Source organism: Niameybacter sp. (assembly GCF_036655075.1).
Lineage (GTDB): Bacteria > Bacillota > Clostridia > Lachnospirales > Cellulosilyticaceae > Holtiella.
This window is the reverse complement of record NZ_JAVVQU010000023.1, coordinates 1-47,096: the sequence shown is the minus strand read 5'-3', so window position 1 is coordinate 47,096 and position 47,096 is coordinate 1. Positions and strand designations below refer to the sequence as shown.

General features: G+C 36.6%; 47 protein-coding genes. 21 read left to right on the top strand and 26 right to left on the bottom strand.

Annotated features, from left to right (window positions below; genetic code table 11):
* Both RRY75_RS08085 and RRY75_RS08080 read right to left on the bottom strand, forming a co-directional pair.
* Positions 1-350, bottom strand: a 350-nt coding sequence (locus RRY75_RS08085) for a hypothetical protein (RefSeq protein WP_332716297.1), incomplete at its 3' end; no start/stop codon positions are given.
* Positions 351-365: 15 nt separating this feature from the next.
* Entirely contained in the window at positions 366-1,148 is a 783-nt protein-coding gene (locus RRY75_RS08080; RefSeq protein WP_332491014.1) for a hypothetical protein, read from the bottom strand.
* A 155-nt stretch (positions 1,149-1,303) separates the two neighbouring features.
* Between RRY75_RS08080 and RRY75_RS08075 the strand changes: the two genes are divergently transcribed.
* From RRY75_RS08075 to RRY75_RS08060, 4 genes are all read left to right on the top strand, one after another.
* Positions 1,304-1,702, top strand: coding sequence for a hypothetical protein (locus tag RRY75_RS08075; RefSeq protein WP_332491015.1), 399 nt, complete (start codon positions 1,304-1,306; stop codon positions 1,700-1,702).
* Between the two features lie 12 nt (positions 1,703-1,714).
* The gene (locus RRY75_RS08070) at positions 1,715-2,608 is read left to right on the top strand and encodes a DUF5685 family protein (RefSeq protein ID WP_332491017.1); all 894 of its coding nucleotides are present in this window, start codon (positions 1,715-1,717) and stop codon (positions 2,606-2,608) included.
* Positions 2,609-3,151, top strand: coding sequence for a hypothetical protein (locus tag RRY75_RS08065; protein WP_332491019.1), 543 nt, complete (start codon positions 2,609-2,611; stop codon positions 3,149-3,151). It begins immediately after the preceding gene.
* A 100-nt stretch (positions 3,152-3,251) separates the two neighbouring features.
* Positions 3,252-3,671 carry a DUF4430 domain-containing protein gene (locus RRY75_RS08060; protein ID WP_332491021.1) on the top strand — a complete coding sequence of 140 codons (420 nt, stop codon included), beginning with the start codon at positions 3,252-3,254 and terminating at the stop codon, positions 3,669-3,671.
* Positions 3,672-3,749: 78 nt separating this feature from the next.
* On the opposite strand, the gene RRY75_RS08055 is transcribed toward RRY75_RS08060, so the two are convergent.
* From RRY75_RS08055 to RRY75_RS08035, 5 genes are all read right to left on the bottom strand, one after another.
* Entirely contained in the window at positions 3,750-4,883 is a 1,134-nt protein-coding gene (locus RRY75_RS08055) for a DEAD/DEAH box helicase (protein WP_332491022.1), read from the bottom strand.
* 131 nt (positions 4,884-5,014) lie between these two features.
* Positions 5,015-6,877 (bottom strand): family 10 glycosylhydrolase, encoded by a 1,863-nt coding sequence (locus RRY75_RS08050; RefSeq protein WP_332491023.1) that lies wholly within the window; start codon positions 6,875-6,877, stop codon positions 5,015-5,017.
* A 352-nt stretch (positions 6,878-7,229) separates the two neighbouring features.
* Positions 7,230-8,114, bottom strand: a complete 885-nt coding sequence (locus RRY75_RS08045) for a carbohydrate ABC transporter permease (RefSeq protein ID WP_332491025.1) — start codon at positions 8,112-8,114, stop codon at positions 7,230-7,232.
* Positions 8,114-8,956: a carbohydrate ABC transporter permease gene (locus tag RRY75_RS08040; RefSeq protein WP_332527531.1), complete on the bottom strand. Its 843-nt coding sequence runs from the start codon at positions 8,954-8,956 to the stop codon at positions 8,114-8,116. Before RRY75_RS08040 ends, RRY75_RS08045 begins: the two co-directional genes overlap by 1 nt.
* 65 nt (positions 8,957-9,021) lie before the next feature.
* Positions 9,022-10,368 (bottom strand): ABC transporter substrate-binding protein, encoded by a 1,347-nt coding sequence (locus tag RRY75_RS08035; protein WP_332491029.1) that lies wholly within the window; start codon positions 10,366-10,368, stop codon positions 9,022-9,024.
* A 252-nt stretch (positions 10,369-10,620) separates the two neighbouring features.
* On the opposite strand from RRY75_RS08035, the gene RRY75_RS08030 reads away from it, so the two are divergent.
* A complete protein-coding gene (locus RRY75_RS08030) occupies positions 10,621-11,748 on the top strand; it encodes a GNAT family N-acetyltransferase (RefSeq protein ID WP_332527532.1) in 1,128 nt (375 codons plus the stop codon).
* Between the two features lie 131 nt (positions 11,749-11,879).
* On the opposite strand, the gene RRY75_RS08025 is transcribed toward RRY75_RS08030, so the two are convergent.
* From RRY75_RS08025 to RRY75_RS08005, 5 genes are all read right to left on the bottom strand, one after another.
* On the bottom strand, positions 11,880-12,923 hold the full coding sequence (locus RRY75_RS08025) for a hypothetical protein (protein WP_332716290.1): 1,044 nt from the start codon (positions 12,921-12,923) through the stop codon (positions 11,880-11,882).
* Positions 12,924-12,934: 11 nt separating this feature from the next.
* Positions 12,935-14,002, bottom strand: a complete 1,068-nt coding sequence (locus RRY75_RS08020) for a hypothetical protein (protein ID WP_332716288.1) — start codon at positions 14,000-14,002, stop codon at positions 12,935-12,937.
* Complete coding sequence (locus RRY75_RS08015; protein ID WP_332491037.1) at positions 13,995-14,885, bottom strand: ABC transporter ATP-binding protein; 891 nt, start codon at positions 14,883-14,885, stop codon at positions 13,995-13,997. The genes RRY75_RS08020 and RRY75_RS08015 overlap by 8 nt, the downstream gene beginning before the upstream one ends.
* Positions 14,885-15,271: a GntR family transcriptional regulator gene (locus tag RRY75_RS08010; RefSeq protein ID WP_332491039.1), complete on the bottom strand. Its 387-nt coding sequence runs from the start codon at positions 15,269-15,271 to the stop codon at positions 14,885-14,887. The genes RRY75_RS08015 and RRY75_RS08010 overlap by 1 nt, the downstream gene beginning before the upstream one ends.
* 397 nt (positions 15,272-15,668) lie before the next feature.
* The gene (locus RRY75_RS08005) at positions 15,669-17,447 is read right to left on the bottom strand and encodes a M3 family oligoendopeptidase (RefSeq protein ID WP_332528444.1); all 1,779 of its coding nucleotides are present in this window, start codon (positions 17,445-17,447) and stop codon (positions 15,669-15,671) included.
* A gap of 155 nt (positions 17,448-17,602) precedes the next feature.
* Here RRY75_RS08005 and RRY75_RS08000 point away from each other — a divergent pair, with 155 nt between their 5' ends.
* The 6 genes from RRY75_RS08000 to RRY75_RS07975 all read left to right on the top strand — a co-directional run bounded on the left by RRY75_RS08000 (position 17,603) and on the right by RRY75_RS07975 (position 23,020).
* Positions 17,603-18,499, top strand: a complete 897-nt coding sequence (locus RRY75_RS08000; RefSeq protein ID WP_332528445.1) for a hypothetical protein — start codon at positions 17,603-17,605, stop codon at positions 18,497-18,499.
* 13 nt (positions 18,500-18,512) lie between these two features.
* Positions 18,513-20,309: an ABC transporter ATP-binding protein gene (locus tag RRY75_RS07995; protein WP_332716283.1), complete on the top strand. Its 1,797-nt coding sequence runs from the start codon at positions 18,513-18,515 to the stop codon at positions 20,307-20,309.
* Between the two features lie 13 nt (positions 20,310-20,322).
* Complete coding sequence (locus tag RRY75_RS07990; protein ID WP_332527722.1) at positions 20,323-20,661, top strand: hypothetical protein; 339 nt, start codon at positions 20,323-20,325, stop codon at positions 20,659-20,661.
* Positions 20,658-21,341 (top strand): ABC transporter ATP-binding protein, encoded by a 684-nt coding sequence (locus RRY75_RS07985; RefSeq protein WP_332491046.1) that lies wholly within the window; start codon positions 20,658-20,660, stop codon positions 21,339-21,341. The genes RRY75_RS07990 and RRY75_RS07985 overlap by 4 nt, the downstream gene beginning before the upstream one ends.
* 163 nt (positions 21,342-21,504) lie before the next feature.
* The gene (locus RRY75_RS07980; protein ID WP_332527723.1) at positions 21,505-22,077 is read left to right on the top strand and encodes a stalk domain-containing protein; all 573 of its coding nucleotides are present in this window, start codon (positions 21,505-21,507) and stop codon (positions 22,075-22,077) included.
* A 79-nt stretch (positions 22,078-22,156) separates the two neighbouring features.
* The gene (locus RRY75_RS07975; RefSeq protein WP_332491049.1) at positions 22,157-23,020 is read left to right on the top strand and encodes a tetratricopeptide repeat protein; all 864 of its coding nucleotides are present in this window, start codon (positions 22,157-22,159) and stop codon (positions 23,018-23,020) included.
* A 38-nt stretch (positions 23,021-23,058) separates the two neighbouring features.
* Here RRY75_RS07975 and RRY75_RS07970 read toward each other — a convergent pair whose 3' ends face one another.
* Complete coding sequence (locus tag RRY75_RS07970; protein ID WP_332716278.1) at positions 23,059-24,333, bottom strand: metallopeptidase TldD-related protein; 1,275 nt, start codon at positions 24,331-24,333, stop codon at positions 23,059-23,061.
* A gap of 15 nt (positions 24,334-24,348) precedes the next feature.
* A complete protein-coding gene (locus RRY75_RS07965; RefSeq protein ID WP_332491053.1) occupies positions 24,349-25,773 on the bottom strand; it encodes a TldD/PmbA family protein in 1,425 nt (474 codons plus the stop codon).
* Positions 25,774-25,949: 176 nt separating this feature from the next.
* Between RRY75_RS07965 and RRY75_RS07960 the strand changes: the two genes are divergently transcribed.
* A complete protein-coding gene (locus RRY75_RS07960) occupies positions 25,950-26,309 on the top strand; it encodes a hypothetical protein (RefSeq protein ID WP_332527726.1) in 360 nt (119 codons plus the stop codon).
* 686 nt (positions 26,310-26,995) lie between these two features.
* Here RRY75_RS07960 and RRY75_RS07955 read toward each other — a convergent pair.
* From RRY75_RS07955 to RRY75_RS07930, 6 genes are all read right to left on the bottom strand, one after another.
* A complete protein-coding gene (locus tag RRY75_RS07955) occupies positions 26,996-27,124 on the bottom strand; it encodes a hypothetical protein (protein WP_332491057.1) in 129 nt (42 codons plus the stop codon).
* A gap of 316 nt (positions 27,125-27,440) precedes the next feature.
* Positions 27,441-28,385: a calcium/sodium antiporter gene (locus tag RRY75_RS07950; protein ID WP_332491059.1), complete on the bottom strand. Its 945-nt coding sequence runs from the start codon at positions 28,383-28,385 to the stop codon at positions 27,441-27,443.
* Between the two features lie 273 nt (positions 28,386-28,658).
* Positions 28,659-29,615 carry a siderophore ABC transporter substrate-binding protein gene (locus tag RRY75_RS07945; RefSeq protein WP_332491061.1) on the bottom strand — a complete coding sequence of 319 codons (957 nt, stop codon included), beginning with the start codon at positions 29,613-29,615 and terminating at the stop codon, positions 28,659-28,661.
* A 79-nt stretch (positions 29,616-29,694) separates the two neighbouring features.
* Positions 29,695-30,447, bottom strand: a complete 753-nt coding sequence (locus RRY75_RS07940) for an iron ABC transporter ATP-binding protein (RefSeq protein ID WP_332491063.1) — start codon at positions 30,445-30,447, stop codon at positions 29,695-29,697.
* On the bottom strand, positions 30,444-31,397 hold the full coding sequence (locus RRY75_RS07935; RefSeq protein WP_332491064.1) for an iron chelate uptake ABC transporter family permease subunit: 954 nt from the start codon (positions 31,395-31,397) through the stop codon (positions 30,444-30,446). Before RRY75_RS07935 ends, RRY75_RS07940 begins: the two co-directional genes overlap by 4 nt.
* Entirely contained in the window at positions 31,387-32,307 is a 921-nt protein-coding gene (locus tag RRY75_RS07930; RefSeq protein ID WP_332491067.1) for an ABC transporter permease, read from the bottom strand. Before RRY75_RS07930 ends, RRY75_RS07935 begins: the two co-directional genes overlap by 11 nt.
* A gap of 193 nt (positions 32,308-32,500) precedes the next feature.
* On the opposite strand from RRY75_RS07930, the gene RRY75_RS07925 reads away from it, so the two are divergent.
* From RRY75_RS07925 to RRY75_RS07895, 7 genes are all read left to right on the top strand, one after another.
* Positions 32,501-33,292: a MerR family transcriptional regulator gene (locus RRY75_RS07925; RefSeq protein ID WP_332491069.1), complete on the top strand. Its 792-nt coding sequence runs from the start codon at positions 32,501-32,503 to the stop codon at positions 33,290-33,292.
* 79 nt (positions 33,293-33,371) lie between these two features.
* Positions 33,372-34,712: an MATE family efflux transporter gene (locus RRY75_RS07920; protein WP_332491071.1), complete on the top strand. Its 1,341-nt coding sequence runs from the start codon at positions 33,372-33,374 to the stop codon at positions 34,710-34,712.
* Positions 34,713-34,893: 181 nt separating this feature from the next.
* Positions 34,894-36,006, top strand: a complete 1,113-nt coding sequence (locus RRY75_RS07915; RefSeq protein ID WP_332528194.1) for a DEAD/DEAH box helicase — start codon at positions 34,894-34,896, stop codon at positions 36,004-36,006.
* A 321-nt stretch (positions 36,007-36,327) separates the two neighbouring features.
* Entirely contained in the window at positions 36,328-36,600 is a 273-nt protein-coding gene (locus tag RRY75_RS07910; protein WP_332491075.1) for an OadG family protein, read from the top strand.
* Between the two features lie 15 nt (positions 36,601-36,615).
* The gene (locus tag RRY75_RS07905; RefSeq protein WP_332491077.1) at positions 36,616-36,987 is read left to right on the top strand and encodes a biotin/lipoyl-containing protein; all 372 of its coding nucleotides are present in this window, start codon (positions 36,616-36,618) and stop codon (positions 36,985-36,987) included.
* Positions 36,988-37,015: 28 nt separating this feature from the next.
* Positions 37,016-38,191 carry a sodium ion-translocating decarboxylase subunit beta gene (locus RRY75_RS07900; protein ID WP_332491079.1) on the top strand — a complete coding sequence of 392 codons (1,176 nt, stop codon included), beginning with the start codon at positions 37,016-37,018 and terminating at the stop codon, positions 38,189-38,191.
* A 13-nt stretch (positions 38,192-38,204) separates the two neighbouring features.
* Complete coding sequence (locus tag RRY75_RS07895; protein WP_332527729.1) at positions 38,205-39,626, top strand: pyruvate carboxylase subunit B; 1,422 nt, start codon at positions 38,205-38,207, stop codon at positions 39,624-39,626.
* Positions 39,627-39,787: 161 nt separating this feature from the next.
* Here RRY75_RS07895 and RRY75_RS07890 read toward each other — a convergent pair whose 3' ends face one another.
* The 4 genes from RRY75_RS07890 to RRY75_RS07875 form a co-directional block, all read right to left on the bottom strand.
* Positions 39,788-40,540, bottom strand: a complete 753-nt coding sequence (locus tag RRY75_RS07890; RefSeq protein WP_332491083.1) for an exodeoxyribonuclease III — start codon at positions 40,538-40,540, stop codon at positions 39,788-39,790.
* Positions 40,541-40,836: 296 nt separating this feature from the next.
* Positions 40,837-41,442 (bottom strand): YczE/YyaS/YitT family protein, encoded by a 606-nt coding sequence (locus RRY75_RS07885; protein ID WP_332527730.1) that lies wholly within the window; start codon positions 41,440-41,442, stop codon positions 40,837-40,839.
* 14 nt (positions 41,443-41,456) lie between these two features.
* Positions 41,457-42,194 (bottom strand): NAD-dependent protein deacylase, encoded by a 738-nt coding sequence (locus tag RRY75_RS07880; protein ID WP_332528192.1) that lies wholly within the window; start codon positions 42,192-42,194, stop codon positions 41,457-41,459.
* A gap of 33 nt (positions 42,195-42,227) precedes the next feature.
* Positions 42,228-42,755, bottom strand: a complete 528-nt coding sequence (locus tag RRY75_RS07875) for a GNAT family N-acetyltransferase (RefSeq protein WP_332527732.1) — start codon at positions 42,753-42,755, stop codon at positions 42,228-42,230.
* Positions 42,756-43,111: 356 nt separating this feature from the next.
* On the opposite strand from RRY75_RS07875, the gene RRY75_RS07870 reads away from it, so the two are divergent.
* Both RRY75_RS07870 and RRY75_RS07865 read left to right on the top strand, forming a co-directional pair.
* On the top strand, positions 43,112-43,390 hold the full coding sequence (locus RRY75_RS07870; RefSeq protein WP_332491091.1) for a CD3324 family protein: 279 nt from the start codon (positions 43,112-43,114) through the stop codon (positions 43,388-43,390).
* Between the two features lie 201 nt (positions 43,391-43,591).
* The gene (locus RRY75_RS07865; protein ID WP_332491093.1) at positions 43,592-44,251 is read left to right on the top strand and encodes a FusB/FusC family EF-G-binding protein; all 660 of its coding nucleotides are present in this window, start codon (positions 43,592-43,594) and stop codon (positions 44,249-44,251) included.
* Between the two features lie 345 nt (positions 44,252-44,596).
* Here the strand turns inward: RRY75_RS07865 and RRY75_RS07860 are convergent, their stop codons facing one another.
* Positions 44,597-45,436 (bottom strand): YfjL-like protein, encoded by an 840-nt coding sequence (locus tag RRY75_RS07860; protein WP_332491095.1) that lies wholly within the window; start codon positions 45,434-45,436, stop codon positions 44,597-44,599.
* Positions 45,437-45,489: 53 nt separating this feature from the next.
* Positions 45,490-47,096, bottom strand: a 1,607-nt coding sequence (locus RRY75_RS07855; RefSeq protein ID WP_332716266.1) for a DUF3427 domain-containing protein, incomplete at its 5' end; no start/stop codon positions are given.

Here is a 47,096-nt window from a genome sequence, read left to right as displayed (position 1 = left end):
AAATCAGCTGGTACCAAATACTCTCCACTGATGATAAACTTGTAGAAGGATATGACACATAAAGTCATATAAATCCCTCCTACAATCAACACACCCGTTCCTACTTTATTAAATAGCATAGAAAATACCATTAACAAGCTAAAAATTAAAATCAAATTAATGATAAAGCTAGTTGGATAGTTATAAGCCCATTCAAAAAGACCAAATACATCTTGTCTTAATAGTGCTTCTCCACAAAAAAGAATAAGTAGACTAAATACCATCATCCATCCTGTTCCTGAACACATTTGTTTAGCTGTCTCTCTTATTCCTTTTATACGACTTTCTATTTTTCCGTTTTCCCTTTTCATAACCTCACCACACATCTATAAAATTTTTTCACACCATGCTAACATCTCTTCTTTTGTTCCTCTCTCATGGTCAATGACTCCAATAACTTCATCTTTCTTGGCAAAAATATGTCCTACCTCTTTAAGTACATGCCAATAGAATGTACCTGCCCCATTTACTTTTTTACTTAATCGCTCCACCTTAATACGACCAAACCATCTCGCCACACAATGGTCATATGCCAATATTTCATCTCCCTTTTGGACATAAGTTTCTTCCTTTATAAGTGTATTCATATCCACAATATCTTGCACCTGTAAAAACTGCTTAGACCCTTCTTCCTTTATAGTATAAAGCGTAGATGGACTTAAGACCAGCTCATAGCGGTATGCTTGTGCATGTAAACTCCAGTCTACTGCTAATAATCTTTCGTAGAGTTCTACTGGCTTTACAGGTAATACCATCTCCTCTTCTTCCTTATCTTCCACTGCTTGTTTGACCTCTAGTATTCTATTTTCTATTTCTATAAAAGGTTCAATACGTTCTGCATAAATATATTCACTTTGACTGAGTAATCGTTTCGCTTTTGTAAGCCATTCATAGAACCGAATATCATCGAACAAGAAAATTAGGCGATTATTTTTAAACTGATTGTATTTAAGAGGATATTGCATATACTCCAACAGCTCTTCTAAATCTTCATAGTTGTAGACTTCCCATGAATCTGCCTTTTCAAATTTAACTTCTTTCATTTTATCTTTATAATAGTCTCCTACATAGACTTCATGTTGGTAGAGTAAAAATATAATTGTATCCATTGTTTTTATCCTGTCCTATTCTTGTGATATTTAAATCATTAACTATTGTATACCTATTTTTCTATTTAGACTACATTATTTTCTTATAGTATTTATGTAATTAACTTGTTATAATAGAATAAAATAAAAATGATAAGTAAAATGAGGTGATTTTCATGGCTTCCACTTATGAGGAAGTATGTACTCTTCTCTCTAACAGAGAATTTAAAAAAGCAGAATCTTGGCTTATGAGTCATCCTACAAAGGACGACAAGTGGCATTTTTTATATAGTAAAATCTTAATGCAAAAAGCATGGTTTGACTCCGCTAAAAGTCACTTAGAAAAGGCTATTGCCTTAAACCCTGCAAACACTGACTACAAAAAGCAACTGGCAAGTTTTATGGCAAGACCTGACCGCTACAGTGATGACTACTATAACGGTAGACACTATAGAAGGCGCAGTGGATGTTGTTGTTGCTGTTGTGACGATTGTTGTAACTTTAGCTGTCTTGACCTCATCTGTATGGACACTTGTTGTGAATGTATGGGTGGAGACTTAATCCAGTGTATTTAGAGGAGGCTTCACATGTTTGGTTACGTTACACCCCTTAAACAGGAACTAAAAGTACGAGAATTAGAAGCCTTCAAAGCCTATTATTGTGGCCTATGCTCACATATTAAAAAAAATTTTGGTCAGCTTCCACGCATGGTGCTTAACTACGACCTAGTAGCTTTATCCCTTCTACTTGATGGATTGAGTCCTAGCAAAGCTTATCTTCAAAGCCGTAGTTGTATGGTCCATCCACTTAAGACCAAACCTATGATTATCAATAATGACGCACTAGACTATGCAGCAAGTATGAATGTATCTCTTGCTTATTATAAACTTTTAGATGATATAGAAGACGAGCGTAGCTTAAAAAGTGAAGCGCTCGCTTCTCTTCTTAAGCCTTATAGTCATAAGTTTAGCCAAGGTGTGGTGAAAGTTAATCACTTAATTGAAAGAGAACTCAAAAATTTACATCTATTAGAACATAGTGGTGACTTTTCTTCTATTGATGAAATCAGCCATCCTTCAAGTTTAATGGTGGCAAATATCTTAAAGTATTACCCTTACCCTTTAGTAGATGACAGCCCAGTATTACGCGAAAAACTTTTTAATTTTGGCTATGCTCTTGGAAAGTGGATTTATGTAATTGATGCTTTAGATGACTTAGAGAAGGATATGAAAATAGGTGCCTTCAACCCAATAAATCTCCTTTATAACAAAGAAGATTTAAGCTACGATATCTTAATCAAAAAGGTCCGTGACCCCATTAGTTTTACTCTTTTAAACTGTGGCTACAACTGCAATCAACTTTTACAGTCCTTACCACTCAAACGTCATCGTGTGATTTTAGATAACATTATTAACTTAGGCATGATGGATAAATACAACAAAGTCATTTCTCCTTGTGCACATTGTAAGGGAGGCAACTAAATGTCTACAAAGCAACTGGTAAGTGGAAGTATTTTATCTGCACTGACACTGCTTATTTTGTACTGTACATTACTTCTTCCAACTAACACATTAACCTTATTGACACTTGCTTCTATTACAGTGCCTATTGCGCTCATCCGAGAAAATACAAAGACAGCTTTCATGGTGTACCTAACCTCTAGTTTATTAGGGGTTATTCTTTTACCACTTAATATTAGCCTCATGTATGTTCTCTTCTTCGGTTGCTATGGACTAGTGAAATACTTCATTGAAAAATTAGACCGCCTCCCCTTAGAGTGGCTCCTTAAATTTGTAGGATTTAATATTATTTTTGCATGCGTCTACTTCTTATTTAATCAACTTATTATGCCTGGTGCCTTTAGTGGGCTTATTACGCTCATTCATCAACTTATGCCAAACCTTAATCTATCACCTACTGTCATAATCTTCTTACTTGGACAAATAGGATTTTTTATTTACGACTACGCTCTTACCCTACTTATTGATTTATACTATGCTCATGTCCATAGTTATTTAAAATAATTTCTAGATTCACTGTCTCATTTGTCACTTCTTTCCATCTGTAGAATAGACTAAAATGAAGGTATTTATTAATTTGAATTTATTTTAAGGATGATGACTTATGAGCAATTTACTTCCTTTAGCAGCACTGGGCCTACTTTTTATCAATAAATCTCATCCATCTTATAGGCAGCAAGATGCTGATACCATTCCTATTACCTTTTCTGTATTAGGTCCAAAAGGTGCTACCATTTTGCTCCCGCCTACGCCTCAAGATGTGACAAGAGGAGATTCTGTCCTACAGGCCTCTATAGAAGTTTTTACTAACCAACATATTGCTTATGCGCTTTCTGGTCAAGGCCATACCTCTTTAGTCGTAAGTATCAGTGACTTGAAAAATACTGATTATGGCCCAAACAGTAGATGGCTGTACAAAGTAAATGGTACCCTACAATCTTCTTATCCTAATGACTACACTTTAAAAAGTGGTGATATTGTAGAATGGGTATATACGACCAATTCTGGTGAGGATTTACACTAGCCATGTATATGTACCTTTCCTGGAGCAATAAAAATAGACACTAAATTCATTAGATTTAGTGTCTATTTTTATTGCTTTCTATTTGACTGTTTCTATTTCCAGAACCTCTATAGCCTTACCTTGAAGTTTTTCAATCTGTTTTAAATCACTAACTTCCTCTTGACTACAAAATGAAATTGCGGTTCCTCCCATACCTGCTCGACCTGTACGTCCAATTCTGTGAACATAAGTTTCCGGAACGTTAGGAATATCCATGTTCACTACATGAGATAGTTTATCTATATCAATGCCCCTTGCTGCTACATCAGTTGCAACTAGAATCTTAATTTCTTTATTTTTAAAAAGTGCCAAAGCCTTTTGTCTTTCAGATTGATTTTTATCACTATGAATAGCTTTCGTCCTTATATTGGCTATATTAATAGCCTTTGCTACTTTGTCTGCTTTCTTTTTAGTTCTTGTAAAGACTAATACCGATTCAAAATTCATATTTTTTAATAACGTCAATAGTAAGTCAGTTTTATCCGGTTCTTCTACCCTATAGACTTGTTGCCTAATTTCTATCTCCTCAGAAACAGAACTTTCAACTGCTATTTTAATCGGATTTTTTAAGATTGTATGAACAAGCTTCATAACCTCTTTTGGCATTGTTGCTGAAAACAAGAGATTTTGTCTCACCTTTGGCAACTTCAATAAAATATTTTTAACATCCTTCACCATTCCCAAATCTAACATACGGTCTGCTTCGTCAAGTACGAGCACCTCTACAGCCTCTAAGTTTACATGCCCTTGCTCAATAAGATCTAGAAGGCGTCCTGGTGTTGATACCAAAATCCTCGGCTCTTTCTTCAATACCTTAATATGGCGTTTAGGTGTAACCCCACCAAAAATAGTACCTATTCGAGTACCTAGATGTTTCCCATAGCTTTCAAAGCTCTCTCCAATTTGAATGGCTAACTCACGTGTTGGTGCTAATACTAATGCACGAATAGGTGAACGTTCTTCGGCACCCATCCTCTCTTCACCTATCCTCTGTAAGATTGGTATTGCAAAAGCAGCTGTTTTGCCTGTTCCTGTCTTAGCACACCCTAGTACATCTTTCCCACTAAGGATAGCAGGAATGGCTTTTTGCTGTATTGGTGTTGGCTCTTTATAGTTTTGTTCCTCTATTGCTTTTAGAATAGAAAGATTTAAGTTAAAATCCTGAAATGACATCTATTTTCTCCTTTTGCATAAACACTATCTTCCATATTACCACATTTTTTAAACTTTGCATCATTGGAAAAACCACATGGCCTTCTTGTGCTTTTGACACTATAAAATCCCATGTGGTTTTAGTATAACACTTATTCAATTGTAATAATCTTGTTCACACTATCCCAGTCTACTAAAGCACCTAAGTTTTCACTAATAAAGCGAATAGGTACCATGGTTGTGCCATTCACTGTCTTTGGCGCTACAAGTAAACTTTGAGTTTGTCCATTAACCATAGCCTTTGTGCTATCTACTGTTAAAGCAATCATACTCTCACCTTGCTGAATGATGATACTTCTACTTTCACCTTCCCAATCTACATCTGCTCCTAAGTTTTCACTAATAATACGAAGAGGCACTAAAGTTGTACCCTCTTCAATAAAAGGTGCAACTGGAGGATTGACACGTTTGCCACGAATAATAAGTTTGATTGTTGAAGGATTACTATTGTTCTCTTCATCACTTGGTGGTGTTGGTGTCGGCTTTGTCTCTTCTACTGTAGGCTCACCCCTCCCCACAAAATCGCTACTTACAAATCCTACTTGTCCATCTGCAAGACCTACCTCATACCAATTATTGGCTTCTCCAAAAAGAGTAAGTCTTGTACCTTTTTTAAGTTTACCTAAGCTAGTATAAGAGGTACCTGGGCCACTTCTAAAGTTAACACCATCTGCTGTTATAAAGGCTACTTGTCCTACTACTTCTTGGTCTGGTGTTACACTTGGCTGCTCTCCACTATCTGGAACTTGATCTGGTGCTACAGGTGCGTCATCTGGATTTACTTCTGGTGTCGTCTCAGGCTTAGTATCTTCTGGCACCTTGCCTGTATAGTAAGCTTGTAAAGCTGTTGCTACGCCTTGTCTATTATTCATTAAATCCTTCAAACTAAAGTAAATACTGCCTTCAATTTCAGGATATTGTTTGTTATTTTCTAATTGAGTAATTATTTCTTGAGCTACTGAATCTTTGTAGATTCCTTGGCCTATGTAGAGTTTTACATCTGTTCCACGTACTTCATTTGCCCACCATTCAATAAGGGTATTATAATTAGCAGTTTTATGAGTCGTTTCCCAATAAATTTGTGGCACCACATAGTCAATCCACTCATTTTCAATCCAAGTTCTTGTATCTGCTGCTACTGTATAGTAAGATTCCCCTCCACCTGTAGCAGAACCTGTTGGATCACTTTTTTGATTTTTCCATATTCCAATTGGGCTAATTCCAAACATGACATCTGGATTGGTCCGTTCAATAACGGCACTCACTCTTCTCACCATATCATTGATATGCTTACGCCTTGCATTAGCTGTTGGACCATCTCGATCTTCCCCGGTTGGAAGTGGATAGTTAGATGGATAGAAGTAGTCATCAAAATGAATCCCATCAATGTCATAGTTGCTGACTAATTCTTCTACCGTATCTTCAATATGATTTTTCACTGCATCTAACTCCGGCTTATAGTAATACGCATTGTTGTAAGACATCACCCAATCTGGGTTCAGCCTAGCAGGATGTGTTAAACTTAAATCACTTAAGTTTGTCCCAGCTTGTGTCACACGATAAGGGTTTAACCATGCGTGGATATCCATCCCTCTTTTATGTGCTTCTTCAATCATAAAAGCTAAAGGGTCATATCCTGGATATAATCCTTGTGTCCCTGTTAAAACATCTGACCAAGGATTGATATTGGATACATAAAGCGCATCTGCCTTTGGTCTTACTTGTACTATAATCGTATTTATACCAAGTTCTTGCATACGACCTAATTTATTGATAAATTCTTTCTTTTGAGCTATGGCATTATTAATATTTGATTTGCTTGGAAAGTCAATATTACTTACTGTCGCCATCCATACTGCACGCATGTCATCTTCATGGGCTGCAGCGTGTAGAGGACTTGGGAAAATACTTACCAAGGAGAATACAACAAGTAATGCCAAAATTATTTTTTTCATTTTCCTTCTCCTTCTCTGTGAGTTAAAATTGAGCGCATTTATTTACCCTTCTATTATATACCAAAATATGCCTATTTAGTACATTGTCATGAAATCGTAAAGAATTTAAAAAACGAACGTATGATTTGTCACATTTTGAAAGATACTAATAGCGGAGCATTTTTTAAGGAGGATATTATGAGCAAACATTACAAAGATAATGGCAAAACATCTAGTGATCCAAAAACAGGTAATACAAAAGGTCATATTTCTTCTAAAGCAGGTATGAAAGATCCTGATGGAAAATAAGTCAATCAAAAGAGGAGGCGCTACACACTGGTGTACGTCTCCTCTTTTGAATTGTTATACTCACTTAACCCTTTACAGCACCTACTGCAATGCCCTTAATGATGTATTTTTGACAAGAAAGATAGAAGATGATAATTGGAATAATGGCAAGTACAAGCATTGCCATCATGGCCCCCATATCGATAGATCCATAGCCACCTTTTAAGTATTGGATAGCAATAGGTATAGTCTTGTAATCTGTTCCAATAATGAGATAGGGTAGTAAGTAGTCATTCCAAATCCACATGGTATTGAGAATAGCCACTGTCATCGCTGTAGGCTTAAGCATAGGTAGTACAACTACAAAAAAAGTTTGGAAAGGATTACATCCGTCTATTAGCGCAGCCTCCTCAACTTCAATAGGAATAGATTTGACAAAGCCACAAAACATAAACACTGAAAGCCCTGCACCAAATCCTAAATAAATTAAAATAATCCCAATAGGGTTATCAAGTCTTAAGGTATTGGCTACTTTGGTCATTGTAAACATCACCATTTGGAAAGGTACAATCATAGAAAAAACAAATAAATAATAAAGTATGGACGTAGTTTTTGTTTTCACTCGAATTAAAAACCATGCAGTCATAGATGTAAAAAGTACAATAGCACCTACAGAAAACAAGGTTATGAATAAAGACCACCCAAAGGCTTGTGGAAATCCTGTCTTGGTAATCCCAGTTATATAGTTGCCGATTCCTACAAAAGTTTCTCCATTAGGAAACTGAAAGGGTAAGTCACTAATAAAAAATTTCCCTTTGAAAGAGTTCATAAGAACAATAAAAATAGGTGCAATGAAAAGCAGTGCTAATAAACTTGATAAGACTAATAAAGTTGTTTCTTGTATCCATTTCTTAGGCTGCTTAGACAAGGTTATTGTTTGCTTATTCTTGCTGAAAGCTGTTGTTGCCATTAGCTTTCCACCTCCTTATTCCGTGTAAAGATAAGTTGTGGCAAGGAAATGCAGGCGACTAAAATAAAGAAGATGACCGCTTTTGCTTGCCCCACCCCTTCCCAGCCTACTTTTCCATAGAAGGTATTGAAAATATCCAATGCCAACATAGCCGTCTTGTTAGCTGGTGCCCCCGCTGTTAAAGCTAGGTTTTGATCAAACAGTTTAAAGGAATTAGATACGGTCAAGAATAGGCAGATTGTGATCGCTGGCATAACTAGTGGTATTGTAATACTTTTTAAAATCATCCAAGAAGAGGCACCATCTATTTGGGCAGCTTCTACTAATGTTTCTGGAATACTTTGAATCCCTGCAATGTAAATAATCATCATATACCCTATAAGTTGCCAGTTCATCAGCACCACTAATCCCCAAAAACCATATTCTGGTTTAAAAGTCAAAGTAACCCCGAATTTGTAGAGCACTCCATTAATAATAAGTTGCCAAATATACCCCAATACAATACCACCGATTAAATTAGGCATAAAAAAGATTGTACGAAATCCATTGGTTCCTCTCATTCCTCTTGTCAGCAAAAGTGCTAACAAAAAGGCTCCAATATTAATAGTAAGTACCGCTACCACCGCAAACTTTCCTGTAAACCATAGTGCACTTAAGAAATCTGGGTTTGAAAACGCTTTTATATAATTATCTAAACCTACCCACTGAGCATCTGAAACCGTCGTAAACTTTGTAAAAGACAAATACACCCCCATAATAAATGGAATAATAAAAGCAATTGCAAATGCAATGAGCGTTGGTAACACAAAAAACGGAAAATATTTTTTTAGTGTCTTCTCCACCTTATTCCCCTCCCTCAAATTTTCTAAAAAAGAGGCTCTTACAAGAGCCCCTTTTGGTCCAACTTTTAGTTCCCTTTGGCTGCGTTTTCACTTGCCCAAGATGTTTTCACTACTTCTATCACTTCATTCCAACCTTTTTGTCCTTGTGCATACTCAAGAAGAGCATCACCAAAGTCATTTTTAAAGTCTTCACTTGGGAATGCTGCAAAAGTCCAAGCTACAGAATTTACATCCTTTTCCATCCAACGCAACACTTCTTTTGCAAGTGGATCTGCTGGTTTTTCATCTTCTTTAAAAGTTGTAAAAGGCGCAATGAAACCAAGGTCATTAGTTACATAAGCTTTGCCTGTATCGCTTGAGAATAGCCATTCAAGAAAAGCTATAGAAGCATCTTGCTTTTCTTTGGATACTTTTGAGTTGATGGCAAAGTAATTTTCTGTACCAATACATAACCCTTGTTTGTCTTCTCCTGGCATTCCTGTGTAAATAGGTAAGTATTTAATAGATTCAGGTTTAACAACATTCCCATCTACTCCATTAATTTGTGACCATGCCCAGTTTCCGTTTTGAACCATAGCCACTTTCCCTAATGCAAATTCTGCCATGGCATCATCTACAGATTTACTTCCCAACATAGCTGGCTGTGTTGCTGAGTTATTAATGTAAAGATCAAAGATATTTTGATAATTTTTCTCATATGTAAAGTTAATTTCCTTTGAAGCAAGTCCTGCTAAAATAGTATTATCATAGTCTTTGTTGTCCATGAACTCATAATAGAATGGTAAGTTTGCCAGATGAGTTTGCCATCTCCATTGCTCCCCAGCACCAAGTGAAGTAGATGCAAAGACACCTTCAATTCCTAAATCACTTTTATGTGCTGTCATATCTTCTGCTACAGCCTTTAATAAGTCAAAATTTGTGATTTCCTCTGTTGATGTAATTGCTACTGCCTTATCTGGAAGGGCAAAATATTGTTCCATAATATCATTATTATAAATAATGCCATAGCCTTCAACTACATAGGGGATTCCATATACCCCATCTGCATTAGATACAGCTAAACTTTGGTCAGATAAGTAACTATATAGTTTCGTATCTTTTAAGTTAGCACAGTAATCAGCCCAAGATTGATACCCTACAGGTCCATTAATTTGGAAAATAGTTGGTGCTTCTGACTTAGCCATCTCTGATTTTAATGTGGTTTCATAAGTCCCACTAGCAGCTGTTTGAATTTTAACTTTAACACCTGTTTCTTCAAAATAATCATCTGCTATCTTTTGATAGACTTCTGCTATTTCAGGTTTAAAGTTTAAAAAATAAATTTCTGTTCCACTTTGTTTGGGCGAACATGCCACTAAAGAACCAAGCAACGTCAGACTCATAAGTGAAGCTGCAATCTTTTTCGTTTTCATACAAAACTACCCCCTTATAATTTAAACGATTATTTTATAAACTCCCATTTCAAAGTCAAAACTCTAGTAACTGGTAACGTTTCCAATTTCTTTCTTCTTATATGTTACCACTTTATTCCAATTAATACAAGTAATTTTGTGTTTTATTCTGACTATTTTATTCTTTGCATATTTTTTTATTAAATAGGTTGTACACTTTTCCTTTTTCTTATAAAATTAATTCAAACTTATCGTATATTATGAGGAGGATTTATGATTACTTACACAACAGGAACACCCACAGAGTATGATGATTTATTAGACTTTGGCAACTATGTCTTCAAGATAGATTTCAAAGCACTCCTTCCAAAACTCTATGATCACCAAGAGCACTTAGCACCTTATCACTTTATCGCAAAAGAGGGCAACCGTATTAAGGCAATGGTCGGATGCTTTCCTCTTGACTTAAATGTAGGTACTCACCATCTAAAGGGGATGGGCATTGGAACAGTATCTGTACATCCCTATAGCAGAAGACAAGGATTTATGAAACACCTAATGACCAATGCCTTAGACTTTATGCAAGCTGAACAAGCTGACTTTGCCATTTTAAGTGGTCAAAGACAACGTTATGAATACTTTGGCTTTGCGCCAACAGGTGTGATGATGCGATTTGTGGTAGACCAAGTTAATCTTGCCCATAAAAGTATAACCCACACAGACAGTTTCACACTTCGTCCCTTTGATGACTTAACTTCCCTAGAACTTCAACACATCTCTAAGTGGCACCATAGTAAGCTACTTTTTAGCTCACGCCCGCTAGAAAATTTTATTACCATTTGTAAGACTTGGCAAGCGCAACCTTTTGCCTTCTATCAAGACGGTGTGTTAAAAGGCTATATCATTATTGCAGATACAAATGTATTAGACTTTTATATAGAAGAAACATCACTTTTAGGGCCTCTACTCTCACTCACCTTAAGCCAACAAAACCTAGGTGGCTTAAGCTTATCAGTAGGCCCACATGACCAAGACCTCATCACTTATCTCATGGATTTTGCTGAGAACTACTCCATAAGCACAGCAACGCACCTCAATATTTTAAACTATGAAACCTTTATTCGTACTTTCTTAGCACTTAAATCATCTTATACTTCCTTAGAAAAAGGGCGTTTAATCCTTGAAATTAAAGATGTAGCTACACTTCTTATAGAAATAGGGGAGCAGATTCAAGTTACACCAACTGACCAGGCACCACATATTAGTCTTTCTCATTTAGAGGCTACCCACTTCCTTTGTGACCCTATGCGTTTTATTCCGGAAGAACTTAGAGACCTTACTGCTCTTATTTACTCTTGGTTCCCACTGCCATTTAGTTTTTGCTCTATAGATAATGTATAAGTAATCTGCTTTATTCTTTAGTCAATGAAATCCATCTGCCACAACACACAAGCCAACCTAAGATTGCCTATGTTTTACAAGAGGGAAGGCAATCTTAGGTTGGCTTGTATTGTTTGATTATTCTTTGCCTTCTACCTTCTAGCAATAACCCATTCTATTTCTGTTTCTTGGTACTCATTCTCTACACCATGATAATATCTAAATTCTGGATTGTTTCTTGCATGGTAAGTATACGTGTAGTCATCAAAACTTCCTTGGTGCTTCCCTTTTTTCCCTTCCATTACTTGGTCGATTAAACCTTCCACTTCTTGAAGATTAGCTTCATCCATATTCCATTCATTTTGACACCATGTCATAAGTGGATCAAAGTAATCCCTATCAATGACTTCATCATTTATTTTATTGAATACTACTCTTATTTTTTGAAGTTGATTATCTTCTACAAAAAGCTGGTACCCTAGAGCATTCTGTTCAAAATAAGTTTCCTTAGTTTTACCTTCTTCTAAGTATAGTCCCATATAATCTCTATGTTCAAAAGCAGGTGTTGTAAAACGAAGAAGCTTTGTTGTGCCTTCTACATAAGGCCAATTTACTACAAACTTATCTGTTGGAATAGCTTCTGCTAACTTTTTGAAATAGTCATCTATAAGTATGACAGGTTCATTTTCAATAGTCATATAAGAAGCATCATTATAGCTGTACCCATAATCTTTTATTTCGTAAAGATGTGCTGGTTTAATCTTAATCATGGCGTTATTAATCACTATACTTTGAGGGTTCCAATTGGCGGTCTCTGATCCTACTTGTGTCATAAAAGCTTTAATACCTGGAAAAACTTCATCTAACTTCGTCGCCCATTCACTAGTCTCTGGGCTTATATTCTGCTCTTCGAAAAGTTCCCAGTTCAAGTAGACACGGTATCCACTTGTATCTATCTCATCCTTATAACGACTCTCTGGTGCCCCATTCAGCCCTTTAATGGTAGCATATGTTTGCTCAAGTAATGTGTGATTTATCTTGTAATAGGCATTCTCTTCTGCACTAGCCTCTAATTTTTCTCTATCTTCTTCTAACACAACCTCCTCTACTATAGTCGTTTCCTGTGTCACCACTGTATACTTACTGCATCCTACTAAAAGCATGCAACTACTTACTATCCATATAAATTTTTTCATTTTCTCACCTCCTATTTCTCCTTACAACCAATTCTAGCTATTTTATACATAACGATGTAGCCAATCAATCCCGCCACAAACATACTTATCCAAACACTACCTGATGCCATCCCTCTATCAAGTGCAAAACTTCCTATCATAACAAGGGTGTAATAACAAGGAAGTAATGCTACACATACTGTACCTACTCCTACAAAAATAATACGTGAAAACTTCTCTGGAATAAGCTTGCTTTGGTCTTCTACTTTAAATTGCTTACTCCTTATCCATCCAACAGCAACTGATACAACAATGATGATGAGTAAAATAAGTACTTTCGCACCCATTAGGTTTATGGAACAAACTTGTGCCATTTCTCCTCTTAACCCACTTTCAAACAGTGAAGTATCCATATAGCCATATGCTAATGGTATGGTAAGAAACTGCTCAACCCGTATAAATTCACCAACTATAGCTGCAATATAAAAAGGCACAAAAAACATAATTGCTGTTACAATAATAGCAAAGATACGATTGCTAATAAGATACTGCATCATCAATAGTGCTACATAAGCTGCTGTAATTACAAGATAAAGTATTCCAAGCAACAAGATAATACTTCCAAAGGATTCAGCTGCCTCTATAGGTGTCTGCAGCATACTTATACTGTAGTAATCTTGAAGCCAATCACCATGGTAACTTCTAAGATACAACATGCCTATACTATACACTAAGAACGGTACTGTATATGTAACGATACCACATCCCATCCTAATTACATAAAGCTGACTCCCTTGAAGAGGAAGTGCCTTTAAAAATCGTCCAACCTCTATATTTTTAGCATCTCTAAATTGTAAGTACACAAGAAGCACAAGTCCTACTACGCTTCCTATAAGAAATATTCCATACACACCATTCATCTCTTGTGTGAACAGATTTTGAATTTGCCAAATCTCTGTATGCGTGATGAAACTGCTTCTTCTACTTTTCATTTGCTCAGCAAATAGCCCAAATATGCCAAGACAAACTATAGCAAAGTACAACACCATCCATCTTAAGGTTTTAAATTCATACCTAATTAATGCTTTATATCTATTCATCGTTCATTCCCCTCCTTCCCCCTTCTGTATAAATAAAGATTTCCTCTAAATTCATACCAATAGGTTCTACAATACGTGCACCTGCATCTCTTAACTTTTGTTCTAGTGCCAAGGTGTACTGGTCTGTAATCGCATAGTATACACTTCCTATACGTTCCACATTGACAAATTCCTTCCATTGTTCAAATACTGCAGGTGCATCACCTTCAAAAACAACTTGAAGCTTCTTAATACTTGACTTTAAGTCTTCAATTGTAGACTGATAAGATACATGTCCCTCATGTATAAAAGTAACCTCATCACAAATCTTCTCAAGCTCTGTCAAATGATGAGAAGAAATGAGTACTGTCATTTGCTTCTCATCTACCGCTTCAATAAGCAAGTCTAAAAGTTGCTTTTTGGCAATAGCATCTAGTCCTGATGTAGGTTCATCCAGTACCATTACTTTCGGATTAGAAGAAAGATGAAGCATAAAGGAAACACGCATTTGCATCCCTTTGGAAAGCTGGGTTACTTTGCTTGTTTCTTTGATTTTAAAAAGTTTGTTGTATCGTACAAAGTCCTCTCTACTAAACGCTGGATACATACATTCAAAGAAATCCACCAACTCATTGACTTTATAATTCTTGAAAAATTGATTACGGTCAGCAACATAGCCGATTTGCTCTTTCACTTGGTCATTTTCCCACACAGACTGATTTCCTATTGAAACTTCACCTACATCTTGTTTGTAGATTCCTACTAAACACTGAATTAATGTGGTTTTCCCTGCACCATTTTCTCCTATAAGACCATGTATGGTACCAGGTCGTATATGAATAGATACATCCTCTACTGCTTTAAAGCTCCCAAAACTTTTACTCACATGATTTATCTTAATCATTATTGATCTCCTCCTTTCAACTCTTTAAAGACTTTATCCACTTGTTGAATAATCTCTTCTTCCTGAAGTCCCATATAATGCAATTCAATACAAATATTCTTAAGCGTTTGATAAAGTGCTTCCATCTTTTCCTCATCCACCTTTTTCACCTGCAGGGTACATACAAAAGTACCTCTCCCCCTAATTGTTTCAATAATTTTTTGTCTCTCTAACTCTTGGTATGCCTTGCTCACTGTATTGGCATTGATGGTCAGCATACTGGCAAGTTGTCTTACCGATGGCAACTGGTCACCACCTTTTAAAATGCCTTTTAAAGCTTGTTCTTTCACTTGATCAACAATTTGTTCATAGATTGGTTTTGTGCTTCTTACATCAACTATAAACATCATGCACCTCCTTCCACTCTCAATCTTTTATTATTAAGTGCACCATGTGTGTGTCATGTGTACTATATCAACTAATACACTCAAACTATACAAATATTATTTGAACTTGTCAACGCCTTTTTCTAATTTAAATTTTTTATTTTAGCCGACCTTTTGCCCACCTATCTAAAAATTCCAATCATTTAGTGGTACGCATCTATGTCCTTATCCTACGGTTCAATCGTTCTGGTAGCTACTGCTCTCCCAAACCATTCCTACAGAAATGAGAGTAGGCTAGTCTTTTAATTTTAATGCTGTTTTTGATAACTCAAGCTAATCTATCTTTAAGAATTTTCAAGATAAATAAGACAAAGAGCCTGCCTTCCCCTATAGGGTAAAACAGACTCTCTTTTTTCTTCTAAATTTCGTAACTTAATTGGATGAAAGCTTCAACATCTTCTTCAATCGTTTGAATTGAAGCTCTCCAGAAGTCTACATCATGTACATCAATCTGTGCCGCTTTTGTCACATCTGCAATTTTCATTTTGCCTGTAAGGGCAAGAAGCTTCTCATAGTCACTTGGGAAAGTCTCAGGATTTGCTAAATACTGTGCATAGAGGCCTTTTGCAAAGAGTAATCCGAAGGCATATGGGAAGTTGTAGAAGTGTCTTGTAGTGAAGTAGTAGTGTGGTTTCCATGTCCACATGTATGGATGTAAGAACTCTGGATCTAAGCCGTCTCCATACGCTTCTCTTTGAGCATCTAACATGGCATTTTTAATCTCTTCTACTGTCAGTGGGCTCACCTTACGTTTTTCGAACAAAGTAGACTCAAATAAATAACGTGAATAGATGTCTACAATAACTTGAGTTGCATCTGAAAGCTCTGTATCTAGAATAGAGAAGGCCTCTTCTTTGTCTGCTTGTTTGATGGCTGCCTTTTTCACAATGGTTTCACAGAAAGTTGAAGCAGTTTCTGCAAGTGGCATTGGATACATCGTATTAAGTGCTGTTTCATCATTTAAGCAATGCCCATGGAAGCCGTGTCCAAGTTCATGTGCCATTGTGATGACATCACTAAAACTGTTACCGAAGTTAAGTAGGAATCTAGATTCTTTAATGCTATGTAAGTTAGAACAGAATGCACCACTACGTTTACCTTCTTTTGGATATACATCTAACCAACTTTTATCAAAGGCATTTCTTGCATATTTACCTAAGTTCTCACTAAAGTTTGTAAAGTTTTCTTCTACAAAAGCTTGACCTTGTTCATAGGTATATGCCATATCTTTTTCACTCACTGGTGCATACAATTCATAGAAAGGTAATCCATTGTTATAACCTAAAAGTTCTGCTTTTCTTCTTAAGTAGCTTCTAAGCTTTGGCATACTTTCTTTCATCGCTGTAAGCATGGCATCTAATGTCTCTTGGTCCATACGAGATTGCTCAAGGGTCATTTCAAGTGGTGACTGATAACCTCTTAACTCACACACTGTGATTGCTTCTCCCTTAATACCATTAAGTGCTGCTGCAACTCCATCTTCAATCTTTTTGTAAGATTCAATTTCTGCATGGTAAGCACGTTTTCTTACTTCTTTGTCAGAACTGTAGGCCATGTTTAGTGCTACAGTAAGAGGATATTCTTTCTTTTCCCCATCTTCTTCAATCTCTACCTTATGCATAGAGATAAGTAGATTTTTGTAATTTGCCCATGCTGAAGAACCTGTTGTTGCCATACGTGCAATAATTTCTTCCTCTTTTTCCCCTAACTGATGGGCTGCCTCTTCCACGATTTCATGAATAAAGAAGCTATGTGCAGTAAGTAGTTCAGAGCTTGCTACTACTATATCTAACTCTTTAATTTCACTAATCCATTGATATATGTTAGCCATTGTCCCAGCTAAATCGCTTGATTTATTCTCTAAAATAGCTTGGTATTTGATGCCTTGCTCATTTTTTGATTCTACACTTAAGATAAGTGAGGTAAATGCCATTAATTTTTCTTCAAACTCTCCAAGAGTTAAGAAATCCTTGATGATGGTTTCTAACTTTTCTTTTTCTTCCTCATGATTGATAAGGACTGTTTTTGTCCATGCTTTGATCGTTTGAATATGTGCATCATACTTGTCTAAATCATTTTTAAAGCTTTCACAGTCAAAAGACTCATAAAGCTCTTTTAAACTCCAATCTACTGCCATTTTACTTTCCACCTTTCTAAACTTTCATCTTTTTAAATAAACAATTATTTTATAAATTATATCACACAATATTTTCATTTAATAATAAAACTTTTTTCAAACCTTTTGCTTATTTGTTACACTATATAAAGTGAAAGCTTTCAGGAGGATGAAAAATGGATAAACAACGCGCGGATTCTATTATTGAAAACTATATAAGACCTATCTACGGCTTTTCCTTGAATAAAATGGGGAATTTAGACGAGGCTGAGGAACTTGCAGGTCGTATTACTATAGAGATTTATCATGTCCTTCGCCACAAAAATGACTTTGTGGATTTAAATAGTTATATTTTCAAAATAGCCCACAATGTATGGACAAAATATTTGCAAGAAAAAACAAATCTTAAAGGACATTGCATTCTTAATGATACAACCCTCTATCAACATGAAAAAAATGTGGATGAAGTTCAAGTTTATCGCAAAGATGGGGGCAAATATATTGCCGTTGCAGATGTAGATACACCCTTACACCTCTCCTTTGATCAGGCAAAATATAATACTACATCTATGATAAGAGGTGATGCCACAGACCCTCGTGTAGAAGGCTGGCAAATGGGTACTTATTGGAGTGAACGTAAATTGGATTGGCGCGATAATCTCTATACGGATTATCTAAGTCTCTATCACTTTATTAAAGGTCAATTGATAGAATCAGAAATCACTGCTCCAACTTATAGTAGACTCTTAGAAAAAGAATATTTGGTAAAAACTGATTCTGGCTACAAAGTCAATATTGTCTACTTATTCCAAGAGGAAAAAACTAAGCTCAATGCCCTTTTGCCAAAACCTTCTGAAGAACTTAGAAACCTTTGCCTAGAGTACGATGAAAAGGTTTATCAACTTCAAAAAGTAGGTCAACCTCTTCATATGCATAAGACGATTAGGTATCAAACCCAAGACCGCCTAGCTACCCTTTGGCCTTATGTCTTTGAACATATGCTTACACAAGGTGTACTCAAGTTACCTACCAAAGAACAACAAAAAGGCATCTCTACTATTTTGCATATTTAATAAGGAGGTTTATATGTTCAAGCGTATTCTACATTTTTCTAAAATTACTATTAGTGCTTCCCCTTTATTTTTCACTTTAAATATGATATTCCTATTCGTTATTGCACTTAGCCAATTAGGGATTACCTTCTCTTTTAAGCTAGCAACAGATACTATCTTAGAATCACAGACAGTGGGGCATGTTTCTTATCAGATTGCCCTACCTATCCTTTTCTTCTTTTTAATGATTTGTATCGCTGGGAATACAGGAAACTTTGAACAGATGATGATTACGGCCTATAGTCATAAGGCCAAACAGATTTTTGCTAAGTATTTTCTTCATAAAAGTTATCAAACCAAGCAAGACGCTTTTTATGACCATACCTTTTATGATCAATACACTTTTGTCAAAAATAATATTGAAAACACCTCTAACATCACCGTCACCCTTTTTAACAAACTAACGCTCTCCATCTACCGTTTGTTACTCGCCGTTGTAGCTATTTCCTACTTCAATCCTTTAATCGTTGTAGGTATGCTCCTTCTCTCTTTTGTGATGATTGGTGTCAACAGGTACGTAGTCAAAAAGCGTGTTGCACTGCAAGAGACTTATGTAAAAGATGAGCGTCACGCTAAGTACTACCAAGAACTTCTTTCTTCTAGAGCTCATGCTAAGGAGCTTCGCATCTTTAAATTACAAGATACGTTTCTTAACAAATGGGAGACGTCTTACACCCACTATATGAAGGCCAAATATGCCTTTGAAGTGAAAGCTACTTGGCTAAGTCACCTCTCAAGCTTTCTCCAAGTTTTAATTACTTATAGTCTCACTTTATATTTCTTATACTTAGTTCAAAAAGGTGAACTACAAGTAGGCGACTTTGTCTTTTTAAATGGAATGATGTTTTCCCTTACGGGTGCCCTCTCTAGTATATTGACTGTTCTTACCAAGGACTTAGCTGAAAATGACCTCTATGTTCAAAAATATGAGGCCTTCACAGGTACACCTACCAAAAAGCAGTTAAACGCTATGCATGAGACCACATCCCAAATGAAATCCGACATTGTAGGCCCTTTCCACACCTTAGCCTTTCAGCACGTTTCTTACTGCTATCCCGGGGCGAGTGACTACGCTGTGAAGGACTTAAACTTTACGCTAAGGCAAGGTGAGGTTATTAGTCTCCTTGGTTATAATGGTAGTGGTAAAAGCTCTCTCTCTAAGCTGATGAGCGGATTGCTTGAAGATTATGAAGGACAAATCTTACTTAATGGAACAGATATTAAAACTTTACCCCAAGAAGCCCTTTACCGTTACTTTGGTATAGGTTTCCAAGATTTTGCCCGTTATAGCCTTTCCTTAAAAGAAAATGTAGGTGTCGGTATGATAGAAGCTTTAGACGATGACGTAGCCATCCAAAAGGTTATTCAAAAAGGTAACCTAGAAAGCATTATAGACCATCTTCCAAATGGTTTACATACACTTCTTGGAAAAGAATATAGCAAGGAAGGACAGGACCTAAGTGGCGGTCAGTGGCAACGCATTATTTTATCTAGAGCATATATGGGTGAGCCAGACCTTTTAATTCTAGATGAACCTACAGCGTCTATTGACCCACTAGAAGAAATGAGACTACTTGGTCAATTCAAAAATATTGTGCAAGGTAAAACTGCACTACTTATCTCCCATCGCATTGGTTTTGCTAGAATGGCTGATAGGATTTGCATTATGGAGAACGGCCATATTGTAGAAGATGGCACCCATGATACCCTTCTACAACTTAAAGGTAATTACTATACACTCTTTATGGCTCAACAAGAACTTTATAAATAGGAGGAAACTTGCTATGCCTAAAATACCCGCACTTCACGCCCTCATTGAGGCAAATTGCTTTGCTTTTAAAAGCAACAAAGTTACTTATCTTGCCAGAGCATTTACTGAAATTGCATCTGTTGCCGCTATCTTTCTTGCCATGAAGTCTACGGAATACACCACCAATAGTGCCTACCATCTTTTTGAGGGCACTACTTCTTTTAGCACTGTAGTCGTGGGGGTAAGTGGCTTCACCTTGAGTCTTCTCCTTTTTCAATTAATAGGTATCTTGAGTTCCCTACTTCCTCACTTAAGCAACTTAACTTTAAAAACATTACTTACGCCTACCCACAAGCACAAACACAAAGCTTGAAGGGACTTAATCTACAAATTCGACCAGGTGAAAAGCTTGCCATTGTCGGACATAACGGAAGTGGTAAAACCACTTTCACTAATCTTCTCCTTGCACTTACCCAAGCTTTTCAGGGGCAACTCACCATAGAAGATGATGCTGTGAGTACTTCCTTGCAACATCTGTCCTCTTGTATTCTTCAAGACTTTGCTCAGTACCAGATGAGCATTCGCGACAATATTGCTCTAGGCTATATCCCCCATACTTTTAGTGATGAAGAAATTTGGCACTATCTAGACCAAGTAGGCCTTAAAGAAATGGTCTTGGATCTTCCTCAAGGTCTAGATACTATGCTCGGTCAACTAGAAGAAGGTGTAGACCTCTCCAAAGGTCAGTGGCAACGTATAGCCATTGCCAGACTTCTTGCTAACCCTCACGCAAAAATCTGGATACTAGATGAACCAACAGCCTATCTAGATCCTTTGTCTGAAATAGAAATTTACAACCTAATCTACGCACTAGCAGGTGACCGCGTTGTTCTTTTCATCTCCCATCGTCTAGGCTTTGCCAAACGTGCCGACCGTATCTTAGTATTCCACGATGGTGTTATCCAAGAAGAAGGGTCCCACTCTGACCTTCTTACGCAAAACGGCATTTACGCCGAAATGTATAAAATGCAAGAGACGTGGTATGTTGCCTAACTAATCTGGCTCCTTTTTGTTTACGCTAATTTATTTTTAGTGGCTCTTTTATTGCTCTAGCCCTTTGTGTATGACCTATTTATCATCTTTTTAAAGTTTGACGTATATTTCATTTTTTTATTGCAAATAATAGTTGATAAATATTACTTCTTGGAGGTCTATTATGAAACGCAAACTCGCTTTATGGAGTGTCCTTGTGCTCGCTATCTCTACACTTTTTGGTACAGTTTGGGCCGCTAATAAATTAAGCCCTATTAAAGCCTCTTTAAACACAGACTACAAATACACCTATAACGGTAAACAAATCTTAAAAAATGTTCCTGCTATCATCTACAACAACATGGTCTATGTGCCTGTCTATAACTTAACTAAAGAACTTGGCTATAATGTCAATGTAACCCAAAGTGAAACAACTCTTTCACTTCCAGAAGCCACAAAACCACCAACTAAACCTACTGAGCCTACCGATACTGTAACTATCGACAAAGCACAAATCATTGCTATTAATTTTGCTGATCATATAGTAACTGTTGTACCAGCAGGCAAATCTAAAGATATGGCTAACCAAATTGATCTTAAAATCACCCCTGAAACAACTATTCAAAGTAGTAAAGACAAAAAAAATTATAAGTTATCTGATTTAAATACAGGTATTAATGTAAAAGTCGTTCATTCAGCAGCTCAAACTAAATCTATTCCACCTCAAACAGTGGCTTATAGCATCACTCTTTTATAATTCTGACAACTTCTCTTTCCTTCCTTGCTTTATATGCTATAATAAAAGCTATACATTTAAATGAAGCAGAGGAAGAATTATGGATATGACACAGTTAGGCGAATTAGCCTACGAAGATGGTAAATATTTAAAAGCACTGAATTACTTTTTACAGGCTTATGCCGAAGATCATGATACGTATACCCGCCTGAATATTGCGCTTTGCTATCAGGCTTTAAATAATAAAGCACAAGCCTTCTCCACCTATGAAGCTATTATAGATGAAGACCCAGATGAAGCGATGGCTTACTACGGCATCGCTTCTCTCTATGATGATGATGAGAATTATGAAATGGCCATTGCCCATTATCAAAAAGCTATTGAAGTAGATCCTTTTTATGATAGAGCTTACTTCTTTTTAGCCAATGCTTATGATATTTTAGGTGAAACCCATAAAGCGGTTGAGACCTATAAGACACTTCTTGAAATGATGCCAGAGGACTTTTGGGCACTTACTAACCTTGGCTCGATTTATGAAACACAAGGCATGATAGACTTTGCCCATCAAATGTTTAAGCGTGCCCTAGCCCTTGAGCCTAATCATGGGGTTGCACTTTTTAATATGGGTGTCATTATGTCTAAGCTCAATCGATTTAACGATGCTATTCATTACTACAAACATGCCCTTACTCAAGATACTTCCTATTCTTACACCTATCTCAACCTTGCTGTACTTTACAAAGAGCAAGGACAAATAGAAATGGGCCTGAAAGTATTAAATGAGGGTATTAACCATATAGAAGAAGAAGGATTCCTCTTCTATAACCGTGCTTGTTTCCATGCTTTACTTGGACACACTGAGGAAAGTCAATCTGACTTACAAGAAGCCATTAAATTAAATGTAGGGTTCTTGGAGTATGCGAAGAAAGACCCTGACTTAAATAGTATTTTATCTCTTTCATAAAAAACAGCCCAATCTTCTTAGAAGGTTGGGCTGTTTTGCTATTCTCCTGCCACCATAATACCCTCTAGACAAACAGCTAATGGCCCCGTGTAACCTCTTCTTACTTGGCGCTCTACAGAAAGTATCAAATGCCCTTGTAGCTCCTGCATCACACCTGAAATAGACCCCCCTGTAAGAGGGATTATTTGTGTTCCATCATGATAAAGTGCAAGCCGCATCTCCCCACCAAAGTCTCCTGTGAAAGGGTCTACTTGGAAGTCTGAAAAACTAATAACTTCTAAGTACGCTCCTTGTTTCATTGCTTCTAAAGTATGGCTACCTGTCTCCACTTCTATGGTGTTATAGCCACCTGTAGGTTCTATTCCTAAGTAATGACTAAATTTACTTGCACCATGAATCGTTTTAAGCACACCCTTTTGTAGGAGTGGACGGTCTATCATCTTAATCCCCTCCCCACTCCAAGGCTCTGTAGCTTTAAGGGTAATATTCAATACATCTTCTTGGATATTTTGACCTTGTACACAGTCCCCTATCTTATAGTTTGAGTAATTTGGATAAATCATAGAAGCCGCTGCATTAGTTGTATAGTAACTTAAAAGAGTCGCAATATGCTCCCCTGATAAAATGACTTTGTACTTACCTGTTTTGGGGCTTTGTTTTGCCTGTGCCCTTAACGTTGTTGTTTCTAATGCTTTTTTTACTTTTTGACTAAGTGCTTCACACTCTAAATTTTCGTAGTAAAAATCATGATAAGTTTCTACATCTTGAGGTACTGTACACTGGATGACAAACTCACCTTTTGTACAATATTTTTCATAAGCTACCTCTATACCCTCTGAGTTTATAATGGATACATTCCTCTTTTCTACAAAAAGTTCACTAGAGTTGACAAATACCTCTGCCTCTTGATCGTACTTAAAAAGTGCCTTAGTTAATTGGGCAGCACGCGCTTCTAAAGTATCCCCCTCAATAGATGTAGACATAGAGACCTTTTCTTCTTTTGTGCCTACTGGTAATGGATAGTAAGGATTTTTCACAAAAGAAGCCGCGTAGTAGGCATCTTTTAAGGTAGTCTCTACTTCTTCATAGGTCATAGTTGGGTAAATATTTGCAGTTGCAGACCCTCGCATTTTGCTACCTTCTGCTTCAAAATCTTGGTAAACTGTAACCACATAATGAGCTACTTTTTTCTTACGACTCATATCTAGTTCTTGTTTAATGAAGAAAAGTTCTACGGACTCGACCTCTACCTTATTGATTAAATAGGTCCTAATTTGACTGGCTTTAAGTGCTTGTAAAATTTGTTGTTTCATCTTCTCATCCTCCCCTTAACCTAATCTTACACGAGCTTTAATATAAGGGCCACCTGTTGAAACTTTCACCCATTCTTTGTACCCCTTACCGCAAGCACCTGTACCTGTTAGTACCAGATCAGAAGAAACCATGGAAATAGACTTTAATAAGTCAGGTACATAACCTGTCAGTACAACAGGAGAATAGATTTTACCCGTTAGCCTCCCATTTCTTATCTCTCTTGCAATGCTTACCATGCATTGAATCCCCCAGTTTTTAGGATCTTCCATACCACTTGCACTCGCATCAATTAAGTACCCTTCTTCAATAGAAGCAATCATATCTCCTAAAGTGGATGTTCCAGGCTTAAAGTACGTATTGGTCATACGGGAATAGGCCTTTCTTTCAAAGCTTTCACGGCGTCCATTTCCTGTAGGCCTAGTTCCTAGCTTCATGGCTGTAAGTTGGTCACTGATACCTTGTTTTAAAATACCCTTTTCAATAATCACCACATCTTGTGCCAATGTCCCCTCATCATCGAAGAAATAGGAGCCTGCATCTTCTTCTCCTACTGCCCCATCATGCATAGTGACAAGTGGAGATGCCACATATTCTCCAATATAGTCTTTGGCAAGGGCACGGTCTTTCACAAACATATCCATCTCTACACCATGTCCAAAGGCCTCATGAGCAATAAGTCCCGCTACATCTGGTGCACAAATGACATCGTAAGTGCCCGGTATCATCTTTTCACTTTGCAAAAGCTCACAAGCCACTTGTGCTACTTCTTCTACAAACTCACCCATCTCTTCAATCAATTCACTTCCACAGGCACCAGAGAACCCTTTGTAGTGATAATTGTTTTTATCACCTTCAGCTACTACACACATTAAGGCCCCTGTTGACCACATAAAGCTTTGTTCTAAATCTTTGTGCTTAGACAAGAAGCATTTACTCGTTTCTAAGTACTCAAAATCTCCTCTAAAATCTACAATACGTGTATCTTGACTTTTTCCCTTTTCATGTAGTGCAGTGAGGATTTGTACAATCTTTTCATCTCCCAATGCTTTAGGATGTTGTCTTACTTCTTTTGACTTTGAAAACGTACAACTTTCTTCTTTTAACTGAGCATAGGCACTATATCCTACTGTGTCTGCTACACATTCTGGCAACTTAACCAATTGAGTAATTTGTGCTACAATCTCATCGACTTTGGTAGCATCAATTTCATTGAAGGCATACTCGCTATAGGTCTTGCCATTATAAACTTTTACGACAAACCCTCGCTCATCAAACATACCATTGCCTATGTTTGTCCCTGCACGTGATATACGGTAACTCTTTCCACTTGCATCTGTTCCTAAAATAGAGACATACGTATATACCTCTAGTAATTGATTTAAAAGAGATTTGAGATAAGGCTTTGCCTGTTTTAAATAAGTACTCATTTCTATTTGCATAACTTCACCTTCCTTTTAAATATGATTTCATCCTCTCTATTTTATTATGTAAAAATTCTAAATTCAACAGAATGTTTTTCAAATAAATGATTAAGTTTTTATAAGCATAGTTATTTTCTCCTTATGATATGCTATACTAAAATATATTTCATTCAGATAAAGCTAGGAGGTACTTTATGAAATGTTCTAACTTTCAGGTACAAATAGGTGGAAAAGAAGTTCACGGCATCTTCGGTATTCTACTTGCTATCCTCATTGCCGTTCCCATTTTGGCACTTGTAGGCGTACTTTTAGCAGGGATATTCTCTGTTGTAGGTGTTGTGGTTGGTTTAGCCGTAACGCTTGCAGTAGTTGTTGCAGGTATTGCCGTCATCATTGCCGTATTGTCACTACTTCTTCCAAAAAGTTGGAGAGAAAAATTAGGCATTCATTTTATTTTTGGTAAGGAGCGTAACCGCCCTACCAAATCTAAAACTACACAAGACGGGCATCCTATTGTAGATGTAGACTTCGAAGAAGACAAAGATAAAAACTAGAATGTATGCTGCTTTAAGGGTAAAAAAACACATCCATTTCTTCTTACAAAGGAAATGGATGTGTTTTTCATTCTAATTTATCTCATTTAATAAGCAATTTCACAACAGATTTTTAGCTAATGCTTTCTTCTGTATTATATGAAAATCTAAAATAAGACGCACAAAAAGCTAACTTAAGTTGTCCCCCCTTGTAAAACATAGACAAACTTAAATTAGCTTCTTATGTAGGTGACCATTAGCCCCTATTAAGCATTCTTTCTATCAACATCAAACTTATCTTAAAGTATAGGCTTAATAACTTACCAGGTGCAGCAGTCCATCATCAGCGTCCTATGCGTAAGATCCTTAAAACAATCTTATCTGCAAGAGCCAAATCAGGCACCCGACACTTATGGATGTCTAAGTCCTTACTTTCAGGTTTTGCTTGTATGCTGGTGAAAATATAGCTTATGCATTTGAAATGCTATAAGTAAAGGATAAATTTTCCTAGAATTTATTAACCTTTAACTTATAAACATTGGAGAATTGTTAAACAATTACTTCCATACTTTTATTATATAAATGTATGATGGACAAGTCAATATACTTTTCTGAAAACAAAACAATTATTTGTAGTTTTCTTTTGTCCTAACGTACTTCGTCTTCAGTTCTCTAAGTGTGCCGATCCCCCCAAAGACCTACTTCTTCTAAAAGTACTTTGCTATCCATTGAATTTTGATATAACCCTTTAATGTTTCTACTTGGCTTTTCTTATAAGTAAAATATAGCTCCCCTACTTGAATCATCACCTTATCCCCTCTTCTTCTACCTCTCATACTTTAAATCCTCTTTTCAGAAACGCTTGTTCAGCAACTTGAATAATCCCCTCTCGCATTTCCTCTTTAAGTATCTGCATAAAAATCCCCTGTTCATTTTTCTTCAGTATAGGCTTATTCTATACTAAGGTCAATGAAAGGGGGCGATTAAAAATCAAAACTTATCGTCTGTTCATTATTCACGTATTAGCTCATTTTTATTTTTCTTCAGTCTCTCTTATAATGCTTACTTTTAAATCAATCCAAAGTATCTATCCATACTCTCTTTACAAATAGCAATCATCTCATCTATGATGTGGTTAATCAAATCTGGCTACTATCTCATAATAATATATGCCATATACGCTACATAACTGGCTACTAATATGCCACCCTCAACACGACTAATGCGTTTACTCAATGAGAAGATGTACGTTACAAATGTAATCACTACCATGATAAACATATCTGTAAAGATTGCACCGCTCAGTTCAATTGGGTTAATGATAGCAGATACTCCTAAAATAAGGAATACATTGAAAATACATGATCCAATAACATTTCCTAATGCAATATCGCTTTCACCTTTTCTAGCTGCAACAATAGAAGTTACAAGCTCTGGAAGAGAAGTTCCTACTGCAATGATTGTAAGGCCTACAAGTGTTTCGCTCATACCCCATGCAAGTGCAATGTTTGTGGCACTATCAACTACCACATCTCCACCCCATACAATCCCTGCAATCCCACCTATAGAAAAGACAATACTTTTCCAAAGTGGCATGCCTTCAATTTCCTCGTCTTCACCACTGGCTCTTGCTTGTAGTGCTACTTCAATTAAATAGTACATAAAAATACCAAAGAAGATGAGCAGCATAAGTCCATCTGTACGAGATAACATATTCACTTGTCCACTACCAAGTACAGTATCTATAGCCATAATAAATAAGGCTATCCCTGCAAGAATAGTAAATGGAAACTCTTTGATTAAAATAGATTTTTTAACCGCAAGTGGGCAAAGGATGGCAGATACCCCAATAACCATTAAAATATTGAAAATGTTAGAACCTACTACATTTCCTACAGCAATACCATTTTGTCCTTTCATTGCTGATGTAATACTTACTGCAAGCTCAGGTGCACTTGTTCCAAATGCTACAATTGTTAAACCGATAATGAGTGCTGGTACTTTTAATGTTTTTGCAATAGAAGAAGCACCTTCTACAAAGAAATCTGCCCCTTTAATTAAAAGTACAAAACCTAATAATAAGAAAATATAATCCATATGTTTAATCCCTCCTGTTTATCTTTGAAGTAAAGGTCCACATAAAAAAACCTTCAGAATAAAAAGGTAGCACAAAGCTCACTCTTATTCTGAAGGTCTTGCTTCAAGATGTATCTTGTTAATTAACCGAGTGCCCTATTGACACTGTCATGACGACTAATTATCACTAAAAAGTGTAGCTACTCCCCTTCAAAGGTGTATAAAGTTGTCTACAGGTTATTATAGCATACTTTCTTGATTGCGCAATATCTTAGGTTTTAAATTTACATTTTATTATTTGAGTCCAATAGCTTGTGCAACATCTTCTAGCATGAGCTCTGTAGAGGTGAATCCACCACCTGATAAATACCATGGTTCTGGGTTGAGGTAAACAATTCTACCATTTTGGTAAGCCTTTGTTTTTTTCACTAACTCATTTTCAATAATTTCTTTAGCAGGTGTTGCATCTCCCATAATCGCACCTCTATCTAATACAAATAGGAACTCTGGATTTTGCTCTAAAATATATTCGAAAGAAACAGTTTGTCCATGTGTCGCTTCTTCTAATGTTGTATCTACATTAGTAAACCCTAAATCGTTAAGAAGTGAAAAACGTGAGTTATTGCCATAAGCGTTAACTGAGCCATCGTTGACAAGAGTAATAAGAGCCTGTGCCTCTACAGACTTAACTGCATCTTTAACTTGATTGATTGCTTCTTCCACACCTTCAAGTCTAACTTGAACTGCTTCGTTGACCCCAAAGATTTCACCTAAAAGTGTCATATTGTATTTAAAGGAGTTAATGTACTGTGTATTATCTATTGCCAGGGAAATAGTTGGCGCAATTTCACTTAATTTATCATATAAGCCCGCTTGTCTTCCACCTATAACAATAAGGTCTGGTTGTACACCATAAATTTTTTCTAAGTCAGGTTCTTTTACAGACCCTACATTTACGATACTTTCTTGGTTAAACCCTTCAAGATAAGAAGTCAAACTATCTTTTGGGACTGCTACTACTACCTCTTGAAGTTCTAGTTCTTGTAATGCATCTAAAACACCTAGTTCAAATACAACAACCTTCTTAGGTTCTTTAGGCACAACTGTCTCACCTAATTCATGTTTGACACTTAAAGTCGTCACTTCTTGTGCCCTATCCGTTGCTGTTTCCCCTTTCCCTTTTACTGCCATAAACCCTACTATTAAAAGGAGGACAATCCCTCCAACTATCATTCCTACTTTTTTATTCATTTTTTTCATCCTCTTTCTTTTTTATATTGGTTTAGTCTAAATCTAATATTTCTAATGACTTACTAAACCTCCTATTTTGTTAATAATACACGCAAATATTTTGTCCTTTTAACTGATGGATATCAAATTCCATCTCATAGATTTCTTCTAATACATGCTTTTGTATAATCTCTTCTGTTTTGCCTGCTGCCGCTACGTGCCCCTTTTTAAAGGCTACAATGTAATCAGAGTAACAAGAAGCAAAATTTATATCATGCATGACGATGATAACAGTCTTACCTAGCTCATGTGCTAACCTACGAATCACCTGCATCATCTTCACAGAATGGTGCATATCTAAGTTGTTGAGTGGTTCATCTAATAGCACATATTCTGTATCTTGTGCAATGACCATAGCTATGTAAGCACGTTGTCTTTGTCCACCACTTAGTTCATCTAAATATTTATCTTCTAGATCTGTAAGCTCCATATAGCGAATAGCCTCATCAATATGTTTTTGGTCTTCCGCTGTAAGTCTTCCTGCTGAGTGTGGAAATCGTCCAAAGCTTACTAATTCACGAATAGTTAATTTCAAATAGTGATGATTCGATTGCTTAAGTATGGCAAGCTTCTTAGCTAACTCATTACTTTTATAACTTTCAAGCACTACACCATCTAGGATAACCTCACCACTGTCTCTTTCTACTAATCTTGTCACCATACCAAGTACTGTACTTTTTCCCGCCCCATTAGGCCCTATAAAAGAAGTTACTTGTCCTTTTGGAATAGAGATAGACACATCTTCTATTACTGTTTGCTTGCCATATCTTTTAATTAAGTTTTTGATTTTCATATTTGTTTACTCTCCTTTAATAAAAGGTAGATAAAGTAAAGTCCACCGATTAAATTGACAACTACACTTAAAGTTGTTGTAAATCCTAGTACTTGCTCCACAATGAGCTGTCCATACAACAAGGTAATCCCACCTAGTAACACAGATGCTATGATTAAATAGGTATGTTTATAGGTTTTAAAAAGCTGTCTGGCTACATTCACCACAAGTAATCCTAAAAAGGTGATCGGTCCAATAAGTGCTGTAGAAATAGAGATGAGAATTGTAACCACTACAATAAGCTTTTTCACAACACGGTCATAATCCACGCCTAAGTTGATGGCTTGCTCTCTACCTAAGGTCATAACATCTAGTAACTTTAAGTCATCCCATACGAATGGAATCAAAAGAAGCATCAGGATCGTTGCCATGGCTAGAATTGGTGTATGAATATTGTTAAAGCTAGCAAAAAGGTTGTTTTGCAAAGCCAGATATTCATTAGGGTCAATCACCCTTTGCATAAAAGAGGAAAGACTGCCAAAAAGTGTTCCAAAAATCATTCCTACTAAAAGCAAGAACATAACATCCCCTTTACCTCTTTCAAAAAGTACTTTGTACAATCCTACAGAGGCTATTATCATGACACCTAGTGCAATGATAAAGTTATATTGTTTATTCACAATCAGTGGACTTGTTGCACCTAATATAAAAACTATAAAAGTTTGTACAAGTACATAAAGGGCATCTAACCCAAGCACACTGGGTGTTAAAATGTGGTTATTCGTAATAGTTTGAAAGACAACAGTTGCACTCCCTATACAAAAAGCACTTAGGAGCATGGCCAATATTTTAGGTATACGATTTTTCATCGCATAGTCAAAATATGTCCATTCTACACCTACAAAGAGGAATAATACGATACCTATTGCAAGAAATATGCCTAATACACTGAGTTTACGTTTAGCTTGCATAGTTTTTCCTCCTTAAAATTAAAACTAAAAAGATAATACTTCCTACTACACCTACTGTAAGTCCTATAGATATTTCATAAGGGAAAATGACAATTCTTCCTACTATATCACATACTAATAAGAAAACTGCTCCTATTAATCCCGTATCTATAAGCGTCCCTTTAATACGATCTCCTTTATAAAGTGAGACAATATTAGGTACAATAAGCCCTACAAAAGGTATACTTCCTACTGTGATCACTACACTAGCCGTTACAAGTGCAACGACACCCAGTCCCATATAGAGGATGCGATTATAGTTCATCCCAAGGTTTGTCGCAAAATCTTCGCCCATTCCTGCAATATTAAAGTGATTTGCATAGATAAAAGCCACTATAACAAGAGGGATACATATATATAACATTTCATAATTCCCCTTTAAAATCATGGAGAAATCGCCTTGCATCCAAGCACTCACATTTTGCATAATGTCATATTTATAAGCAATAAAAGTAGTTACAGAACCTATAATATTCCCAAACATAATCCCTACAAGTGGTACAAAGACTACATTTTTAAAAGTAATTTTACGAATAATAACCATAAAAGCAACGGTTCCGGTTAAAGCAAATATAAAGGCCATACTCGTTTTAAAGACCATTGTAGCACCTGGTATCATAACCATTGCAATAACAATTCCAAGTTGTGCGGCATCTATGGTTGCACCTGTTGTAGGTGATACAAATTTATTTTGACTGAGCTGTTGCATGATAAGACCACTAATACTCATACCTACTCCTGCCATAATCAAGCTCACAAGACGAGGTACACGACTAATGATCAATACATCTGTTGTCAAACCACTTGCACCAATTAAAAGTGATGTCAGTGATAATAAAATCATAAGTATAATTAATAGAAAGCGTTTCATAATCTAGTTCCATCTCTTTCGTTATTGATAACTCTTTTCACTTAAAAAGTATACACTCAGATGATAATTATTGTCAATAACTTTTTGATTTTAATTATCATTTACTCTTAACTTGCAATTCTATTTTAGATTTTGTATGCTATAAATTAATTCATTGACTTATGAGAAATCCTTTTATTAATCGAGGTGTACTATGAAGCATTATTTAATTGGAGACGTTGCCAAACTCCTCCCTATTAGCAAAGATACTTTACGCTATTATGACAAATTAGGTATTGTTAGTCCTAAAAAATCTACACAAAACAACTATCGTTACTATACAAGAGAAGACCTTTTGGCACTCTCTTATGTCCTTATTTTACGTGACTTAGAACTCTCTTTAGAAGAAATCAAAGGGCTTATTTGTAATAATTCATTAGAAGGTTTTCATCTCCTTCTTGATCGCCAAGAACAAGTCATTAATGCAAAACTTACTAAGTTGCAACGTTTAAAGAAAAATCTGTGCTTTTTTAAAGATGATATCTTAAAAGTTCAAAATCACTTTAGAAAAATAGATTGTATTATGAGTCCTCCCTTTGTGTACAAAACACTTTCTTCAGAATTTGATCCTAATTACACCGATATTATGACTGAGATGGAGGAAACCCCTTATGTGAGCGCACCTGTTTTCTCAGCACTTCTATCTCAAGATACTTTCTTTGCCAAAAATCAATTTGATTTATTAGTGATTAGTGGCCTTACTGACGAACAAATGGTCTCGCTTCACCCAAAAACTTATGGCTACTTTAAACCAACTCTGTGTTTACGTACTATTTTGATTATTGGTGAAACCATTTCCGAAGAGGACTTCCAACTTATAAATAACTATCTTACAAAATACGAACTTACTCTTAATGGGGATATCCTTGCTCGCTGTATTGCCTTTGAGCATTGCAACGAAACACCTATTGAGTACTATGAGTTATTTATTCCTATTAAAAATTAGCAAAAAATGCTTGACCTTAGAGTGGGTTTAAGGTTTATGCTAGTTAGATACGACATTTTTTATCAAAGGGGGTTATCAGATGGATCATACTTTAGAACTTGGAACCGCGCGCATTGGGAAACTCTTCTTGAAATATTCTATTCCTAGTGTTATTGCCATGCTTTTCTTCTCTATTTATATTGTTATGGATGGTATATTTGTAGGACAAGCTGTGGGACCTAGTGCCCTAGCTGCTATTAACATTGCTATGCCATTTTTTAGTATTGCTATGGCCATTAGTATCATGGTATCTGCAGGTGCTAATACCATCGTAGCTATTGAAATTGGGCAAGGCAAAACTGAAGAAGCTTCCAAGACCTTTAGTTTAGCTTTCTATACTTTAATGGCTTTATCTATTACTGTTTCAGTCATTACAATTATCTTTTTAGAACCTATTTGTAGAGCCTTAGGTGCTACAGATGATTTAATGCCTATGGTCAAAGAATACTTAGTCATTCTTTGTATTTTTGTGCCTGTCTTTACAGGTGGAGGCTTACTTGCTAATGGTATTCGTAATATGGGTAAACCTAATTACTCTATGTTTTGTAATGTCATTGGGTCTGTTTTAAATATTTTCTTTGACTATGTATTTGTCATTGTATGGGGTATGGGTGTATTTGGTGCTGCACTTGCTTCTGGACTCGCCTTTATGGTGTCTTTTTTTGTGGCCTTTTTCCCTTACTTCAAGAAGAGTAATATTTTGCACTTTACGCGATGCCAAATAGATTTTAAGAAAATAGGGCGATTCTTCTATAATGGGTCTTCTGAGGCCTTAACTGAAGTGGCAGTGGCTTTTTCTACTTATCTTTTTAACATTGTGCTTTTGGCTAAAATGGGTGAAGTAGGTGTTTCAGCTTTCTCCATTATTTCTTATGTGACTTCATTAGTTGTAGCCTTGCTCCTTGGTATTGCTACAGGTATTGCACCTATTACAGGGTATAACTATGGGGCAAAAAACAGTGACCGTATTATTGAACTGAATCGCCTAGCGTTTAAGGTTATGTTGATGATTGGTATCGTCTGCACAGGGGGACTCTTCCTCTTTGGAAAGCCACTTATCCTGCTATTTGCACCAAATGATCCTGAGCTTATTGAGATGACTGTATGGGCCACTAAGCTTTATGGCTTAGCCTTCCTCATCAACGGCATTAACATTTTAGGTTCAGCTTACTTTACAGCGCTTGAAGATGCCAAAACTTCTGCACTTATCTCCTTCCTTCGTGGAATGGCATTCATTATAGTTGGTATTGTTTTCTTACCTTCTATTCTAGGTGATGCAGGCATCTGGCTGACTGTCTTCTTTAGTGAAGCTGTTACCTTAATCTATACTTTATATCTCTTTAGACGCTCATTTAAAAAGTTGCAAACTGAAGAGTCTTAAACTTAATTGCGTATCAAAATCAAAAAATCTCTCATAAGGCTTTCACAGAGCCACTTATGAGAGATTTTTAAGTTTACTTGGACGTTTTTTTGAATAAACACGTCCTTTCCCTAGTACAACTTGACGTTAGTGTGTATAATATGACTTAGTAAAAACTTTGAAACTAGGAGTACACACAACAATGGAAAATACATTTCAGGCTTTAGGACTTTCTGAGTCTTTAGTAGAAGGCCTTTCAAAACAAAATATTACATCACCTATGCCCATTCAAACTTTGGTTTTACCTATGGCCTTAGAAGGCAAAGACCTTATTGCACAGGCACATACAGGAAGCGGAAAGACACTTGCCTTCCTACTTCCTCTCTTTGAGAAGATTAATCCCAACTTAAGACAAACACAGGCCCTTATTTTAGCGCCTACTCATGAACTCGTTATGCAAATTCAAGAGCAAATTAGACTCCTTAACGAAGGTTCTAACGCAGGTGTGACAAGTCTTACTGTTATGGGTGGCATGAACATTGGCAAACAAGTTGAAAAGCTTAAAAAAAATAAGCCTCACATTCTTGTGGGTTCAACAGGTCGTGTGCTAGACCTTATTAAACAAAAAAAGGTAACTGCCCATACCATTAAAACTATCGTTTTAGATGAAGCAGATAACCTATTAGACAAAAACCAAAGTCATCCTGTTAAAGATATAATTAAAGCAGTGATGAAAGATACACAAATTATGCTCTTTTCAGCGACAATCAATCCTTTCACTTTATCTGCTGCTAAAGAATTTATGAAAGAGCCTGAAATGCTCAATGCTTGTAATGAAACGATTTTAAATCCAAACATTACTCATTTTTATGCATTAACAGAGTTCCGCAAAAAGTTTGAGACCTTACGCAAGCTTATTAATGGTCAAAATCCAACTAAATCTTTAGTCTTCCTCAACAACAACCATGAAGTTGAAGTCGCTGTAGACAAACTTACCTTCCACGGCAAGCGTGTTGGTGGCCTTTACGGAGCTCAAACAAAAGAACAACGCAAACAAACTTTAGACCAATTTAGAAGTGGCAAATTAGAAGTGCTTGTTTCTTCTGACCTTTCTGCTCGTGGTCTAGATATTCAAGATATTACTCACGTATTCAGCATGGACTTACCACCAAGTGCCCACGATTACCTTCACCGTGCTGGACGTTGTGCAAGAGGAAACAACAAAGGAACTTCTGTTTCTATCTTAACACCAAAAGATTTATCTACAGTTAAAGAATATGAGAAAAAACTTGGCATTCATATTCAAGAGATTTAAATAAGAAAAGGTCAGCCTATACATCTTACGATGTTTAGGCTGACCTTTTCTAACATTTTAGCATCTATACTACTCCCTTTTTCTTATACCGTTATCTGTCTACTTATGATTAGTCAAAAAACTAATTTTGCGTTTAGTTCTATTTTTCGGAAAACCTTTCATACTATATAGGGACTATAGCACGACTTCTCATGATGCCTACTCGGTCCTTTCTTTTGACTTATTCTTATTATAAACCAACTTTACTTTGACAGGCTATTCACACCCTCTTATAGGGATCTTTTCTATCTTAAATTTAATTTATCTTGAAGGAGATGTCTTATGGAGCCCTCAAATATTTTTGTATGCCTAATGGGCATGGGTACTGTATTTATTAGTTTAATTTGCATTATTCTTCTTTGCCAACTGATGAGCTTCCTGTGTCAAAAACTGGAGCACACCAAGAGTAGTTCACCCCCTATTTTACCCACTGCTGTTGCACCTGACTCTATCCCTAATCGCCAAGAATTTGTTGCAGCTGTCTCCTGTGCCATTGCAGAGGACTTAGGTGAAGCGGTTTCAGGTATTCGCATTCTTTCCATTAAAAAATTATAAGAAAGAGGTCAAATCATGAAAAAGTACAAAGTTAATGTAAATGGAACGGACTATGAAATCATTATCGAACTTCTAGATGACAGCACCCCTTCTGCAATGCCAGTGGCATCTACGCCTATCACTTCTGCTTCTCCCCCTATACCCCCTCAACCTTTACCTACAACTAATACCTCTATCCTTAACATTACAAGTCCTATGCCTGGTACCCTCTTAGTTATCAACTGTGCTGTAGGTAGTACTGTTAAGAAAGGCGATACTTTAATGGTTCTTGAAGCTATGAAAATGGAAAATGAAATTCTTGCCCCTAAAGATGGAAAAGTTATAGCTATTCTCGCGACAAAGGGATTAACAGTAGAATCTGGCACCCTCCTTTGCCAAATTCAATGAGAGTTAAAATTAAAAGGAGGTACATAGTATGGAAACCCTTATCAACTTTCTAGAGCAAACTGGATTTCATCTTCTTGTGGAAGACCCTAAAATACTGATTATGCTAGGTATTGCTTGCTTCTTGGCTTATTTAGCTATTGTAAAAGGCTTTGAACCCCTTCTACTCTTGCCCATTGCTTTTGGTATGTTATTGACTAATTTACCCGGTGCCGAGATGTTCCACGAAGCTCTCTTTGCCGATGGCTTTGTCCATTGGGATTTGTTTGGTGGTCAGTCTGGGCTTACACCAGGTCTTGTAGACTTTCTTTATCTCGGTGTCAAATTAGGTATTTATCCTTGTCTTATTTTCTTAGGAGTAGGTGCTATGACTGACTTTGGCCCATTAATTGCTAATCCTAAAAGTTTGCTCTTAGGCGCTGCTGCTCAACTCGGTATTTTCTTAACCTTTGTAGGCGCAAAGTATTTAGGTTTTACAGCTGCTGAAGCGAGTTCTATTGGTATTATTGGCGGTGCTGATGGTCCTACTGCTATATTTGTAACGACTAAACTTGCACCTCACTTACTTGGACCTATTGCAGTAGCTGCTTACTCCTACATGGCACTTGTGCCTGTTATCCAGCCTCCTATTATGAAACTTTTAACGACTAAGAAAGAACGCCAAATTGAAATGCGTGAACTCCGTAAAGTCTCTAAAATGGAAAAAATCGTTTTTCCTTTTGTTGTAACTATTTTTATTGCTCTTTTAGTGCCTTCTGCTACACCTTTAGTCGGTACTTTAATGCTTGGAAACTTGTTTAGAGAGTGCGGTGTTGTAGAGCGTTTAAGCAAAACGGCCCAAAATGGTTTGATTAATGTGGTGACTATTTTCCTCGGGGTATCTGTGGGTGCAACGGCAACAGCTTCTACCTTCTTAAGTCTTTCTACACTCAAAATACTCGTTATGGGTGTAACTGCCTTTGCTATTGGTACTGCTGGTGGTGTGCTACTGGCTAAACTGATGAATCTGTTTCTTAAGAATAAGATTAATCCACTTATTGGTTCTGCTGGTGTCTCTGCTGTACCTATGGCAGCTCGTGTTTCACAGGTTGTGGGGCAAAAAGAAAATCCAGGTAACTTCTTGTTGATGCATGCTATGGGTCCTAATGTAGCAGGTGTCATTGGTTCTGCTATTGCTGCAGGTGTCTTACTTGCACTCTTTGGTTAAAAGGAGGCGTTAAATGATGAAAAAAACAGTTTATATTACGGATACTATTTTAAGAGATGCTCATCAATCTCAAGCTGCTACACGTATGCGCACAGAAGATATGCTCCCTGCTTGCAAAGTATTAGATGAGATAGGCTACTGGTCACTTGAATGCTGGGGAGGTGCAACCTTTGATGCCTGCATGCGCTTTTTAAACGAAGACCCATGGGAGCGGCTGCGTACCCTTAAGTCACATATGCCTAACACAAAACTTCAAATGCTTTTGCGGGGTCAAAATATATTAGGTTATAAACATTATGCCGATGATGTAGTAGATGCTTTTTGTAAGAAATCTATTGAAAATGGGATTGATGTGGTCCGTATTTTTGATGCTTTAAATGATGTGCGTAATATGGAAATGGCTATGAAATGTGTCAAAGAGTATGGTGGTATTTGCGAAGCAGCCATCAGCTATACCACAAGTCCCTTTCATAATGAAGATTACTTTGTTCAATTAGCTGTAGAATTGGAGAAAAAAGGTGCCGATGTACTCTGTATTAAAGATATGGCGAACCTTCTTCTTCCTTTTGAAGCCTATAACCTTATAAGACGTCTCAAAGAAAATTTATCTATTCCTATTCATCTCCATACTCATAATACGACTGGCACAGGGGATATGACCTATCTCCTAGCCATTCAAGCTGGCGTAGATATTGTAGACTGTGCCCTCTCCCCTCTGGCAAATGGGACTTCTCAGCCTGCTACAGAATCTTTAGTTGCAACCCTTAAAGGCACAGACTATGATACATGCCTTTCACTTGAAAAACTTACGGAGGCAGCCCGCCACTTTCGAGGTGTTGCTGCAAAGCTTAAATCAGAAGGTTTCTTAGACCCTAAAGTATTGTCTGTAGATACCAATACTTTACTCTATCAAGTGCCAGGTGGAATGCTCTCCAATTTAATTTCTCAACTCAAAGACGCAAAAGCCGAAGACAAATATTATCAAGTTTTAGAAGAAATCCCTCGTGTTAGACAGGATTTTGGCTACCCACCACTTGTGACACCGACCAGTCAAATTGTTGGCTCTCAAGCAGTTCTCAATGTACTTTCTGGCGAACGCTACAAGATTTTCACCAAAGAATCTAAAGGACTCCTTCGTGGTGAGTATGGCAAAGTACCCGCTCCCATCAATGCTGATGTAAGAAATAAAGCCATTGGTAATGACCCTCTCATTACTTGTCGCCCAGCTGATCTACTCCAGCCTGAACTTGAACACTACCGACAAGAAGCAGGTGCTCTCGCTCACTCTGAAGAAGACGTATTAAGCTATGCTCTCTTCCCAAAAGTGGCCCAAACTTTCTTCCAAGTAAGAGATGCCCCTCCCCTGCAACCTACTCCCGAAGTCCCCTCCGTTTCCAAAGTGCGCACCCTCTACGTCCAGGATTTATCCCTGTAATACCACTTATCCCCCCTCGAGATAGCCCACTCCCCTAGTACTCCTGCCCCATTCCTATCTGTAAGGTACAGAAAACGGTGGCAGCCAATCCATACACGCTCTTCCCTCCACAACGTCAAGAGGGGCACTACGCTTACGTAGTGCCCCTCTTTTATATTATACTATTTCATCTCTATTCCTATTGGGCAGTGGTCAGATCCCATTACCTCATGATAAATGGTCGCTGCTTCAATCTGAGCCTCAAAGCGTTTAGAGATTAAGAAATAATCAATACGCCATCCTACATTTTTCTCTCTGGCCTTAAAACGATAAGACCACCAAGTGTAGGCCCCCTCTTGAGTTGGGTTAAAGTAACGATAAGTATCTGTAAATCCACTTTCTAGAAGCTCTGTAAACTTTCCTCGTTCTTCATCTGAGAATCCCGCTGAGCCTTTATTGGTCTTAGGATTTTTAAGGTCTATCTCTTGATGGGCTACATTTAAGTCCCCACAGATTATAACCGGTTTCTTTTCATCCAATGCCACAAGATGCGCTCTAAAAGCATCTTCCCATCTCATACGAAACTCAATTCTTGCTAGCTCTGACTGAGCATTAGGTGTATACACTGTAACAAAGTAGAAACTTTCAAACTCTAGTGTAATCACTCTTCCCTCTGTATCTAGTTCAGGGATGTCTAACCCTAGTGTCACACTTATTGGCTTCTCTTTTGTCAAAATAGCAGTTCCTGAATAGCCTTTTTTCTCGGCATAGTTAAAATATTGGTGATAACCTGGTAAGTCTAACTCTAATTGACCAGCCTGCATCTTCGTTTCTTGCAGACAAAAAATGTCTGCGTCTACCTCATTAAAAAATTCCATAAAGTTCTTTTGCACAATGGCTCTTAGTCCATTAACGTTCCATGAAACACATTTCATTTGTTATCCTCCTGTCCGTTCTATCATTTATCTCGTCAATTTATTCTTACCTTCTTTGCGTAGAATCATTACAAGACTGAATACAACCTCTTTCATTATATCATTAACCATCTTTTGACTAAAATCCTTTTTATATTCTTCATGTCCTTCATCTTTTTTATTTTTTTCATCTAATGTTTTATATAATTATGCACAATTTAGTTTTTTATTGATAACTTATCCTCTATATTAAGCACAGCTGTGGATGCTTCCATAAAAAAAGACTGTCTCCAAAACACTTGGTGACAGTCTTCTTATTATCCTTGTAAAAAAGGTTGTAATACTTTTTCTACTTTTGGCATACAAAATTGTACAATAGGGCCAATCAGCAAAATACAGATGATTGTTCCAACACCTACTATGCCACCGAAAAAAATCCCCACGATAGTCAATAAACCATCACATACCATACGTACTTTGCCATAAGGTTTGTTGAGCTTTTCCATAAACATAAAGTACATTAAGTCATTAGGTGGTATACCTAAATCTGCACATTTAAGTATCGGGAATCCTATTCCAATAATGCCACATGCCACCATAAACAGTACAATACGTACAATAGAGCCATAACTGTGTAATTGTAATGGCGCTATAAGCAAAAGATTGATATCAATGGCAAACCCTACAAAAATCATACATAAAAAGGTCCCTATTTTAATACTCTTACGATTAAAAATAAATAAGATGCCAAGAAAGAGGCAGGCTATCAATCTATTCGCCCAACCTGGTGTAATATGTAAGGCTGTCGCAATGCCTTGTGTAAATAAGGTGAAAGGGTCTGACCCCAAATTCAGTTCTAGAAGCATGGCTACTCCCAGATGTAGTACAAAAAGTCCCCCAAAAAATACAATTAATTTCTTCACTCTGTTTTCTCCTTCTAGATGAATGTAAGTGCTTCACTCAATACTTTGCCAATCGGTTCATGAATGACCAAATGGGCTTGATGGTCATACGGTGTCGTACTTTTATTGATTAAAATAAGATGCTTACCTTTAAAATAATGAATTAAGCTTGCAGCTGGTTGAACAACCAAAGAAGTCCCACCTATAATTAAAGTATCTGCTTCCATAATAGCACGAATAGCACCTGTAATTATCCCATCATCTAAGCCTTCTTCATAGAGTACCACATCGGGCTTTATAATCCCACTACATACACTGCATATTGGTACACCTTTTTGGCTCATCACAGCTTCTAGGTTATAAAAAGCATGACACTTTGTACAATAGTTACGGTGTACAGAGCCGTGTAGCTCGTAAACCTCCTTACTTCCTGCTAACTGATGTAATCCATCAATATTTTGTGTAATGACTGCCTTCAATTTACCCATTTTTTCTAAAGTAGCAAGAGCTAAATGAGCCTTGTTTGGCTTGGCATCTTGATAAATCATTTTTTCTTTATAAAAAGCATAGAAATCTTCTGGATGCCTTTTATAAAAACTATAAGAAAGCATGGTTTCTGGTGGATAACCCTTCCCACTTGCAGTTTTATAGAGGCCATTTTCTGAACGAAAATCTGGAATATTGCTTTCTGTTGATACACCCGCACCTCCAAAAAACACTATGTTTTGACTAGATTTAAGTATTTGACTAAGTTGTTCTATTTCTTTATCCATGTAACCACCTTTAGATTTATTATTTGTACTGCATTAACTTAATAAGAGTTCATAAAGCTTAAACCAGACTAACTCTGGTATACCTAGTCCAAGGTCTACTATTCCCACTTCCTGATAGCCACACTTTTCATAAAGTACCTGAGCTGGCGTATTCCTAATGGCAACATCTAGTCGAATGGCTTTGATCCCTTGCTCAGCACTATACAGCTTTGCAAAGTTTAAGAGACTTGTAGCAATCCCTCTTCCACCATAGCTTGGATGAATAGCTAACGTATGTACGACTAATACCTCTTCTTCCTTTAACACTTTACGCCAACGACCTTCCTCATAAGCCTCTGCTTGATCATGGTTTAAAATCATTGTTCCTACTATCTTGCCCTCCATACGCAACACAAACAATTCCTGATTCTGGATACCCACTTGTGCTGTTTCTTGGGTAGGGTAAACCCCTTTGAGCCATCCTGCATGGTTGGTATGAGTAGCAAGATAGTCGTTGAGCTCATCGTATAAGTTACTGATTTCTTCTACATCTTGCCATGTGGCACGTTCAATTTGCTTCATTATATGTATCCTCTTATTTCTGTATTCTTTCCCTATTGTAACCATTTTTATATTGTTTTTCAACTTTTCTTATGCTAATATAGGATTTCTCTCTTCTCCCTCCTATTTACAGCACCTTGCCATATGCTATAATAAAACTAACGTATTGGGGGTGTTTTTATGAATGTCAATAGTCCATTCAGCTTCAAAGCACTTTGCTCCTTGCAAAGACTACAAAACGAAGTCAGCTATGTTTTGTTTGGAGCCTAATTTATCTTAAGTTAGCTGAGAAGCCTTATATGTTTTAGGCGCTGTAACACTTAGCTTTTTGTATTCTTTGCTATAACCCATTTATAAAAATATGGAGGAGTAAAGAAATGAAATATAGGAAAGCACATGACGTGTTACCAGATGAAATAATTGAAATTATACAAGAATATATAGATGGGCAGTATCTCTATATTCCTAGAAAGGCTGAAAATCACAAGGCATGGGGTGAAGCAAGTGGCACCAAATGTAACCTAAAAGTGAGAAATAGTGAAATCTATCAAAGGCACTTGATGGGAATAACTGTAGATAAACTTGCTCAAATGTACTACTTATCCGAACAGAGTATCCGCAGAATACTTACACAAGAAAAGCAGTGCTGCTCATAGTTGTTACAGAACTATTTATTAGATTGCACCGCTTTAAAAAGTCATGCTATCATTGACTCAGATAATCTAATGAAAGTAACTAGAATAGATGATAACGCAAAAGATGATTCCTATTACTTTCAATTTAAGTAATAGGAATCATCTTTTTATCGCTTAGACTACTAAAACAATAAAAATATGAGAAATGGGGTGCATCATCTAATGGACACTTTTATCAAAAAAGAACATTATAACTTTATTAAAAAATGTTTATCTGACCTCAACACTACTTTCAAATGTTGTACTGACAAAAATATAGTAGAAACCTGTAAGCTTTCTACCCGCGATCAAATCTTCAATCTTTTTGAAGCACTTACCGAAGAGCAAATAACCCTTATCGATATCAACACACTTCAAACCGCTCTAGATATTGATAGCTATACCAAAAAATTAGATGGCTATGTATATGGTATGGCTCCTATCACCAATGCTCAGATTAGTAAACTCTTTAAAAAGGAACATAAAATCAAAATGCCTGATTCAGATGCTCAAGATACCCCTCATGTGTATCTCAGTTGGATAGATGAATCTATTCGCAAACTTTTTATTGTTTACCCTATAAATGACAAACTTGTAGGCATGGCCTGTAGACTTCCCAACTCTAATTCTAAAAACAAACATATATGCACCCTTTGCCACTATGTAGGTGATGAGACAGAAGTAGCTTGTGTTTCCCCTGTTTGCAAAGCTACTAGCTCTGATGCAGGTGCCTATCGATCTATCAGTTTTGATGTATGTTTAGATAGCAAAAAGTGTAACGACCGTATTACTTCTGCTGAAAAACTTGAAAATCTGTTAAAAGATGTGTGTCAAATTAAATAAGTTTCATATCTTTTAACTGTTATCAAAATTCTAGTACGCATAGAATCATCCCTATAACTTTATAATAATCATGACGCTAAACCAATCCTCAGCTGTAATAAAAATAATAATCGTGGTTTGATTGGTCTGCCTTAGTATCTTTGCCACATCTATCCCTGTGAGTTGTTTCATTTGGATATCTAACACTGAGGCTGTGACATTGAAGGTCTTACGTCCTCACTTTAATCATCCTATGTTAGGTGGCGACGCCTTCTTCTTAAGTATCCCAGAAACAGCTGAAACCCAAGTAATTGTATCGCTTTTTATATGCTTTCCTCTACTCAATCGATGATGCTTTATATTCAGTTATTTCAGCATTTTTTTAGCATCTTGCTCCTTATAATATGCCTCTAACACTGCAGCATTCTCCATTATACGCTGCTCTAAATCCTCTTCATAAATATCACTGTATAAGAACTCCTGAATCCTAACTGCCTCACCATTAGGATTGGGCTTTTCATCTTCTTCTCGGTATTGTTCAAGTACAAAATCTATAGCATAAAAAGGAACTTGTTCTCTGTCTAAGATATTTTTTATATCTAATAAAATTTCAGATGCTCTTTTTACACTCACTTCCTTATCTCCTACATATAGGACAATATGTCCTGCTGTTTTTCCAAGCTCAGCTATGTCATAGTCCCTATCTAATTCTAAGTCTTCCATAATCAATCCATAGTTAGGATAATGTAGCTCGTCTGTCTCTATTTCTTCTGTCGTCATCCTCCCCCTAAGCTTCCCATAGTCAATATCACTTTCATAAGGAAAGTCATCACTTCCAAATACAGCCTCTACTCTGGATCGATAGCCTTCATCAATTCTACTATACGTATTCCATCGACCTATCACACTGTTTCCATAATCATCCTGTTCTATCTTTCCAAGTGGTGATACCTGCACTGAAAAATGTGTATCTATACTTGTGGGTGATTGAATCCTGACATAGTAATTAGAACCCTTAAAGTTATAAAAGGTTTCCTCTCTTTCTAACCCCATATTCGGGTACTGTGCTTCTATATATTTTTCTGTATTATAAGTCGCCAAAGCCTTTGACACAGGATTTCCCATAAACCCATTGGCAAACCATAATAAACCGCCGATTACAATAACTGCTGTTCCACCTGCTAGAACTTTCATCCCTTTTTTCATCTATTTTTTCTCCCTTTTTAAATCCATATAAATTAACTCTATAATGTATTGAATTAATCTATTTTTAAACCAAAGTCAAACTGTAAATAATCTGGAAGTGTATTCTCCATGGGTATATCAAACAACAACGTACCTTTCACATTTTCTGTAAGCCTTGGGTTTGTTAATTTACCTGTTCCTACAAAAGTAAATGGTAAGACCATTCCATTTTCACTTTCTACTTTACGGATAAATAAATAGGCTTTTTTACTCTGAATTAATTGCTGTTGTTCTATCTGGGTGAGCCCAGCTTGGCATTCCCATTGGAAAAGATTATCTTGCAAAAATTTATCTTTATAATCTAGATGTTCACTAATGCTAGCATCCTTTTTGATAGAAGCAAAGATGTAGACAATATAATCATACACATACGTTCCTTTTTGATTAAGTTTTGGATTTTTGCAAAGTTTTAATTGCACTTGATCTTTACGATAACTAGACCATAACTTAAAATCCTGCCCATCACCATACTCTATCTCATAACGTGCTAGTCCGTATGTAACTAAATCCATCACCCATTCATCAAATTGATCATCCCGCTTTACATGTAACACTACTCTATTCATTTCACACCTTACATACCCTGCCTCTTGCATAAATTTTAATGCATGTGCAAATTGCATGTCCTGGAATGCTTTGTTCTCGCATCTAAGTTTCTTTTTAATATCTTCTAAATTAGTTGTTTCCTTGAAAATACACTGCATGATTTGATACTCATATATTCGAACAAGTGGTAACATCTCAGATAAGTAGTTCAAAAATGCTATTTGCGTATCTGAAAAAAGAGGCAATCCTTGCTCTTCAATTTTACTTAAGAAGTTGTAGTATGAATAATTCTTTCTACCACCCATCTTAATATTGATAAACCTCAAAATATCTGGTGCACAGTCATTATTTAAATAATCCATATGACTAGGTGCATGCTCAGCATTAATGTATGACTTAAAATTAAAGTAATCCTGTTTCAAGTATTTTAGACTATTGAAGTTCTCATCTTGGATATATCTTATAATCTCCTCTTTACTTAAGTCATCAATATTGACTTCAACACCATACTGTGTAAGTCCTAGTGCCTCAAAATTATTGTTTACAAGAGAAACCATAAGTCTTTTTTCTACTACAAAGTTTTCTGCTAAACTACTTAAAGCAAATGCAATCTGAACACTCCTTTTATAGCTATTACCTATAAAGTCTAGCACTGCTACATATTGCTTATCACTGTACTTTCTTAAGCCACGTCCTAGTTGTTGAATAAAAATCGTCGAAGATTCTGTCGGACGTAAAAATAGCACCATGTTTACGCCTGGTATATCCACCCCTTCATTCAAAATATCTACTGTAAATAGAATTTCTAAATCAGATGTATCGCTTTGCAAATCATTGTATGCTCGAATACGTTCACCAATACTATTCTTTCCAGTAAGATAGGCTGTATGATACTGGTCTTGTAGCCCCTCACACATCATTCGAGCATGGGTTATATTTCTACAAAATGCTAAAGCTTTAAGCTTCCCTTGAGGACGATGCTTCTCTATTTGCATACTGATAAAATCACAATGATTTTCATCGGCTAACTGAGCAATCATCTTTCTCTCTTCATTTTTACTTAGTCCATATTCAA

Coding starts and splice junctions, on each gene's coding strand:
- RRY75_RS08080 (WP_332491014.1), bottom strand. CDS start 1,148: ATGGATACAATTATATTTTTACTCTACCAACATGAAGTCTATGTAGGA.
- RRY75_RS08075 (WP_332491015.1), top strand. CDS start 1,304: ATGGCTTCCACTTATGAGGAAGTATGTACTCTTCTCTCTAACAGAGAA.
- RRY75_RS08070 (WP_332491017.1), top strand. CDS start 1,715: ATGTTTGGTTACGTTACACCCCTTAAACAGGAACTAAAAGTACGAGAA.
- RRY75_RS08065 (WP_332491019.1), top strand. CDS start 2,609: ATGTCTACAAAGCAACTGGTAAGTGGAAGTATTTTATCTGCACTGACA.
- RRY75_RS08060 (WP_332491021.1), top strand. CDS start 3,252: ATGAGCAATTTACTTCCTTTAGCAGCACTGGGCCTACTTTTTATCAAT.
- RRY75_RS08055 (WP_332491022.1), bottom strand. CDS start 4,883: ATGTCATTTCAGGATTTTAACTTAAATCTTTCTATTCTAAAAGCAATA.
- RRY75_RS08050 (WP_332491023.1), bottom strand. CDS start 6,877: ATGAAAAAAATAATTTTGGCATTACTTGTTGTATTCTCCTTGGTAAGT.
- RRY75_RS08045 (WP_332491025.1), bottom strand. CDS start 8,114: ATGGCAACAACAGCTTTCAGCAAGAATAAGCAAACAATAACCTTGTCT.
- RRY75_RS08035 (WP_332491029.1), bottom strand. CDS start 10,368: ATGAAAACGAAAAAGATTGCAGCTTCACTTATGAGTCTGACGTTGCTT.
- RRY75_RS08030 (WP_332527532.1), top strand. CDS start 10,621: ATGATTACTTACACAACAGGAACACCCACAGAGTATGATGATTTATTA.
- RRY75_RS08025 (WP_332716290.1), bottom strand. CDS start 12,923: ATGAAAAAATTTATATGGATAGTAAGTAGTTGCATGCTTTTAGTAGGA.
- RRY75_RS08020 (WP_332716288.1), bottom strand. CDS start 14,002: ATGAATAGATATAAAGCATTAATTAGGTATGAATTTAAAACCTTAAGA.
- RRY75_RS08015 (WP_332491037.1), bottom strand. CDS start 14,885: ATGATTAAGATAAATCATGTGAGTAAAAGTTTTGGGAGCTTTAAAGCA.
- RRY75_RS08010 (WP_332491039.1), bottom strand. CDS start 15,271: ATGTTTATAGTTGATGTAAGAAGCACAAAACCAATCTATGAACAAATT.
- RRY75_RS08005 (WP_332528444.1), bottom strand. CDS start 17,447: ATGGCAGTAGATTGGAGTTTAAAAGAGCTTTATGAGTCTTTTGACTGT.
- RRY75_RS08000 (WP_332528445.1), top strand. CDS start 17,603: ATGGATAAACAACGCGCGGATTCTATTATTGAAAACTATATAAGACCT.
- RRY75_RS07995 (WP_332716283.1), top strand. CDS start 18,513: ATGTTCAAGCGTATTCTACATTTTTCTAAAATTACTATTAGTGCTTCC.
- RRY75_RS07990 (WP_332527722.1), top strand. CDS start 20,323: ATGCCTAAAATACCCGCACTTCACGCCCTCATTGAGGCAAATTGCTTT.
- RRY75_RS07980 (WP_332527723.1), top strand. CDS start 21,505: ATGAAACGCAAACTCGCTTTATGGAGTGTCCTTGTGCTCGCTATCTCT.
- RRY75_RS07975 (WP_332491049.1), top strand. CDS start 22,157: ATGGATATGACACAGTTAGGCGAATTAGCCTACGAAGATGGTAAATAT.
- RRY75_RS07970 (WP_332716278.1), bottom strand. CDS start 24,333: ATGAAACAACAAATTTTACAAGCACTTAAAGCCAGTCAAATTAGGACC.
- RRY75_RS07965 (WP_332491053.1), bottom strand. CDS start 25,773: ATGCAAATAGAAATGAGTACTTATTTAAAACAGGCAAAGCCTTATCTC.
- RRY75_RS07960 (WP_332527726.1), top strand. CDS start 25,950: ATGAAATGTTCTAACTTTCAGGTACAAATAGGTGGAAAAGAAGTTCAC.
- RRY75_RS07955 (WP_332491057.1), bottom strand. CDS start 27,124: ATGAGAGGTAGAAGAAGAGGGGATAAGGTGATGATTCAAGTAGGGGAG.
- RRY75_RS07950 (WP_332491059.1), bottom strand. CDS start 28,385: ATGGATTATATTTTCTTATTATTAGGTTTTGTACTTTTAATTAAAGGG.
- RRY75_RS07945 (WP_332491061.1), bottom strand. CDS start 29,615: ATGAATAAAAAAGTAGGAATGATAGTTGGAGGGATTGTCCTCCTTTTA.
- RRY75_RS07940 (WP_332491063.1), bottom strand. CDS start 30,447: ATGAAAATCAAAAACTTAATTAAAAGATATGGCAAGCAAACAGTAATA.
- RRY75_RS07935 (WP_332491064.1), bottom strand. CDS start 31,397: ATGCAAGCTAAACGTAAACTCAGTGTATTAGGCATATTTCTTGCAATA.
- RRY75_RS07930 (WP_332491067.1), bottom strand. CDS start 32,307: ATGAAACGCTTTCTATTAATTATACTTATGATTTTATTATCACTGACA.
- RRY75_RS07925 (WP_332491069.1), top strand. CDS start 32,501: ATGAAGCATTATTTAATTGGAGACGTTGCCAAACTCCTCCCTATTAGC.
- RRY75_RS07920 (WP_332491071.1), top strand. CDS start 33,372: ATGGATCATACTTTAGAACTTGGAACCGCGCGCATTGGGAAACTCTTC.
- RRY75_RS07915 (WP_332528194.1), top strand. CDS start 34,894: ATGGAAAATACATTTCAGGCTTTAGGACTTTCTGAGTCTTTAGTAGAA.
- RRY75_RS07910 (WP_332491075.1), top strand. CDS start 36,328: ATGGAGCCCTCAAATATTTTTGTATGCCTAATGGGCATGGGTACTGTA.
- RRY75_RS07905 (WP_332491077.1), top strand. CDS start 36,616: ATGAAAAAGTACAAAGTTAATGTAAATGGAACGGACTATGAAATCATT.
- RRY75_RS07900 (WP_332491079.1), top strand. CDS start 37,016: ATGGAAACCCTTATCAACTTTCTAGAGCAAACTGGATTTCATCTTCTT.
- RRY75_RS07895 (WP_332527729.1), top strand. CDS start 38,205: ATGATGAAAAAAACAGTTTATATTACGGATACTATTTTAAGAGATGCT.
- RRY75_RS07890 (WP_332491083.1), bottom strand. CDS start 40,540: ATGAAATGTGTTTCATGGAACGTTAATGGACTAAGAGCCATTGTGCAA.
- RRY75_RS07880 (WP_332528192.1), bottom strand. CDS start 42,194: ATGGATAAAGAAATAGAACAACTTAGTCAAATACTTAAATCTAGTCAA.
- RRY75_RS07875 (WP_332527732.1), bottom strand. CDS start 42,755: ATGAAGCAAATTGAACGTGCCACATGGCAAGATGTAGAAGAAATCAGT.
- RRY75_RS07870 (WP_332491091.1), top strand. CDS start 43,112: ATGAAATATAGGAAAGCACATGACGTGTTACCAGATGAAATAATTGAA.
- RRY75_RS07865 (WP_332491093.1), top strand. CDS start 43,592: ATGGACACTTTTATCAAAAAAGAACATTATAACTTTATTAAAAAATGT.
- RRY75_RS07860 (WP_332491095.1), bottom strand. CDS start 45,436: ATGAAAAAAGGGATGAAAGTTCTAGCAGGTGGAACAGCAGTTATTGTA.